The 57,671-nt window shown below is 42.9% G+C and carries 53 protein-coding genes, 1 pseudogene and 1 riboswitch (1 of these 55 running past the window's edge); of the genes and pseudogenes, 47 read left to right on the forward strand and 7 right to left on the reverse strand.

Annotation, left to right across the window (positions count from 1 at the left end):
- The 15 genes from G573_RS0104725 to G573_RS0104795 all read left to right on the forward strand — a co-directional run.
- The coding region (locus G573_RS0104725) for a TOBE domain-containing protein (protein ID WP_027975631.1) at positions 1 to 524 on the forward strand (524 nt) is incomplete at its 5' end.
- Positions 525 to 996: 472 nt separating this feature from the next.
- The gene (locus G573_RS0104735; RefSeq protein ID WP_027975632.1) at positions 997 to 2,562 is read left to right on the forward strand and encodes a 2-isopropylmalate synthase; all 1,566 of its coding nucleotides are present in this window, start codon (positions 997 to 999) and stop codon (positions 2,560 to 2,562) included.
- Positions 2,563 to 2,571: 9 nt separating this feature from the next.
- Positions 2,572 to 3,606, forward strand: coding sequence for a 3-isopropylmalate dehydrogenase (gene leuB, locus G573_RS0104740; protein ID WP_027975633.1), 1,035 nt, complete (start codon positions 2,572 to 2,574; stop codon positions 3,604 to 3,606).
- Positions 3,603 to 3,875, forward strand: a complete 273-nt coding sequence (locus G573_RS10910) for a DUF1294 domain-containing protein (protein ID WP_037586770.1) — start codon at positions 3,603 to 3,605, stop codon at positions 3,873 to 3,875. Before leuB ends, G573_RS10910 begins: the two co-directional genes overlap by 4 nt.
- 1 nt (position 3,876) lies before the next feature.
- Entirely contained in the window at positions 3,877 to 5,262 is a 1,386-nt protein-coding gene (gene leuC, locus G573_RS0104745; RefSeq protein WP_027975634.1) for a 3-isopropylmalate dehydratase large subunit, read from the forward strand.
- 1 nt (position 5,263) lies between these two features.
- Positions 5,264 to 5,854: a 3-isopropylmalate dehydratase small subunit gene (leuD, locus tag G573_RS0104750; RefSeq protein WP_027975635.1), complete on the forward strand. Its 591-nt coding sequence runs from the start codon at positions 5,264 to 5,266 to the stop codon at positions 5,852 to 5,854.
- Between the two features lie 109 nt (positions 5,855 to 5,963).
- Positions 5,964 to 6,749: an L-threonylcarbamoyladenylate synthase gene (locus G573_RS0104755; RefSeq protein WP_027975636.1), complete on the forward strand. Its 786-nt coding sequence runs from the start codon at positions 5,964 to 5,966 to the stop codon at positions 6,747 to 6,749.
- A 235-nt stretch (positions 6,750 to 6,984) separates the two neighbouring features.
- Positions 6,985 to 7,665 (forward strand): MIP/aquaporin family protein, encoded by a 681-nt coding sequence (locus G573_RS0104760; protein WP_027975637.1) that lies wholly within the window; start codon positions 6,985 to 6,987, stop codon positions 7,663 to 7,665.
- 147 nt (positions 7,666 to 7,812) lie between these two features.
- Positions 7,813 to 8,379: a GrpB family protein gene (locus G573_RS0104765; protein WP_027975638.1), complete on the forward strand. Its 567-nt coding sequence runs from the start codon at positions 7,813 to 7,815 to the stop codon at positions 8,377 to 8,379.
- 176 nt (positions 8,380 to 8,555) lie between these two features.
- On the forward strand, positions 8,556 to 9,002 hold the full coding sequence (locus G573_RS10915; protein WP_245543138.1) for a class I SAM-dependent methyltransferase: 447 nt from the start codon (positions 8,556 to 8,558) through the stop codon (positions 9,000 to 9,002).
- Positions 9,003 to 9,142: 140 nt separating this feature from the next.
- Positions 9,143 to 10,195 (forward strand): bifunctional transcriptional activator/DNA repair enzyme AdaA, encoded by a 1,053-nt coding sequence (locus tag G573_RS0104775; protein ID WP_027975639.1) that lies wholly within the window; start codon positions 9,143 to 9,145, stop codon positions 10,193 to 10,195.
- A gap of 14 nt (positions 10,196 to 10,209) precedes the next feature.
- A complete protein-coding gene (locus G573_RS0104780; protein WP_027975640.1) occupies positions 10,210 to 10,827 on the forward strand; it encodes a Type 1 glutamine amidotransferase-like domain-containing protein in 618 nt (205 codons plus the stop codon).
- A gap of 129 nt (positions 10,828 to 10,956) precedes the next feature.
- Complete coding sequence (locus tag G573_RS0104785; RefSeq protein ID WP_027975641.1) at positions 10,957 to 11,454, forward strand: GAF domain-containing protein; 498 nt, start codon at positions 10,957 to 10,959, stop codon at positions 11,452 to 11,454.
- The gene (gene dnaX / locus G573_RS0104790; protein ID WP_027975642.1) at positions 11,454 to 13,124 is read left to right on the forward strand and encodes a DNA polymerase III subunit gamma/tau; all 1,671 of its coding nucleotides are present in this window, start codon (positions 11,454 to 11,456) and stop codon (positions 13,122 to 13,124) included. The genes G573_RS0104785 and dnaX overlap by 1 nt, the downstream gene beginning before the upstream one ends.
- A gap of 216 nt (positions 13,125 to 13,340) precedes the next feature.
- The gene (locus tag G573_RS0104795) at positions 13,341 to 13,535 is read left to right on the forward strand and encodes a DUF3272 family protein (RefSeq protein ID WP_027975643.1); all 195 of its coding nucleotides are present in this window, start codon (positions 13,341 to 13,343) and stop codon (positions 13,533 to 13,535) included.
- Here the strand turns inward: G573_RS0104795 and birA are convergent.
- Entirely contained in the window at positions 13,516 to 14,451 is a 936-nt protein-coding gene (gene birA, locus G573_RS0104800; protein ID WP_027975644.1) for a bifunctional biotin--[acetyl-CoA-carboxylase] ligase/biotin operon repressor BirA, read from the reverse strand. The genes G573_RS0104795 and birA overlap by 20 nt on opposite strands.
- A gap of 248 nt (positions 14,452 to 14,699) precedes the next feature.
- On the opposite strand from birA, the gene G573_RS0104805 reads away from it, so the two are divergent.
- On the forward strand, positions 14,700 to 15,899 hold the full coding sequence (locus tag G573_RS0104805; protein ID WP_027975645.1) for an NADH-dependent flavin oxidoreductase: 1,200 nt from the start codon (positions 14,700 to 14,702) through the stop codon (positions 15,897 to 15,899).
- Between the two features lie 342 nt (positions 15,900 to 16,241).
- Here G573_RS0104805 and G573_RS11700 read toward each other — a convergent pair whose 3' ends face one another.
- Positions 16,242 to 16,373 carry a hypothetical protein gene (locus G573_RS11700; RefSeq protein ID WP_281168695.1) on the reverse strand — a complete coding sequence of 44 codons (132 nt, stop codon included), beginning with the start codon at positions 16,371 to 16,373 and terminating at the stop codon, positions 16,242 to 16,244.
- A gap of 74 nt (positions 16,374 to 16,447) precedes the next feature.
- Here G573_RS11700 and metK point away from each other — a divergent pair, with 74 nt between their 5' ends.
- The gene (gene metK, locus G573_RS0104810) at positions 16,448 to 17,641 is read left to right on the forward strand and encodes a methionine adenosyltransferase (protein ID WP_027975646.1); all 1,194 of its coding nucleotides are present in this window, start codon (positions 16,448 to 16,450) and stop codon (positions 17,639 to 17,641) included.
- 146 nt (positions 17,642 to 17,787) lie between these two features.
- A complete protein-coding gene (locus tag G573_RS0104815) occupies positions 17,788 to 19,047 on the forward strand; it encodes a UDP-N-acetylglucosamine 1-carboxyvinyltransferase (protein ID WP_027975647.1) in 1,260 nt (419 codons plus the stop codon).
- 198 nt (positions 19,048 to 19,245) lie between these two features.
- Here G573_RS0104815 and G573_RS0104820 read toward each other — a convergent pair whose 3' ends face one another.
- The 4 genes from G573_RS0104820 to G573_RS0104835 all read right to left on the reverse strand — a co-directional run bounded on the left by G573_RS0104820 (position 19,246) and on the right by G573_RS0104835 (position 23,912).
- Positions 19,246 to 20,382 carry an ABC transporter ATP-binding protein gene (locus G573_RS0104820; protein WP_027975648.1) on the reverse strand — a complete coding sequence of 379 codons (1,137 nt, stop codon included), beginning with the start codon at positions 20,380 to 20,382 and terminating at the stop codon, positions 19,246 to 19,248.
- A 21-nt stretch (positions 20,383 to 20,403) separates the two neighbouring features.
- Positions 20,404 to 21,240, reverse strand: a complete 837-nt coding sequence (locus G573_RS0104825; protein ID WP_027975649.1) for a sugar ABC transporter permease — start codon at positions 21,238 to 21,240, stop codon at positions 20,404 to 20,406.
- Positions 21,240 to 22,601: a carbohydrate ABC transporter permease gene (locus G573_RS0104830; RefSeq protein ID WP_027975650.1), complete on the reverse strand. Its 1,362-nt coding sequence runs from the start codon at positions 22,599 to 22,601 to the stop codon at positions 21,240 to 21,242. Before G573_RS0104830 ends, G573_RS0104825 begins: the two co-directional genes overlap by 1 nt.
- Before the next feature lie 63 nt (positions 22,602 to 22,664).
- The gene (locus G573_RS0104835; RefSeq protein ID WP_027975651.1) at positions 22,665 to 23,912 is read right to left on the reverse strand and encodes an extracellular solute-binding protein; all 1,248 of its coding nucleotides are present in this window, start codon (positions 23,910 to 23,912) and stop codon (positions 22,665 to 22,667) included.
- Between the two features lie 286 nt (positions 23,913 to 24,198).
- Here G573_RS0104835 and G573_RS0104845 point away from each other — a divergent pair, with 286 nt between their 5' ends.
- The 13 genes from G573_RS0104845 to G573_RS0104910 all read left to right on the forward strand — a co-directional run bounded on the left by G573_RS0104845 (position 24,199) and on the right by G573_RS0104910 (position 38,461).
- A complete protein-coding gene (locus G573_RS0104845) occupies positions 24,199 to 25,221 on the forward strand; it encodes a LacI family DNA-binding transcriptional regulator (protein ID WP_027975652.1) in 1,023 nt (340 codons plus the stop codon).
- Between the two features lie 262 nt (positions 25,222 to 25,483).
- Positions 25,484 to 27,001: a 4-alpha-glucanotransferase gene (gene malQ / locus G573_RS0104850; RefSeq protein ID WP_027975653.1), complete on the forward strand. Its 1,518-nt coding sequence runs from the start codon at positions 25,484 to 25,486 to the stop codon at positions 26,999 to 27,001.
- Positions 26,985 to 29,264: a glycogen/starch/alpha-glucan family phosphorylase gene (gene glgP, locus G573_RS0104855; RefSeq protein ID WP_027975654.1), complete on the forward strand. Its 2,280-nt coding sequence runs from the start codon at positions 26,985 to 26,987 to the stop codon at positions 29,262 to 29,264. The genes malQ and glgP overlap by 17 nt, the downstream gene beginning before the upstream one ends.
- Before the next feature lie 210 nt (positions 29,265 to 29,474).
- Positions 29,475 to 29,936 (forward strand): flavodoxin, encoded by a 462-nt coding sequence (locus G573_RS0104860; protein ID WP_027975655.1) that lies wholly within the window; start codon positions 29,475 to 29,477, stop codon positions 29,934 to 29,936.
- Between the two features lie 21 nt (positions 29,937 to 29,957).
- Positions 29,958 to 30,944, forward strand: coding sequence for an aldo/keto reductase (locus tag G573_RS0104865; protein WP_027975656.1), 987 nt, complete (start codon positions 29,958 to 29,960; stop codon positions 30,942 to 30,944).
- Positions 30,945 to 31,133: 189 nt separating this feature from the next.
- A complete protein-coding gene (locus G573_RS0104870) occupies positions 31,134 to 31,688 on the forward strand; it encodes a GNAT family N-acetyltransferase (RefSeq protein ID WP_027975657.1) in 555 nt (184 codons plus the stop codon).
- The gene (gene spxR, locus G573_RS0104875) at positions 31,681 to 32,964 is read left to right on the forward strand and encodes a CBS-HotDog domain-containing transcription factor SpxR (protein WP_027975658.1); all 1,284 of its coding nucleotides are present in this window, start codon (positions 31,681 to 31,683) and stop codon (positions 32,962 to 32,964) included. Before G573_RS0104870 ends, spxR begins: the two co-directional genes overlap by 8 nt.
- Before the next feature lie 21 nt (positions 32,965 to 32,985).
- Positions 32,986 to 33,846: a methionyl aminopeptidase gene (locus tag G573_RS0104880; protein ID WP_027975659.1), complete on the forward strand. Its 861-nt coding sequence runs from the start codon at positions 32,986 to 32,988 to the stop codon at positions 33,844 to 33,846.
- A gap of 11 nt (positions 33,847 to 33,857) precedes the next feature.
- Positions 33,858 to 34,790 (forward strand): YihY/virulence factor BrkB family protein, encoded by a 933-nt coding sequence (locus G573_RS0104885; protein ID WP_027975660.1) that lies wholly within the window; start codon positions 33,858 to 33,860, stop codon positions 34,788 to 34,790.
- 346 nt (positions 34,791 to 35,136) lie between these two features.
- Complete coding sequence (locus tag G573_RS0104895; protein WP_027975661.1) at positions 35,137 to 36,036, forward strand: ABC transporter ATP-binding protein; 900 nt, start codon at positions 35,137 to 35,139, stop codon at positions 36,034 to 36,036.
- Positions 36,023 to 36,769 carry an ABC transporter permease gene (locus tag G573_RS0104900; protein WP_027975662.1) on the forward strand — a complete coding sequence of 249 codons (747 nt, stop codon included), beginning with the start codon at positions 36,023 to 36,025 and terminating at the stop codon, positions 36,767 to 36,769. The genes G573_RS0104895 and G573_RS0104900 overlap by 14 nt, the downstream gene beginning before the upstream one ends.
- Complete coding sequence (locus G573_RS0104905; protein ID WP_027975663.1) at positions 36,769 to 37,860, forward strand: sensor histidine kinase; 1,092 nt, start codon at positions 36,769 to 36,771, stop codon at positions 37,858 to 37,860. The genes G573_RS0104900 and G573_RS0104905 overlap by 1 nt, the downstream gene beginning before the upstream one ends.
- A gap of 1 nt (position 37,861) precedes the next feature.
- Positions 37,862 to 38,461, forward strand: a complete 600-nt coding sequence (locus tag G573_RS0104910; protein ID WP_027975664.1) for a response regulator transcription factor — start codon at positions 37,862 to 37,864, stop codon at positions 38,459 to 38,461.
- A gap of 107 nt (positions 38,462 to 38,568) precedes the next feature.
- Here G573_RS0104910 and G573_RS0104915 read toward each other — a convergent pair whose 3' ends face one another.
- On the reverse strand, positions 38,569 to 39,024 hold the full coding sequence (locus G573_RS0104915) for a GtrA family protein (RefSeq protein WP_027975665.1): 456 nt from the start codon (positions 39,022 to 39,024) through the stop codon (positions 38,569 to 38,571).
- Between the two features lie 28 nt (positions 39,025 to 39,052).
- Positions 39,053 to 39,149, forward strand: a riboswitch (PreQ1 riboswitch).
- On the opposite strand from G573_RS0104915, the gene G573_RS0104920 reads away from it, so the two are divergent.
- From G573_RS0104920 to G573_RS0105000, 16 genes and pseudogenes are all read left to right on the forward strand, one after another.
- Entirely contained in the window at positions 39,147 to 39,659 is a 513-nt protein-coding gene (locus G573_RS0104920; protein WP_027975666.1) for a QueT transporter family protein, read from the forward strand. Its footprint overlaps the riboswitch before it by 3 nt.
- A gap of 224 nt (positions 39,660 to 39,883) precedes the next feature.
- Entirely contained in the window at positions 39,884 to 41,842 is a 1,959-nt protein-coding gene (gene ligA, locus G573_RS0104925; protein ID WP_027975667.1) for an NAD-dependent DNA ligase LigA, read from the forward strand.
- Positions 41,843 to 41,855: 13 nt separating this feature from the next.
- A complete protein-coding gene (locus tag G573_RS0104930) occupies positions 41,856 to 42,899 on the forward strand; it encodes a diacylglycerol kinase family lipid kinase (protein ID WP_027975668.1) in 1,044 nt (347 codons plus the stop codon).
- Positions 42,900 to 42,913: 14 nt separating this feature from the next.
- Positions 42,914 to 45,225: pseudogene (gene pulA, locus G573_RS0104935) on the forward strand (type I pullulanase); the annotation flags it as partial.
- An 86-nt stretch (positions 45,226 to 45,311) separates the two neighbouring features.
- Positions 45,312 to 47,198: a 1,4-alpha-glucan branching protein GlgB gene (glgB, locus tag G573_RS0104945; RefSeq protein WP_027975671.1), complete on the forward strand. Its 1,887-nt coding sequence runs from the start codon at positions 45,312 to 45,314 to the stop codon at positions 47,196 to 47,198.
- A 24-nt stretch (positions 47,199 to 47,222) separates the two neighbouring features.
- Positions 47,223 to 48,362: a glucose-1-phosphate adenylyltransferase gene (locus tag G573_RS0104950; RefSeq protein WP_027975672.1), complete on the forward strand. Its 1,140-nt coding sequence runs from the start codon at positions 47,223 to 47,225 to the stop codon at positions 48,360 to 48,362.
- Complete coding sequence (gene glgD / locus G573_RS0104955; protein WP_027975673.1) at positions 48,352 to 49,482, forward strand: glucose-1-phosphate adenylyltransferase subunit GlgD; 1,131 nt, start codon at positions 48,352 to 48,354, stop codon at positions 49,480 to 49,482. Before G573_RS0104950 ends, glgD begins: the two co-directional genes overlap by 11 nt.
- Positions 49,482 to 50,915 (forward strand): glycogen synthase GlgA, encoded by a 1,434-nt coding sequence (gene glgA / locus G573_RS0104960; RefSeq protein WP_027975674.1) that lies wholly within the window; start codon positions 49,482 to 49,484, stop codon positions 50,913 to 50,915. Before glgD ends, glgA begins: the two co-directional genes overlap by 1 nt.
- 168 nt (positions 50,916 to 51,083) lie before the next feature.
- On the forward strand, positions 51,084 to 53,480 hold the full coding sequence (locus tag G573_RS0104965) for a glycogen/starch/alpha-glucan phosphorylase (protein WP_027975675.1): 2,397 nt from the start codon (positions 51,084 to 51,086) through the stop codon (positions 53,478 to 53,480).
- Entirely contained in the window at positions 53,462 to 53,749 is a 288-nt protein-coding gene (locus G573_RS0104970; protein ID WP_027975676.1) for a hypothetical protein, read from the forward strand. Before G573_RS0104965 ends, G573_RS0104970 begins: the two co-directional genes overlap by 19 nt.
- Positions 53,750 to 53,773: 24 nt before the next feature.
- The gene (locus G573_RS0104975) at positions 53,774 to 53,974 is read left to right on the forward strand and encodes a F0F1 ATP synthase subunit C (RefSeq protein ID WP_027975677.1); all 201 of its coding nucleotides are present in this window, start codon (positions 53,774 to 53,776) and stop codon (positions 53,972 to 53,974) included.
- Between the two features lie 41 nt (positions 53,975 to 54,015).
- The gene (atpB, locus tag G573_RS0104980; protein ID WP_027975678.1) at positions 54,016 to 54,720 is read left to right on the forward strand and encodes a F0F1 ATP synthase subunit A; all 705 of its coding nucleotides are present in this window, start codon (positions 54,016 to 54,018) and stop codon (positions 54,718 to 54,720) included.
- 13 nt (positions 54,721 to 54,733) lie between these two features.
- Positions 54,734 to 55,228, forward strand: coding sequence for a F0F1 ATP synthase subunit B (gene atpF / locus G573_RS0104985; protein ID WP_027975679.1), 495 nt, complete (start codon positions 54,734 to 54,736; stop codon positions 55,226 to 55,228).
- On the forward strand, positions 55,228 to 55,764 hold the full coding sequence (locus G573_RS0104990) for a F0F1 ATP synthase subunit delta (RefSeq protein WP_027975680.1): 537 nt from the start codon (positions 55,228 to 55,230) through the stop codon (positions 55,762 to 55,764). Before atpF ends, G573_RS0104990 begins: the two co-directional genes overlap by 1 nt.
- Positions 55,765 to 55,779: 15 nt before the next feature.
- A complete protein-coding gene (atpA, locus tag G573_RS0104995; RefSeq protein ID WP_027975681.1) occupies positions 55,780 to 57,285 on the forward strand; it encodes a F0F1 ATP synthase subunit alpha in 1,506 nt (501 codons plus the stop codon).
- A 17-nt stretch (positions 57,286 to 57,302) separates the two neighbouring features.
- On the forward strand, positions 57,303 to 57,671 hold the start of the coding sequence (locus G573_RS0105000; protein ID WP_027975682.1) for a F0F1 ATP synthase subunit gamma. The gene runs 510 nt beyond the window's last position; only the first 369 of its 879 coding nucleotides appear in the window; its start codon is at positions 57,303 to 57,305; its stop codon lies off the right edge, out of view.

The raw sequence follows: 57,671 nt of genomic DNA on the forward strand, positions 1-57,671 counted from the left end.
ACCGTATTGTCATCATGAGTTCAACCAAGAATCCTGATGGTTCAGGCACCATTGGCCGTGTGGAGCAGATCGGAACACCGCAGGAGCTTTACAACCAGCCGGCCAATCAGTTTGTGGCAGGTTTTATCGGCAGTCCGGCGATGAATTTTTTCAAGGTGACGGTCGAAGAGGAACGCTTAGTTGGTGAGGGCGGTTTGGAGCTCGCCCTGCCTCAGGGTCAGCGAAAACAGTTAGAAAGCAAGGGCTATTTGGGTAAGGAAGTTATCTTTGGGATTCGTCCAGAGGATATTTCCAGCCGGCTGCTGGCTCAGGAGACCTATCCGGCTGCGACAGTGACAGCAGAAGTACTGGTTTCAGAGCTGTTAGGATCAGAAACCATGCTTTATGTCAAGCAGGGGGAAAATGAGTTTACGGCACGAGTGGATGCCCGCGATGCTCATCAGCCGGGAGAAAGTGTTCAGCTGACCTTTAATGTGGCTAAGGGGCATTTCTTTGATACGAAGACCAAGCAAGCCATCAGATGAGTCAAACAAAGGAAAAGACGGAGAATTTTCCGTTTTTTCTGCTTATACCGCAGAATGCTGCAGCCATGGCTTTATTTATTTTTGAAAAAGCAGTTGGCATTCATTATTTGATTTTTCAGAAAATTGCTCCAATTTTCTTGACAGGTCTGTGAAAATAGGGTATTATAATAGCAATAAACATCGAAAGGAAAAGTCAAATGTTTACACGAAATGACGCTTTGTTGTTGAGGTGTGAGGGCTAGTGCAAAAGCATTAGTCCTGTTTGGCTTACCAAGCGGGAAAAGAAAACATCTCGCTTGGGCTTCCAAGTGAGATGTTTTTTTACTTATGTAATGGCTTAAAGGAGTTTAATGGCAGCGAGTTGCTGTTTTGAATGCCGGATTCAGGTTTATAGACTGGTTTGGAATGCATTTGAAGACATCTTAAAGCCATTTAAGTCCATTATGATTTTTCAATTAGAAGGTGGTATTTTATGCACAAGGTTGAATTTCTTGACACGACACTTCGTGATGGTGAGCAAACGCCCGGCGTCAATTTTTCGGTAAAAGAAAAAGTTGCCATCGCTAAGCAGCTGGAAAAATGGGGCATTTCCTCTATTGAAGCAGGTTTTCCGGCCGCCAGCCCCGACTCATTTGAAGCAGTAAAACAGATTGCCCAAGCAATGACAACGACAGCAGTTTCCGGTTTGGCTCGTTCGGTTAAATCTGATATTGATGCCTGTTATGAGGCCATTAAAGATGCAAAATTTCCTCAATGCCACGTCTTTATTGCGACCAGCCCCATTCACCGTGAATTTAAGCTCAAAAAATCCAAGGAAGAAATTTTAGAAGCGATTAAAGAGCATGTAGCCTATGCCCGCTCAAAATTTGATGTGGTTGAATTTTCACCGGAAGACGCAACGCGGACAGAGCTTGATTTCTTGCTGGAAGTTGTTCAGACGGCTGTCGATGCCGGAGCAACTTACATCAACATTCCAGATACGGTTGGCTTCACGACACCGGCAGAATTTGGGCATATTTTTGAATATTTAATTGAAAATGTAAAATCTGACCGTAAAATCATCTTCAGTCCTCACTGCCACGATGATCTTGGCATGGCAACAGCCAATACCTTGGCAGCCATTAAGGCCGGTGCAGGCCGTGTTGAAGGAACAGTCAATGGTATTGGTGAGCGTGCCGGGAATGTTGCTCTTGAAGAAGTCGCCGTAGCGCTCAATATCCGTGAAGATTATTTCCAAGCAAGTTCTGACATTGTGCTTAACGAAACGGTTAATACTTCTGAATTGGTGTCGCGTTTTTCAGGCATTGCTGTTCCTAAAAATAAAGCAGTTGTCGGCGGAAATGCTTTCTCACACGAGTCCGGTATTCATCAGGATGGTGTTCTTAAGAACCCTCTTACTTATGAAATTATCACGCCTGAATTGGTGGGTGTTAAAAAGAACTCACTGCCGCTTGGCAAATTATCAGGCCGCCATGCCTTTGTTGAAAAACTCAAAGAATTGGCTCTGGACTTTGAAGAGTCTGAAATTGCAGCTCTCTTTGCCAAATTTAAATCTCTGGCTGACAAAAAGCATGATATCACCGATGCTGATATCAGAGCCTTGGTGGCAGGAAGCAGCGTTGAAAATCCGGAAGGCTTCCATTTCAAAGATCTGCGGCTGACATCAAATGAGGATGGTACGATCACAGCGCAGGTTATCATGGGCAATGAAGATGGTGAGGAAGTCGACATTATTGCCAATGGCAAGGGTTCTGTAGAGGCCATCTTTAATGCTATTGATAAATTCTTTAATCAAACCGTTAAGCTGGACAGCTACAATATTGAGGCTGTTACAGACGGTATCGATGCTCAGGCGCGGGTGCTGGTATCGGTTGAAAATGTTGATACTGACACGATTTTCAATGCTTCCGGTCTTGACTTTGATGTCTTGAAGGCCAGTGCCATTGCTTACGTTAATGCCAATACCTTTGTTCAAAAAGAAAACGCCGGCGAAATCGGGCACAAAGTTTCAGAACGCGATTACCCAAGCAACGACTAGGAGAGAAGAATGAAAAAAATTGTAACTCTGGCGGGAGACGGAATCGGTCCGGAAATTATGGCTGCCGGTCTGGAAGTCTTAGAAGCAGTTGCTGCTAAGACAGGCTTTGCTTATGAAACTCAGGCCAAGGCCTTTGGCGGTGCAGGAATTGATGCGGCCGGCCACCCGCTGCCTGAGGATACACTGGCTGCGGCAAAGTCGGCGGATGCTATCCTTTTGGCCGCAATCGGCAGTCCGCAATACGATCAGGCAGCTGTCCGTCCTGAGCAGGGACTTTTAGCGATTCGTAAGGAACTTAATCTTTTTGCCAACATTCGTCCGGTTAAAATTTTCGATGCTCTGAGGCATCTGTCTCCTTTAAAGCCAGAACGTATTGCAGGAGTGGATTTTGTAGTGGTTCGTGAGCTGACAGGCGGCATTTATTTTGGTGAGCATACGTTAAACGCTGATTCAGCGCGTGATGTCAATGATTATTCAGCAGCTGAAATCCGCCGAATTATCCAGCAAGCTTTTGAAATAGCGCGAGGGCGCAGTAAAAAAGTAACCAGTATTGACAAGCAAAATGTTCTGGCAACATCTAAACTCTGGCGTCAGGTAGCAGATGAAGTGGCAAACGAATATCCGGATGTAAGCTTAGAGCATCAATTAGTGGACAGCGCAGCCATGCTTATGATTACAGATCCTGCTCGTTTTGATGTGGTCGTCACAGAAAATCTTTTTGGCGATATTTTATCAGACGAATCCAGTGTTTTACCGGGAACGCTGGGAGTGATGCCGTCAGCCAGCCATTCAGAAAACGGACCGAGCCTTTATGAACCCATTCACGGCTCAGCTCCTGATATTGCCGGGCAGGGCATTGCCAATCCGATTAGTATGATTTTGTCGGTTGCCATGATGCTGCGAGATTCCTTTAAGGAGACAGAGGCTGCTGCTTTAATTGAAGCCGCAGTGGATAAGACCCTGTCTCAGGGAATACTAACCCGTGATCTGGGCGGATCAGCTGACACAGCACAGATGACCGCAGCTGTCATTGCTAATTTATGAGTATCAAAACGATAGCCTTCCTGGGCTTAGCAGTTTGGAATTTAGCAGTCTTTATCACTTATGGCATAGACAAAAGTAGGGCAAGACGCGGAGTTTGGCGAATTTCGGAAAAAACATTATTGCTGGAAAGTCTTTGTTTAGGTGGAATCGGCTCCTTATTTGCCGGTCAGTTCTTTCGCCATAAGATAAGAAAACCTTACTTTTGGCTAGCTTGGTTAGTGGGATTGTTGACAGATATAATCGTCATTTACATTTTTTGGAGAATCTAGTATGAGTGGAAAATCAATTTTTGATAAGCTATGGGATCGCCATGTGATAACAGGAAAAGAAGGCGAGCCCCAGCTGATGTATGTGGATCAGCACTATATCCACGAGGTCACCAGTCCTCAGGCTTTTCAGGGGCTTAGGGATGCAGGAAGAAAAGTGCGCCGTCCCGATCTGACCTTTGGCACCTTTGACCATAATGTGCCGACAGTCAATATCTATGACATTCGTGATGTCATCTCTAAAGCACAGATGGATGCTCTTGCTGCCAATGTTGCTGAATTTGAGATTCCTCATGCTGATCATGGTTCTGAAAATCAGGGAATTGTGCATATGGTTGGTCCTGAAACGGGCCGCACCCAGCCGGGGAAATTTATTGTCTGCGGCGACAGTCATACAGCTACTCACGGCGCTTTTGGCGCAATCGGATTTGGCATCGGCACAACGGAAGTAGAGCACGTCTTTGCCACTCAGACCATCTGGCAGGTAAAACCTAAAAAATTATTAGTCAAATTTACAGGTAATCCGCAAAAGGGTGTTTATTCCAAAGACTACATTTTGGCCTTAATTGCCCAGTACGGTGTTGCTGTCGGGGTGGGCCATGTTGTCGAATATGTGGGCGAAGCGGTTGACGCCCTCAGCATGGAAGAACGCATGACCATTTGCAATATGTCTATTGAATTTGGCTCTAAAATGGGAATTATGAATCCTGATCAAAAGACTTTCGACTATCTTAAAGGCAGGGAGTGTGCTCCTCGGGATTTTGAGACGGCAGTTGCTGATTGGAAAACGCTGGTCTCAGATGATGATGCCCAGTATGACAAGGTCATTGAAATAGATGTCTCAGAGCTGGCTCCTATGGTTACCTGGGGAACTAATCCATCAATGGGCGTTGAATTTGGTCAGGCCTTTCCGGAAATCAAGGATATGAATGATGAGCGAGCTTACCATTATATGGATATGCAGCCGGGACAGACAGCGGAGGATATTGAGCTGGGTTATGTCTTTTTGGGTTCTTGTACCAATGCCAGACTCAGTGATCTCAAAGAAGCAGCTAAGTTTGTGGCCGGCAAGCATATTTCGCCTAATCTGACCGCCATTGTGGTGCCGGGCAGCCGGCCTGTCAAAAGAGCTGCTGAAAAGATTGGCTTAGATAAAATCTTTATGGAAGCCGGTTTTGAATGGCGGGATCCGGGCTGCTCCATGTGTTTGGGCATGAATCCGGACAAGGTTCCTGAAGGCATGCATTGTGCCTCGACCAGCAACCGCAATTTTGAAGACAGACAGGGAGTCGGTGCCAAAACTCACCTTTGCAGTCCGGCTATGGCAGCCGCAGCCGCAATCGCCGGCCGCTTTGTAGATGTTCGTCAGTTACCGGAGGCACAGGTTTAATATGGAAAAATTTACAATTTATACAGGAACGACAGTTCCGCTCATGAACGACAATATTGATACGGATCAGATTTTGCCTAAGCAATTTTTAAAATTAATTGATAAAAAAGGTTTCGGCAAGTATCTCATGTATGAGTGGCGGTATTTGGACAAGCATTATACTGAAAATCCAGACTTTATTTTTAACAAGCCGGAATACCGCAAGGCCAGTATCTTAATTACAGGTGATAATTTTGGAGCAGGATCTTCGCGGGAGCATGCTGCCTGGGCTTTAGCGGACTATGGTTTTAAGGTTATTGTGGCCGGCTCTTTTGGCGATATTCACTACAATAATGATTTAAACAATGGCATTCTGCCCATTGTTCAGCCGCGGGAAGTCCGCGATAAATTGGCTGAGCTGGCACCGACAGATGAGGTAACAGTTGATCTCTATGAACAAAAAATCTTCTCCCCAGTGGGAGAATTCAGCTTTGACATTGACGGTGACTGGAAGCATAAGCTGTTAAACGGTTTGGATGATATCGGCATCACGCTTCAATACGAAGACCTGATTAGCGAATATGAAAAAAACCGCCCCAGCTATTGGCAGTAGGCTGTTTTATAAAGTTTAGAAAGTTCTGAAAAATCAATAAATAACATTGCTTTTAGGGATTAAGCATGATAAAATAAAAAAGTATTATTAATTTAGATGGAGAAAAATCATGACAAAACATATCCATTGGGATGGAAATCTTTCACAAGAAGGTCTTGAAATTATTAAGGGCAAAGGCGGCGTTATCGTTTGTCCGACCAAGGTTGGCTACATCATCATGACTGCTGACAAGGAAGGACTTGAACGCAAATTTGATGCCAAAGAGCGTAAGCGCAACAAACCGGGTGTAGTGCTGTGCGGCAGCATGGATGAATTGCGGGCGCTTGCTCAGCTGACTCCTGAAATTGAAGCTTTTTACCAAAAACATTGGGATGAAGATATTCTTTTGGGCTGCATTTTACCATGGCGCAAAGATGCTTATGCCGATTTGAAGGCCATTGGTGACGGCCGTGAAGAGCTGATGACTGATGCTCGCGGAACATCATGCTTTGTGATCAAGTTTGGTGTTGCCGGAGAACAGCTGGCCAAGGAAATGTGGGAAAAAGAAGGCCGTATGGTTTATGCCTCATCAGCAAATCCATCAGGCAAGGGCAACCGCGGCAAGGTTGAAGGCATTGGTGAACGCATCGAATCAAAGGTTGACCTTGTTATTGAAGCCGATGATTATGTTGCCTCTATCCAGCCGGATAAAACAGTTGAAACCCGCTATGAACAAGGGGTTATGGTCTCAATGGTGGATGCAGACGGAAAGCTCATTCCTGAACAAGGCAAAGACAGCCGCTCAATTGAGCCATGTCCGGTCGTTATCCGCAAGGGTCTTGACATCGATAAAATCATGATGCACTTGTCAGATACCTTTAATTCATGGAATTACCGCCAAGGGGAATACTATTAAGCAGGAAAAGTCACTCGCAAGAGTGATTTTTTAGTGCAGGAGCAACTGCATTCAGTGCTGATGGATTGAATGGCCTGCGCAGATAATTAGGGAAAAGATTTGTGTCAACTATGGTAAATCAACTACTGATTTATTGAAAAACATTTTATTTTCAAGTCATATCCATTGAATTTTCAAAGAAGAGAGTCTATAATAGGTTTGTGTTAAAACATATCATTTAGGAAAGGACATGAAAATGAAAAAATTTTTTGCCGAATTAATTGGAACTTTTATCCTTGTTTTCGTCGGTACCGGAACAGTTGTTTTTGGTAATGGCGTAGGAGCTGGAGGGGTTGGTCATCTAGGCATTGCCCTTGCTTTTGGGCTGTCTATCGTAGCAGCAGCCTACTCAATCGGAGCCGTTTCAGGTGCTCATCTCAACCCGGCAGTTTCCATCGCGATGTTTGTCAACAAGCGTATGGATGCTAAGGAACTTGTCAACTATATCGCAGCACAAGTCGTCGGAGCTATTCTTGCCTCAGCAACTGTCTTCTTTTTGATGACAAATTCAGGTATGTCTCTGGATAAAATCGGACTTGGACAAAACGCCTTGGCAAACGGTGTCACACCTCTGGGAGGTTTTCTCTTTGAAACAATCGCAACATTCATCTTTGTTTTAGTGATTGTAACGGTGACATCTGAAAGCAAAGGAAACGGAAAAATTGCAGGTATTGTCATTGGTTTGACTTTGGCTCTGATGATTCTTGTTGGTCTTAACATTACCGGGCTTTCAGTTAACCCTGCCCGCAGCTTAGCACCTGCTCTCTTTGTTGGCGGTCAAGCACTCAGCCAGCTTTGGATTTTCATCTGTGCACCAATTGTTGGCGGTGTTCTTGCGGCCATCGTCGGAGACAAGCTTATTGGTACAGAAGAATAAGACTTTGTTCCACAGTTAAAAAGCTTAAGGGTAACATCACCACAGCTCTTTGAGCTGCACAAAAATGTTTACCTTTAAAAATTCGCCCTTGAGGGCGTTTTTTTGTTATAATGAAAGTGCAAATTAAAAAAATGCAGGCAGAAAAATATGGCAAAACCCTTATCACAAATGACTTTGGAAGAACTCTGGCAATTGTTTCCTATTTTTCTTGTGCCACACAAAAAAGAGTGGGATGATTGGTATCAGGAGGAAGAAAAGCAGCTCTTGCAACTATTTCCAAGTAAAAGCATCAAAAGGATTTCTCATATAGGCAGCACAGCCATTCCTAATATCTGGGCTAAAAATATTGTGGATATTTTATTAGAAGTTCCTAGAGATTCAAATTTACAGTATTTTAAGCAGCAACTGTTAAATGCTGGCTATCTCTTCATGTCTGAAAGTGAGAAACGTTTATCCTTTAACAAGGGCTATACAGAAAAAGGCTTTGCTGAGAAAGTGTTTCATCTTCATTTACGTTATCAAGGTGATCATGATGAACTTTATTTTAGGGATTATTTAAAAGAGCATCCAGCCATCGCTAAAGAATATGAAAGCTTAAAGTTATCCTTATGGAAGGCCTATGAGCATAATCGTGATGCCTATACTGATGCTAAGACTGACTTCATTAGAAAATACACGCAGCAAGCTAAGAAAGACCACAAGGGGAGATACTGATGGTAAAAATGATTCTTTTTTTGTTTTAGCAGTATTAATTTATATTCTGCTCAAGTATCTCATTAACCAGTCCAAACAGCCATCAGGTTTTGTTGGCAGGAGCATGATGAGGATTTGGAATAAGGCATACTTACCTATGGCGCAGTGGGCTTTGTCTGTGCTTTCTAAAAAATCTTATGAGTATATCTTGGATATTAGGGGTTGGCAATGGAGCATCGACTGCCTATCTTGGCCAACTTTTTCCAAATAGCCAAGTCAAGGGGATGGACATTTCTACGGAAGCTATTTCTCAAGCCCAGCAGCTTTATCAGCTAGAAGGAGTGAGTTTTGATATCATGGATATCAGTCAGCTGTCTTATCCTGATGGCCGTTTTGATCTTGTCTGCGCCTTTCAGACGCATTTTCATTGGCCGGATTTACAGCAGGCTCTGTCTGAAATCAAGCGCGTGCTGGCAGATGATGGGCTCTTCATCATTGCTTGCGAGCAAAGTAAAGCGACTTATTATTTACCTGATTTGAAAGACAATAAAGAGTTTGCTGACTATTTGGATAAAATGGGCTTGTGTTTGCTAGATTGCCAAAAACAGGCAGCTTGGCTTTGTTATCTGATTGCAAAACAGTAGGTGCTAACTTAAACATTTTCTGTTAGAAGATGAAGATCTGTTCTTTGTTTTTAACCTTTTAAATTACTTGTTCATTTTTCGGAAGTCATTCACTTTGGTTTAGGGTATAATAATAAAAATTGATGAATGAGGAGACTGTAATGATAGAAAATGAACAGCTAAAAGAGCGTTATTACCAAGCTTTGCTGGAACGAGATGCGCAGTTTGACGGGATTTTCTTTGCGGCCATTAAGTCGACGGGGATTTTTTGTCACGCGACCTGCCGGGCCAGAAAGCCTAAGTTTGAAAACTGTGATTTTTACGAAAAGGCAGAAGAAGCGCTTTTGGCTGGTTATCGGCCATGCAAAATCTGTCAGCCCTTGTCATATCCGCATCAGCTTCCTGAAGAAGTCAGAATGCTCATAACAGCTGTAGAAGCTAATCCTGAGAAGCGGTGGGGGGAAGAAGATTTCAAGAGGTTAGGTCTTCATTCGGCAACTGCTAGGCGACAATTCAAAGAAGTCTACGATATGACCTTTGTTCAGTACGCGCGTGCCCGTCGGATGGGTCTGGCTTTTAAGAATATCAAGGACGGACAGACAGTCATTGATCAGCAGCTGGCTATGGGTTATCAATCCTCTAGCGGTTTCAATGACGCCTTCAGCCGTATTATGGGAAATCCAGTCAAAAAAACGACTATTAAAGTGCTGACGGCTGCTTTTATCGCGACACCAATTGGACGAATGCTGGCTCTGGCGGATGAGGAGTATCTCTATCTTTTGGAATTTGAAAATCGACGAGGACTGGAAAGAGAAATAGAGCGGCTGCGCAGCAGACTGAATGCAAGAATTATCCATGGAACCAATACTCTTTTACAGCAATTGGAGAAAGAGCTAGCTGCCTATTTCTCTGGAACCTTTGCAGGTTTTACCATTACTCTGTATTTGAGTGGATCAGCCTTTCAGCAAGCAGTTTGGAAACTGCTTCAGAAAATTCCACTTGGAAAAACGGTCACCTATAAAGATTTGGCTCTAAAGCTAGGTGATAGCAACAAGGTCAGAGCTGTCGGCAATGCTAACGGAGCTAATCAGATTGCTATTTTGATACCTTGCCACCGTGTTATTGCCAGTGACGGCAGTTTGGGCGGTTATGGCGGCGGAAAAGAGCGCAAAAAATATCTGTTGGAGCTAGAGAAAAAAATTAAAAAAACATGACTGGGAGACAATTCATGAAAACATTATTTTTATGTTCTTATTTTGCAGAAGTGCGGCCTTTATTTGAGAAATTCGCAGAACAATATGAGTTGGAAAAGAAAGTCCTTTTCATTCCCACAGCTGGAGATGTCGAAGAGTACAGGGACTATATTGATGAAGGCAGGGCTATTTTTGCAGATTTGCAATTTGATGTTGTTCCTCTGGATATAGCAGCAGCGACAGAGACGGTGGTGCGGGAAAAACTAGCACAAGCGTCTTGTCTCTACATTTCAGGCGGCAATACTTTTTATCTTTTACAGGAATTAAAGCGAAAAAATTTACTGCCTTTGATCCGCGAACGCATCAATCAAGGAATGGTTTATGTCGGTGAATCAGCTGGTGCCATCATTGCTTCCAATGATATTTCTTACAGCCAAATCATGGATGATAAGAGTCTAACATCAGATCTGACAGATTATGCTGCCTTAGGTCTAGTTGATTTTTCTGTTTTGCCGCATTGGGGTGAATCTCCTTTTGAAGAAATAACCGAGCAGACAGCAGCCGTCTATGAAGGACAGCTCCAGCTGCTTAAATTAACTAACCAACAGGCTGTTTTGGTGAACGATAATAAGTATACAGTAGAAAACAATTAATAGCGGACTGGGGTATTTTTACCGCGCTTTTTAACAGAAGCAGATTTGTTTAGTAAACTTTCCTTGCTTGAAAAGCAGGGATTTTCTTTTATCGTACATTTTGAGAGCTTTTTTGTTATAATGGAAACTATGAACGAGCAAGAAAAAATCGCAAATTACAAACTTATGCTGGCTCAAGTAAAAGCGCTTTTTACTGATGAGCGTAATGCAATGGCTAATCTAGCCAATGCCAGTGCTCTTTTGAAGATGGCTCTGCCTCGCTCTGTTTTTACAGGTTTTTATCTGTTTGATGGCCGTGAATTGATCTTGGGTCCTTTTCAGGGGGCGGTGTCTTGTGTGCATATTGCTCTTGGCAAAGGGGTCTGCGGTGAATCCGCTCAGAAGCATCAAACGCTAATTGTGGAGGATGTGACCAAGCATGCCAACTACATTTCCTGCGATTCTGCGGCTAAATCAGAAATCGTGGTGCCTATGGTTGTAGACGGCCAGCTAGTGGGAGTTCTGGATTTGGACTCTTCGGAGCTTGCAGATTACGATGCCATTGATCAAACTTATTTGGAACGATTTGTAGCACTTTTGCTTGAAAAAACGGATTGGAATTTTGACATGTTTGGAGTAAAAAACTGATGTATCAAGCCCTTTATCGAAAATACAGAAGCCAGACTTTTGATGAAATGGTTGGGCAGGAAGTTGTGGCAACGACCTTAAAGCAGGCGGTTGCTTTAGGCAAAATCAGCCATGCTTATTTGTTTTCAGGTCCGCGCGGAACAGGAAAGACCAGTGCTGCCAAGATTTTTGCCAAAGCCATGAACTGTCCTCATCAAAAAGACGGCGAACCCTGCAACCAGTGTGATATCTGCCATGATATTACCAACGGCAGTCTTGAAGACGTCATCGAAATTGATGCGGCGTCAAACAATGGGGTTGATGAAATCCGGGAAATTCGTGACAAATCAACCTATGCACCTAGCCGAGCCACTTACAAGGTTTACATCATTGATGAAGTTCATATGCTGTCTGCCGGTGCCTTTAATGCTCTGTTAAAAACGCTTGAAGAGCCGACAGAGAACGTCGTCTTTATCCTAGCGACAACCGAACTGCACAAGATTCCTGCGACTATCTTGTCACGGGTGCAGCGTTTTGAATTTAAGACCATTAAAACCAAGGCTATTCAGGAGCATCTGGCAGAAATCCTTCAAAAAGAAGGGGTTGCCTTTGACGAAGAAGCTCTCAGCTTGATTGCCAAACGAGCCGAGGGCGGCATGCGGGATGCCCTTTCTATCTTGGATCAGGCTCTCAGCTTGACTGCCGATAAGCATGTTTCGCTGGAAATAGCCGAAGAAATTACCGGCAGTATCAGCCTGAGTGCTCTGGATAATTATGTGTCAGATCTTTTAAACCATGATGCCAGTCAGGCGTTGAGCGATCTGGAAATTATTTTTGACAGCGGCAAAAGCATGAGCCGTTTTGCGACAGACTTGCTCAACTATTTTAGAGATATTTTGATAGTTCAGGCAGGCGGTGACAATACACATCAAGGGCAGGCCTTTCAGGACAATTTATCCCTGTCTCAGGATGCTGTTTTCAGAATGATTGATGTCGTGACTAAGAGTCTGCCGGAAATAAAAAACGGAACACATCCTAAAATCTATGCGGAAATGATGACCATACGGCTGAGTGAAGAAGACAAAAAAGCTCAGACGCAGGAACTTCCGGCCAATATTGCTCAGGAAATTGACGGATTAAAAGCAGAAGTCAAAGAATTAAAACAGGCACTGCAGTCTGTCAAAAAAACAGAGCCAATCAAAGAACCGCAGAAGCAAAAAACCAAGACTTTCCGCTACAAGGTGGATAAGGACAAGGTCATGACTATCATGCAGGAAACAGTGGCAGACAGCCAAAAGTCCCGCCAGTATCTGGATGCTCTCAAAAGTTCCTGGAATGAGATTTTAGACAATATTTCAATGCAGGACCGGGCTTTGCTGATGGGGTCTGAACCCGTCCTTGCCAACAGTGAAAATGCGATTTTAGCTTTTGATGCCGCTTTTAATGCCGAGCAGGTCATGAAACGATCGAACCTCAATGACATTTTTGGCAATATCATGAGTCAGGCGTCCGGCTTTTCACCTAAGATCATGGCTGTGCCGCGGGCAGACTTCAACGCTATCCGCAGCGAATTTGCCCAGAGTATCAAAGCAACTAAGACTGACCAAGATGAAAAACCTGACAAAGAAGCCGATTTTATTCCGGAAGGCTTTGACTTTTTGGCAGATAAGATCAGTCTGGAAGAAGAATGAGGCGCCTTGCGCAGCTGTTTTTGAAAACGTATTGATGTGTCAGAAGTGCTGAAGTTACATAGAAAAAAGCCGGTGAATTCACCGGCTTTTTAAGTATATTGATTTTTGATTTTATGAAAAAGATAGAGGCAGATGTGCTTTCTGTATGTAAAAACGAAATAAGGCTATACGTACAAATCTTTTTGTATCAGCCTTTTTTTCTGGTACAATAAGGGTATGTTAAAACAAGACTTTGCTGTCATGGTGCTGATAACCGTGACTGAAACGATTTTTTTCAATGATGCTGTTTTAGACGGTCAGTATTTTTGGGCCGGCTTTTGGGGGCTTTTGCTGTTTCGCAGTCTGCGCAAGGCCTATCTCATCACTAAGTTTACCAAGGCAGTACTGGCGGCTACCAGGAAGAAAGACTGATTTCCCCGCTGTTAAGCACCTTTTCTTCCCCGTTTTCCAGCTGAACAATGAGCTGTCCTGCATCAGTGATATCTACGGCTGTTCCTCTGTAAGTAACATCATTTTCCACAAAGGTCACTTGTCTGTCTAGGACGAGTGATTTTTCTTTGTAGACCTTGATGAGATCGGCTTTAGGGATGTTAAAAAAGATGTTCCAGATTTCAGCAATGAGTTCATTGCGCGTGACAGTGGGCTTTTCTGAAAAAAGACTGGCTGCCTTGTCCTTTAAATCCTCAGGAAAATCGGTCACATGAAAATTAATCCCCATACCGATAATGACATCGGTAATGAGCCCAGTTTCAATGGAGGAGACAGCTTCGGTTAAAATGCCGGCAATCTTTTTGCCGTCTAGGTAAATGTCATTGACCCACTTAATTTCAGGTTCAATTCCAGTCAGCCTTGAAATAGCCTTAATCAGACTGGAGGCAACCATCAAGGTATAAGCAGGGAGTTCTTTAAAGGGAAGTTCAGGGTGCAGATGCAAGGACATATAAATCCCGCCGGACTCCGGAGCAAAAAACTGCCGGCTAAAGCGCCCCTTGGCAGCTTTTTGGCTGGGAGCCAGATAAAGAGCCGGCACAGGGTCTTTTTTGTCAATTCCGGCCTTAGCATCCAGCTGGGTAGACGTGCTTTTTTCATTGAAAAAGACTTTGATTCCAGTCGCTTTTTCAATTTCTTCAGGCAGAAAAAGGTCTCCTGCAATCAGGCGATAGCCCCGGTTTTTAACGGACTCAATCACAAGTCCTTTGGTTTCCAAGGTCTGAATGGCTTTCCAGACAGCTGTCCGAGAAATATCAAGTTCTTTTCCCAAAACCTCTCCGGTTACAAAATCATCTGCCTGAGCCAATACCTGATAAATTTTTTCATATGTTTTCATGCTTTTACCCCTATCAGCAACCTATTTTATTATATTGTAGCATAAATAGACAGTTGTGGGGAAAGGGCATTATTTTTTACTCTAATAAGATATAAAAAAGCAGTTATTTTCACTGTATTACCTCCTTAGACCAGCATCTTTAACAGGCCGAAATAATTTGGCTGTGCGCTTGTTTTTCCCCGTCTTTTTCCTTCTTTAGTGCTATAATGAAAGTGATAAAACGTTTTCACAATAAGGAGATGGAAAAAATGGTTCATCAACTGACAGATGAGGTTGTTTTTCGTCATGGTGCAAAAGTGCACAATCGCATCGTCCTGCCGCCTATGCTGACCTTCTCAGGCAAGGAAGGCGGTTTTGCGTCTGAGGATACACTGGACTATTATGGCGCCCGTTCGCAGGCCGGAGGACTCTTGATTGCTGAGTATCACTATGTCAGTGAAACCGGCGGACCATGTACGCCGGCCGGCTTTCCCGAGCAGCTGGGGATCTATGATGATGCGCACTTTGAGTCTATCAAATCCATTGCGCAGGCCTTGAAGAAAGATGGCAATAAGGCTATTTTGCAGATTCATCACGGCGGCCGTGAAGCTATGGGACGCGCTGCTAAGGGCAAAGAAGTTCTGGCGCCGTCAGCCATAGACTTTTCATTCTTGTCCTATCCTGTTCGTGAAATGACAGGGGACGAAATTGAAGAAATTATCAAAGATTTTGGCCGTGCTGCCAAGCGGGCTATTGACGCTGGTTTTGACGGTGTCGAAATCCACGGGGCTAACCACTATGGTATCCAGCAGTTCTTCTCAGCCTTTTCCAATCACCGAACGGATAAGTGGGGCGGTTCTTTGGAAAAACGGATGGCTTTTCCGCTGGCGGTTGTTCACGAAGTTAAGCGCGTGGTGGCCCAGTATGCACCCGATGATTTCATCGTCGGCTATCGCATCAGTCCGGAAGAGATTCACGGGGACACCATCGGCTATACCTACAAGGATGCGCTGGCCTTAATCAAGGAAGTCATCAAAAACGACCTTGACTACATTCATCTTTCCCTGTGGAATGGCTACGCTTCTAAGCCGCAAGGCGCTGAACGTTCTTTTGCGGAATACTTCAAGGAAATCCTGGATGATCAGACCAAGCTGATTGTTGTCGGCGGTGTTTTCTCAGAAGAAGCTGCTAAGGATGCTGTTGAGAATTACACAGATTTGATTGCGGTTGGGCGCGGTACGATTGTAGATCCTCTCTTTGGCAAAAAGATTGATGATGGTCAAGGTGACACCATTGCTCACGAGATATCTCCTGAGCAGCTGGAAAAAGCACATTGGACACCCGGTTTATTGCAGGCCTTTACCACAGAAGGATCCTTTGGTTTGCCGCCTATTCCGGGCAGTGATTCTATCAAGCACCTTAACAAAGGAATGCCGGAAGGTTTCAAAGGCTTCTCAAATGCGAATTAGGCGTTTGAAAGAAGCAAAAACAACAGCAGACAATTATGTCTGATTAGAAAGCAGATGTGCTGAGCTTTTTGGTTCAGGCTCTGCTTTTTTTATTTCTACAGTAAGGAGAAAAGTGACTGATACCATTAGCAAAACTTATATCTTGGCATTTTTAAAAAATATAGTTCGTATTTGCTAAAAACATGGTACAATAGAAACGTTATGAGTCCCGATAAGACATCCCTTGCGGCTGACTTTTCTCTGCCGGCTTGTTTTGAGAGGTTTAAAACCGTAAAATAGCCAATCCGGATAAAAGAAATCAGCTGACAAATTAAAATTGCAGCGTCTTGCTAGGGCTTTGGTTTAGCCTGACAGTTTCTGACAGGCTTTGTCAAGCTCATCGGCTGTGATTTGGTTGTGCAGGATGGTACTTTGTAACTCACTGGAAATGTCTGCTGCTGAAATGATGATGATTTTCTGTAATGGATGTTTCAAGGAAATTTATTTCCGACATATTTTGGCGCACAGAGTGCTGAAATGAAAATTTAATGATATGGGGGGACATTTTTATGTCAGAACGTAAATTGTTTACGTCTGAATCTGTATCTGAGGGACATCCCGATAAGATTGCAGATCAGATTTCAGATGCTATTTTAGATGCTGTTTTAGCACAGGATCCCGATGCCCATGTGGCCGCTGAAACGGTCGTTTATACAGGGTCGGTCCATGTTTTTGGTGAGATATCGACGACGGCTTATGTGGATATTAACCGTATAGTACGTGATACCATTGCTGAAATTGGTTATACAAAAACTGAATACGGCTTTTCAGCCGAAACAGTCGGGGTGCACCCATCCTTAGTTGAACAGTCGCCGGACATTGCCCAAGGGGTCAACGAAGCCCTTGAAGTACGCGGTCAGGATGAGCAAGATTCGCTAGATTTGATTGGGGCCGGAGATCAGGGGCTCATGTTCGGTTTTGCGGTTGATGAAACGCCAGAGCTCATGCCCTTGCCGATTTCTCTGGCGCACCGCTTGGTTAGAAAATTAGCAGAGCTGAGAAAGTCAGGCGAGATTGCTTACCTGCGGCCGGATGCTAAAAGTCAGGTGACAGTTGAATACGATGAGAATGACAAGCCGGCTCGCGTAGATACGGTTGTTATCTCGACGCAGCATGATCCGGAAGCAGCCAACGAAGAGATTCACAAAGATGTCATTGAAAAGGTCATCAAAGCCGTTATTCCGGCTGAGTATCTTGATGACAAAACTAAGTATCTCATCAATCCGACAGGCCGTTTTGTCATCGGCGGACCTCAGGGGGACTCCGGTTTGACCGGCCGTAAGATTATCGTGGATACTTATGGCGGCTATGCCCGCCACGGGGGCGGTGCTTTTTCCGGCAAGGATGCCACAAAGGTTGACCGTTCGGCGTCCTATGCGGCGCGTTATATCGCTAAAAATATTGTTGCAGCCGGTTTGGCTAAGAAGGCAGAAGTTCAGCTGGCCTATGCGATTGGAGTAGCCCAGCCTGTTTCTGTTCGTGTGGATACTTTCGGTACCGGGACAGTTGCGGAAAGTCAATTGGAAGCAGCTGTGCGGCAGATTTTTGATTTACGTCCGGCTGGCATTATCAAAATGCTGGACTTAAAGCATCCTATTTACCGTCAGACTGCGGCTTACGGGCATGTTGGCCGTACTGATATTGATCTGCCTTGGGAAAAATTGGACAAGGTTGAAGCGCTTAAAAAAGCTCTTGAGAATTAAGTGAAAAGGCAGGGAAACCTGCTTTTTTGCTGCATGAAAAAGTTTTCATTATTTTTTAATTATTCAGTTAGTTTGAAATGTGACTTAAGATGTGATAAAATAGGTTAGTTGAATTCTAGTTAAAGAGTAAAGAAAGTTTTGATTGTATGCAGAAAATTGTTATTAACGGCGGTCGCCCTTTAAAAGGCGAAGTGGCTGTTTCGGGAGCAAAAAACAGTGTTGTTGCCCTGATTCCAGCCATTATTTTAGCGGATGATATTGTGACTTTGGACGGCGTTCCGGCGATCAGTGATGTGGATAGTTTGATTGACATCATGACCTTGATGGGAGCCAGCATTGAGCGCGAGGGAGACAGTCTTAGGATTGATCCGCGCGGCGTAAAGGATATTCCTATGCCTTATGGGAAGATTAACAGTCTCAGGGCGTCCTATTATTTTTATGGCGGCCTGCTGGGGCGTTTCGGTCAAGCTGTCGTTGGTCTGCCGGGGGGCTGTGATTTGGGACCGCGTCCTATTGATTTGCATTTAAAGGCTTTTGAAGCTATGGGAGCTGTTGTTTCCTATGAAGGCGAAGCTATGCGTCTTTCTACCGAAGGCCGAGAGCTCAAGGGCGCTCATATTTACATGGATACAGTCAGCGTCGGTGCAACCATCAATACCATGATTGCAGCCAGTAAGGCAAAAGGACGCACAGTCATTGAAAATGCTGCGCGGGAACCGGAAATCATCGATATTGCAACCTTATTAAACAATATGGGCGCTCATATCCGCGGTGCAGGAACTGACATTATCACCATTGAAGGTGTTGACAGGCTCCATGGTACCCGCCATCAGGTGATCCCTGATCGGATTGAGGCCGGAACTTACATCGCCATGGCCGCTGCTATTGGCGAAGGGGTTAGAATTACCAATGTTTTGTACGAGCATTTGGAGAGCTTTATTTCAAAGCTGGAAGAAATGGGCGTACGTATGACCATCGAAGAAGACAGTATTTTTGTGGAAAAGCAAGGGAATTTAAAGGCTGTTTCGCTTAAAACGTCTCCTTATCCTGGTTTTGCAACCGATCTGCAGCAGCCCATTACGCCTCTCTTATTAAAGGCTCACGGCCGCGGCAAAATTCGTGATACCATCTATGAAAAACGGATCAATCATGTGGCGGAACTGGCGCGAATGGGAGCTCATATTTCTGTTCTGGGCGGCCAGATTGTTTATGAGGGACCAAATGAACTGACCGGTGCTCCGGTTAAAGCAACGGACCTGCGTGCCGGTGCTGCTCTTGTGACAGCCGGCCTCATTGCCAAGGGCCAAACGGTCATCTCCAATATCGAATTTATTTTGAGAGGCTATTCTGATATTATTGAAAAATTAACCCACTTGGGAGCCGATATCAAAATTGTAGAAGAGTAAAGGCAGTACTGGTTAATACAAACAGGACCCGCAGTGCTGATAGGACAGGTCTTGAGAAGGGGCTTTACCCCCTCTTTTAACAGGATGAGAAGTCAGCCTGTGTATTAAAAATATGATAGGCAAAAAGCAGGATAAAGTTTGGAATTATCTCCCAAGTTTTATCCTGCTTTTATAACTGTTAAGCTATTTTTGAATTGTTTAAGTATGGATTCGTTCTGAAGTTTCCGTATCAAAGAAGTGGCCTTTAGCGACATTAAAGGTCAATGTCACCTTGTCACCTGGATTGTAGCTGTCTCTGGCATCAACACGGGAAGTGAATTCAGTATTGCCGAATTTCACATAAAGCATGGTTTCACTGCCCAAAAGTTCTGATACCAGAACATCAGCTGTAACATTAGCATTTGGAAAGGTGTCATGAACAATCTGCTGACTGGAAATATCTTCCGGGCGAATGCCAAAGATAACTGTTTTACCAAGATAGCCTTGACTTTCAAGGATTTTTTTCTGCCCCTGAGGAAGGGCAAGGCTGAGGTCGTCTTGACCGATCAGTCGGTCTTTTTCAACTTTTACTTCGAAGAAATTCATGGCCGGGCTGCCGATGAAGCCGGCTACGAATTTGTTGGCCGGTTCATTGTAGAGCTCCTGTGGTGTTCCGATTTGTTCAATTCTGCCGATAGAACCGCTTTTATCGGGGTTAGGAGTGGCACTCATGATAACGATACGGTCGGCCAGAGTCATGGCTTCGGTTTGGTCATGGGTAACGTAAATCGTTGTGGCACCGATTCGACGGTGAATTTTAGCGATTTCTGCTCTCATGGAGACCCGCAGTTTAGCGTCAAGGTTGCTGAGCGGTTCATCCATCAAAAAGACCTTGGCATCGCGGACAATAGCACGTCCCATAGCCACCCGCTGGCGCTGTCCTCCTGAGAGGTCAGCAGGTTTTCGGTTGAGAAATTCTGTCAGACCAAGGATTTGAGCAGCATCGCGCACACGTTTGTCAATGTCATCTTTTTTATATTTGCGCAGCTTAAGCCCAAAGGCCATATTTTCATAAACACTCATATGGGGATAGAGAGCATAATTTTGGAAAACCATGGCAATGTCACGATCTTTAGGAGCCTCATCATTCATAAGCTTGTCATCAATATAGAGGTTTCCTTCTGTAATGTCTTCAAGACCTGCAATCATTCGAAGTGTGGTTGATTTGCCGCAGCCGGAAGGACCGACAAAGACGATGAATTCCTTGTCTTTGATGTCAAGGCTAAAATCCTCGACTGAATAATGATTGCTGTTTGGATATTTTTTATAAATCTTATCAAGTTTCAACGTTGTCATAACAATATTTCCTTATTAATTCTATTTGACGGATCCGCCAGTGATACCTTCAACATAATATTTTTGCATGAAGATAAAGAGCAGAGTAATTGGAATAGCAATCAAGACAGAACCGGCTGCAAAGGTCATAAACCAGTTGTTGATGGTGTCAGGCTGCAGCATAGAGAAGAGTCCGATAGCTACGGTGTACTTGCTTGTCGCATCTCCCAGAATGACCTGTGCAAAGATAAAGTCAATCCAAGGTCCAATGAAAGCTAGAAGTGCTGTATAGACAATGATTGGTTTAGAGAGTGGCAGGGTAATTTTAAAGAAAATATCCATGCGTGTTGCTCCGTCAATCATGGCAGATTCATCAAGTGAATAGGGAATGGTGTCAAAGAAACCTTTAGCAATATAAAAGGTCAAGGCAGCCCCCGCCGAATAAACAAGTACGAGAGATGTCAGGGTCTGTGTCAAATTGAGCGCTTTTAAGATATAATAAACAGCAATCATGCTCATAAAACCCGGAAACATATTAAGCACCAAGGCTAATTTTAATAAGCCGTTGCGATGTTTGAATTTGATACGGCTGAGTGAATAGGCCATGGCAACCGTAATGAAAGTTGATAAAATACAAGAAGCAGTTGCTACGACAAATGTGTTTAAAAACCAACGTCCATAAGGGAAGGAAGAATTGGTAAAGAGTTTAACATAATTATCAATTGTCCATGTTTTAGGGATAAAATAGGTTACATAAGCTGTTCCTTCACCGCGAAAACTGGTCAGAACTACCCAAGCAATGGGAAGAAGCCAGATGAAAGATAGTAGGATTAATAAAGCATAGGTGAGCCCCAGCTGAAATCGTTTTTTCCTTTTCATTATTTGATTGCTCCTTCCTTATAAGATGCTGAACGTGTATAGGCTAAAAGGCTGAAAATAGCAGAAATAACAAAGATAATGATACCGATAACAGAAGCTAGATTATAATCCGCCGCCGTTACTGTCAGCTTATAGAGCCAGGTAACCAGCAAATCGGTACTGCCAGCCTGATAGAATTGAGAATTTGTCGGTCCGCCGCCAGTGAGTAGGTAGATAACATTAAAGTTGTTAATATTACCGATAAACTGCTGAATCAAAGATGGCATCATGATGAGCAGAATCTGCGGAAAAGTAATAGATTTGAAAATCTGGAATTTGCTTGCTCCGTCAATTTCAGCAGCTTCAATCTGCTCTCTGGGAAGGTTCATGATAATACCGGTTGCAACTAGCATGGTAAATGGGATACCGACCCACATATTGACAAAGATGATGGAGACTTTTGCCCAGAGAGGGTCTGATAAAAAGGGAAGCGGGTGAGAAATCAGACCGATTTTTTCTAAAAGAGCATTGAAAGGTCCCTGATCATTAAGAAAATTCCGCATTAAAAGCAGTGAAATAAACTGTGGTACTGCAATAGTAATAACAAAAACAGTCCGCCACAGTTTCTTTAATTTAAGTCCTCTGGCATTGATAACCAGCGCTAAAATAACACCGAAAATAAAGTTTGTAACGGTTGCAAAAACAGCCCAGATAAGTGTCCACGACAAAACAGGAAAGAAGGTTCCTGCCATTCGGCCGTTTAAGACATTGCCAAAATTAACCAGGCCTACCCAGTCAAAAAGAGATTTTGGCGGCAGGTGATTGTGATCATAATTAGTAAAGGCTAAACAGATCATATAAACCAAAGGCAAAATAGTAAAGAGCAGAACTCCGATTAAAGGAACAGCCATCAGTGTCATATGGAAACGTCCGTTTGCTAAAGTCAAAAAGTCTTCTTTGAACGACGGAATTTTAGCACCTGTTTTTTTAATGACATAAAGGTTTCGGGCACTTTTTAAGCTGCACCAGTAAATGTAAGCAAAGACCATGCAAAAAATTAGTGATGCCAAGCCGAAAATCAGCATAAGCATAGAATTGTCCCCTTCAACAGCGACTTGCAGTTTAACTCCGTCAACAACCTTTTCCTGCATGCCCTGTGTTTGACTGCCGAGTGTTATTAAGCCCTGAAATGCTGGAATTACTTGAGTCACAAAAGCAATTAAAAAGGCAATTTCGCTCATGAGAAAGAGAAAACCCTTGATAAACTGCTTGTTGACTAGGTTGGCAAAGCCCATAATAAGAAATGACAGTTTGATATCTGCCCCGCCTTGTTTGAAGGCTTCAGATACAGATACCTGATCATATAAAGATGAATTAGCCATGTAAATCTCCTTTTTTAATTAACAAATAAGTGAGAAGATTGATCCCCTCACTTATGATGTTTCCTATTTAGCAGCTGCCAAATCTTTATCAAATTGTTTTAATTTAGCAAGGTAATCACTTTCTTTTATCTTACCATTGTAAGTATCGCTAAGAATAGCAGCACTTTCGGTCCAGAAGGTTGTCATTTGGCTCAGTTTAGGCATGACTACGGTATAGTCAGAAGATGAGCCCATTTTAATGACAGCCTGTGCTAATTCATTATTTTGAACAGCTTCAGAATTTTGGACTGTCTTATTAGCTGGGATAATATTACGTCCTTTGTCCTTGAATTGATTTTCCTGACTTTCGGCGCTTGTGAGGTAGGAGGCTAATTTATAGCTGGCAGCGATACGTTTTGTATTGCCTTTAGACGGTGCTTGATTGACAGCATAGAGCTTAACACCTAAGAAAGCTTTTTGCTGAACTTCTTTGCCGCCGATATTGATCATTGGATAAACCGCAACAGCGAGATTTTCTTTGCCGACAGCTTTTTGTGCAGCTTCATAGTCCCAAGGTCCTGATTCAAAGGCAGCTACAGCGCCGTCGCCGAATTTCGACATAACATTGTTGTCATCAAGGTTGACAAAGCCTTTATTTGTTTTTTGAGCAGCAATCCATTTAAGAACAGAGACACCGGCTTCATTACCCCAATTTGTACCAGAAACGTCTTCACCGTTTTCTCCGAAAATTTTGTCACCAACTGATAAAAACAGGGGTGCAGTAGCATAGGCATTGACTTGTTTTAATTTTGCCCCGAAAGCTGCCTTGCTGGTAATTGTTTCATAGGATGTGACATCCTCAGCTGACAATTTGGTTTTATTATAGTAAAGTACTTGTGATTCAATACCAAATGGAAAGGCGTAGGTTTTACCCTTGTATTTAGCACCGGCTACAGCCTGCTCGGTATCATTTTGAGCGACTTCTTTAGAGTATTTTTCTGGAATTTCTTGGATAACACCTGATTCCACTAGCTGTCCCAGCTGATCATGGGGCAGAGAGAAGACATCCGCAGCAGTGCTAGGGTCTTTCTTGATCTTTTCTTGGGCTTTTGGATCTTCAGATTCGATGACTTTTACTTTATAGCTGGAGTCTTTTTCAAATTTTTGAACAATGTCTTCATAAGATTTTTTAGCCCCTGTTGGTACCCATAGTTTTATGGTTTTGGAATCAGCTGAGCTTGATTTGGATTCCTTTGATCCGCAGGCAACAAGGATACTGCTTGCAAGAGCAAGGCTTGCGCCGCCGATGACTAATTTTTGCCATGTTTTCATAGCATATTCCTCCTGAAATGTTTTAATAAAAATTACATCTTTTATTATGCAACCGTTTGCAAGAAAAGTCAAGGCCTTTTTTAAAATATTTAAGAAAATGAGGTTTTACTTAGCGTTGATAAAAGGATAAAACCTATGCAATCGCTTGTTTTAACAGGCTTTCAAATAGAAAGAAAAACTTAAAAAATTAATTTGTTTTTCATCTAAAAAGTTAATCCTCTCATAATCTTGTAAGTCTAAACAAACTGTTGTAAAATAGAGTTCAGCAAAAGCAAAGGAAAATGATATGGTTACCATTAAGGATGTTGCAAAAAGGGCAGGTGTTAATCCCTCCACTGTCAGCCGGGCTCTGAAAAACAGCTCATCAATTTCGCAAAAAACCAAGGATCGTGTTAAAAGGGCCATGGATGATTTGGGCTATGTGCCTAATCTGGCAGCACAGATGCTGGCTAGCGGTCTGACTTACTGTGTAGGTGTGGTTTTACCGCCTTTATCAGGCCCGGACCGGCTGAGCGAGCCTTTTTTCATGGAAATTCTGACAGCTATTAACGATGAAGCAACAAACAATAATTTTACTGTTTCAATCGCGACCAGCAATACCCTGTCAGATCTGAAAAGTCAGGTTCAGCTGATGTACCGTCAAAAGCGGGTAGATGGCTTTATCGTTCTCTATTCGGAAGAAGATGATCCTGTCCGCCGATATCTTATGAAATACAAGATTCCTTTTGTCATTATCGGTGCACCGGTAGACTACGAAAATGAAACCACATATGTTGATAATGATAACCAGCTGATGGCCAAAACAGCAGTTAACTATCTCAACCAAAGAGGGCATCAAAAGATTTTGTTTGTCACCAATGATCAAAAGAGTGAAATCTATCTTGAACGCTACATTGGTTACCAAAAAGGAATGATGAAATTAGGATTAAAGTCTTATAACAGTGCTTTGTTTGATTCCAAACGGCCGGAGCTGCTAGAAGCTTTTATTGAGACAATTCAAAGGGAAAAAATAAGTGCTTTGATGATTATTGGGGATGTTTTGTCAATTAAAATCATACAGTTTTTGTCTTATTATGGTTTTACTGTGCCGGATGATATATCAATTGTTTCTTTTAACAATTCCAGTTATGCAACTATTTTGCATCCTTATTTGACTACCTTTGATATTAATGTCAGCAGTCTAGGAAGACTGAGTCTGCATAGACTGATAGAAAAAATTAAAGACAGTCAAACTCAAAATGAAAAAGTGATTGTTCCTTTTACCTTAAAGGAACGCGAGAGTGTTCGCAATCTCAAAAAGGGAAACTAAATTTTTTACTGAAAAAGATCGGAAGAAGTGTGCTTTGATATGATTTCATGGCATTCTTGCTGTTCTTTTTTATTTTTTTCTAAAAATTCTTGACTTACGCAAACGCTTGCGTTATAATTCTCTTAGCTTAGCAAATAATAGAACATGGGCTAAAATCCTAGTAAAAAAGATAAACTTCCTTGTGTTTTGGAGACACAGCGGCAGTTTCCTATTTTATACGGATTTCTTCACGCCCTTTGTATCTTAAATAAAGGAGAAAAGTATGGAAACACGTGCAAGTGGTGTTTTGCTGCATATCAGCTCTCTTCCTGGAAAGTTTGGTATTGGCACCTTTGGTCAGGAAGCCTACCGTTTTGTTGATTTTCTTAAAGAAACCAATCAAACCTACTGGCAGCTATTGCCTTTGACATCAACAAGTTATGGAGACTCTCCTTATCAATCTTTTTCTGCAGTTGCCGGCAATGTTAATTTTATTGACTTTGATTTACTGCGGGAAAAAGGGCTGCTTCCTGAAGCAGATTATGCGACGGTCTCCTTTGGAGATGATGAAGAAGCTGTTGATTATGCCCTTTTGTTTAAAGTTCGCAGGCCAATTTTAGAAAAGGCTGTTGCTAACTTTTTGACAGCTGAAAAAAATCGTGAAAAATTAAAGATTTTTGAAGAGCAAAATGAGACTTGGCTTGATGATTATGCTGAGTTTATGGCAATAAAAGAACATTTTGGGCACAAGGCCCTGCAGGAATGGGGAGATAAAAAGGCTATCCAGCGTGATGAAGAGCGACTGGTTCATTACCGGCGTCTTTTGGCTGATGAGATTAATTATTACAAGGTTACTCAGTATTTCTTTTTTGAACAATGGCTGGCGCTTAAAGCATATGCCAATAAGAAGCATATCAAAATTATTGGCGATATGCCTATCTATGTTGCCAAGGACAGCGTTGAAGTCTGGACCATGCCTGAGCTCTTTAAAATGGATGAAAATTTGGAGCCTTTATCGGTTGCTGGCTGTCCACCAGATGAATTCAGTGACGAAGGACAGCTCTGGGGAAATCCTATCTATGACTGGAAAAAGCATAGGGAAACAGGTTTTGCCTGGTGGATTTACCGTATTCAAGAAAGCTTCAAAATTTATGATATTCTGCGGATCGATCATTTTAAAGGTTTTTCAGACTACTGGGAAATTGAAGGAGACTCAAAAACAGCTAGGAAAGGCTGCTGGCAGCCGGGCCCTGGCATAGCACTTTTTAGAGCTGTTCAAAATGTTTTGGGGGATCTACCGATTGTTGCTGAGGATCTGGGTTATGTTGATGACAGAGCAAGGCAGCTTTTAAAAGATACTGGCTTTCCTGGCATGAAAATTTTAGAATTTGGTTTTTATGATTTAACTGGACACAGTATTGATATTCCGCATCATTACACCCCCAATAGTGTTGCTTATATCGGAACTCATGATAATGAAGTTGTCAACGGTTGGTATGACAGCCTTAGTGTAGAACAAGAAGAATTTGTTGATGCCTATACCCACCGAAAACCGATTGAACCGGTTAATCAGGCCATGCTGCGGCTGCTTTTCTCAACCGTCAGCAATACAGTGATTTTGACCATGCAGGATCTGCTCAATAAACCTGCCAGCTCACGCATGAACACACCATCTACCATTGGTGGTAACTGGCAGTGGCGCATGCGGGCCAAGGATCTGACTCAAGACAAAAAAGACTTTTTAATTGCATTAACTAAACTATATCAAAGAGGAAATGAAGAAAATGACATCAAAGACTAAACAGTTTGCTAACTATGCTGAGAACAAAACAGGGCAAGCCCTCTCACAATTGAGCAATCGGGACATCTACATTCAGCTCTTGCATTTTGTCAAGGAAGCTGCTGAAGGTATGCCTAAAAACAGCTCTAAACGCAAGGTCTACTACATTTCAGCTGAATTTTTAATTGGTAAATTACTGTCCAACAACCTGATCAACCTAGGCCTTTATGAAGCTGTCAAAGACGATTTGGCTGCGGCCGGTAAATCTATCAGCCAGGTAGAAGATATCGAGCTGGAACCATCGCTCGGCAATGGCGGTTTGGGACGCCTAGCTTCTTGTTTTGTTGATTCCATGTCAACACTTGGTATTAACGGTGAAGGTGTCGGTCTCAATTATCACTGCGGTCTCTTTAAGCAGGTCTTTCGTGATAATCAGCAAGAAGCTGAACCAAACTATTGGATTGAAGATGATTCTTGGCTGGTGCCGACTGATATTTCCTATGATATTCCTTTCCGTGATTTCACTTTGAAATCAAGACTGGATCGTATCGATATTTTGGGTTATCACAAGGATAAGAAGAATTATCTCAATTTATTCGATATTGACGGGCTTGACTACGGTTTAATCAAGGATGGTATTACCTTTGATAAGACAGAAATCAAAAAGAATCTGACCCTTTTCCTCTATCCGGATGATTCCGATAAAAACGGGGAACTGTTGCGCATTTACCAACAGTATTTCATGGTATCCAATGCGGCTCAGCTCTTGATTGATGAAGCTTTGGAACGCGGCTCTAACCTGCATGACTTGGCGGATTACGCCTATGTACAGATCAACGATACCCATCCGTCCATGGTTATTCCCGAGCTGATTCGTCTGCTGACGGAAAAACATGGTCTGGATTTTGCAGAAGCGGTTGATATTGTCAGACATATGGTCGGATATACTAACCATACCATTTTAGCGGAAGCTTTGGAAAAATGGCCGCTGGATTATTTAGAAGAAGTAGTGCCGCATTTGGTTCGCATTATTAAAAAATTAGATGAGCTGATTCGTGCTGAGTATGATGATGAAGCCGTGCAGATTATTGATACCTCCAACCGTGTCCACATGGCTCATATGGATATCCATTTTTCAACCAGTGTCAACGGCGTGGCTGCCCTGCATACGGAAATCCTTAAAAACAGTGAGCTCAAGCCTTTCTACGATATTTATCCTGAAAAATTTAATAATAAAACCAACGGGATTACCTTCCGCCGCTGGCTGGAATTTGCCAACCAAGATTTAGCGGCTTACATCAAAGAATTAATCGGAAACGACTATCTGAAAGATGCCAGCCAGCTGGAAAAACTGCTTGCTTTTGCTGATGACAGAGCGGTTCATGACCGTTTGAGCAAAATTAAATTTGATAACAAGGTCGCACTCAAACGTTATTTGAAAGAAAATAAGGGAATTGACTTGGATGCCAATTCCATCATTGATACCCAGGTCAAACGTTTTCATGAGTATAAGCGCCAGCAGATGAACGCCCTGTATGTGATTCATAAGTATCTGGAAATTAAGAAGTATCATCGTCTGCCAAAGCGCAAGATTACGGTTATTTTCGGCGGTAAGGCGGCACCGGCTTATACCATTGCACAGGACATCATCCACTTGATTCTTTGTCTGTCAGAGTTGATCAATAACGATCCGGCTGTCAGTCCTTATCTCAATGTTTTCCTTGTCGAAAACTATAATGTCACGGTCGCTGAAAAACTGATTCCGGCAACAGATATTTCTGAGCAGATTTCTCTGGCTTCTAAGGAAGCATCAGGCACCGGCAATATGAAGTTCATGCTCAACGGTGCCTTGACTTTGGGAACCATGGATGGGGCTAATGTTGAAATTGCTGAGCTGGCCGGTGAAGATAATATTTACACCTTTGGTAAGGATTCTGACACCATTATTGATCTCTATGCGAAAAACGCTTATGCTGCAAAAGACTACTATGATCATGATGCTGCCATCAAAGAGGCTGTTGATTTTATTGTCAGTCCTGATATTCTGGCACTGGGTAAAAAGGAACGCCTGGAGCGCCTCTATCATGAATTAATCAACAAAGATTGGTTCATGACCCTCATTGATTTGAAAGACTATATTGCTAAGAAAGAACAAATGCTGGCAGATTACGAAAATCAAGCGCTTTGGAACAAAAAAGTGCTTCACAACATCGCCAAAGCAGGCTTCTTCTCTTCAGACAGAACAATTGAACAATATGATAAGGATATTTGGCACAGTCTGTAAGATAAAGCGAAGCAAAAGGTCCGGGATTAAAAACAATCCCGGACTTTTTTGCTTCTTTTTTGGGCAAAGTCTGTCTCAGAATTTGAACAGTCGGTATTTTCCCAGCTTGTAAAGTTATTATTTTTAAAATGAAACTGCCTGTTTTTACTTGACTTAAAGTCAACTTCAAGGTTTATAATGAAAGTAGCTTAAGTAAAGGAGGGAAAAGCTATGGCAAAAACGCTTATTCTCTATTTTTCCAATACAGGGAATACCAAAAGAGCCGCAGAAACAATGGCTCAGGAATTAGGAGCAGATCTTTATCGGATTCTGCCTGAAAAAGATTACACAGCAGCAGATTTGACCTGGACAAATGCAGGCTGCAGGGCTAACCAGGAACAAAATGATGAAGCCAGCCGCCCCGCTTATCGCGGCGCCTTGCTGGATCTGACTCCTTATGATCAAGTGATTATCGGTCATCCGATTTGGTGGGGCATTCCGCCGAAAATTATTCGCACTGTTCTTGAGAATCTTGATCTGACCAATAAAAAGGTGGCCAGTTTTGCAACATCAGGCGGCTCTGATTATCACGATGCGCAAAAAGCGATGGAACTGTGGACAGGTCTCAATCTGCCGCAAGGCCGGATTTTATCAAGTCCATCCACTATTAAAAACTGGCTGAAAACCATTTAGTCTAAGAAAGGAAATAATATTATGGAATATACAAAATTAGGTAGAACAGGACTTGAGGTATCTAAGATTTGCTTGGGCTGTATGAGCTTTGGTGATGCTAGTAAAGGATTTCACTCAGGTTGGCTTTTGGATGAGGAAAAAAGCAGAGTTATTATTAAAAAAGCATTGGACTTGGGAGTCAATTTCTTTGATACGGCTAATGTTTATGGTGCTGGCAGCAGTGAAGAGTACCTGGGCCGTGCCATTCGGGATTTTGCAGACCGTGAGGAAATGATTATTGCTACGAAACTTTTCTTTGGTGATGGTCAGCATGAAGGGCGCAATACAACGGGACTTTCACGCAAGGCGATTTTTAATCAGGTCAATGCCAGTCTCAAGCGTCTAGGAACGGATTATATTGATGTGCTTTACATTCATCGTTGGGACTATAATACGCCGATTGAAGAAACCATGTCAGCTCTTAATGATTTGGTCCGTTCTGGTAAAGTACATTATTTAGGAGCATCAGCCATGTATGCTTGGCAATTCCAGAAAGCCCAGTATACAGCTGAAAAGAATGGCTGGACCAAATTTTCTGTTATGCAAAATCATTACAATATGCTCTATCGTGAAGATGAACGCGAAATGATTCCATTTTGTAAAGATTCAGGTGTTGGCTTAGCACCTTACAGTCCCTTCGCAGCAGGCCGTGTTATCCGTGATTGGACAGCTGATACGGCTAGAAGCAGGACTGATGAAACAGCAAAATCCAAATATGACAGCACAGAAGAACAAGATATGGCTATCGTCAAGCGTGTCGCTGAACTGGCTGAAAAATATAATCATTCTCGTGCTCAGATTGCCCTTGCTTGGCTGTGGCAAAAGGGGATTGATGCTCCAATTGTTGGTGTCACCAAGGAAAAATATCTAGACGATTTCATGGGTGCATTCGATCTAAAACTGACAGATGAAGATATGGCTTATTTGGATGAGAAATATCTGCCTCATAAGGTTGTAGGGGCTCTTTAATAACAATACGAGACAAGCAGGGATTGCCGGCTAAGAACCTGTGTAGTCTCGTTTTTTTATTTTAGAAAGTCTGCTGAATATATCTGTTTTTTATAAAAATAACTGTTACAGTTATTTTCAGATGTCCTAAATTCTTAAAAATACGGTCTTTTCTTTGACTCTTAGCCTAAAAAACTGTATTATAACAATATGGATATATGGACACAGTTAGGACGTTTTTCAGAATTTGAAACGCAGCGTCTTTTGATGCGCCCTTTTGCCTTTAAGGATCATAAGGATTTTTATGAAATAGCGAGTGATGCGCAGAATTTGGAATTTATTTTTCCTCATCAGGCCAGCCTTGCTGAGAGTGATTTTTTGCTGGTTCATTATTTTATGAAAAACCCCTTGGGTGTCTGGGCTCTTGAGCACAAGGAAAATCATAAAATGATTGGTGCGATTCGCTTTGACAAACTAGATTTAACAGCTCAAACAGCTGAGATTGGCTATTTTTTGCATAAGGATTACTGGGGACAGGGTTTGACAACTGAGGCTCTTCAAAACCTGGTTTTTCTGGCTTTTGAGGAATTTGATTTGAAACTGTTACAGATAATTGTTCATAAAGAGAACACTGCCAGCGCCAGAGTAGCAGAAAAAGCCGGTTTTCGTTTGGTCAAACAGTTTAAGGGGAGCGACCGCTACACACATAAAATGCGTGATTATTTAAGATATGAATTAAGGATAGGTGAGAAGAGATATGAGTAAGCATCAGGATATTTTAGAATATTTGGAAAATCTGACCATCGGCAAACGCGTCAGTGTCAGAAGCATTTCCAATCATTTGAAAGTCAGTGACGGAACAGCCTACCGGGCGATTAAAGAGGCAGAAAACCGCGGCATAGTTGAAACAAGACCGCGCAGCGGGACCATTCGTGTTGAAAAGAAGGTGCGTGTGCGCCTGAATAAACTGACCTATAAGGAAATTGCCAATATCAGCGAGTCAGAAGTTGTTTCAGGCGAGTCCGGCCTCAGTCATGAATTCAGTAAGTTTTCTATCGGTGCCATGACCATTGACAATATTCACCGCTACCTGACCAAGGATGGTCTGCTGATTGTCGGAGACCGTGAGAATATTCAGCTTTTGGCCCTGCAGAATAAAAATGCTATCTTAGTAACCGGGGGCTTTCCTGTATCTGAAAGGGTGCGTGAAACCTCCAATCAATTGGGAATTCCGGTTATGGTGACCAATTATGATACCTTCACTGTGGCGACACTGATCAATCAAGCTCTTTCCAATGTTCGCATCAAGACTGATATTAAGACCGTTGAGGAAGTTTATCAGGAAAAGATTTACCACGGTTTTTTGCATGACACAGATACGGTCAGAGACTATAACAGCCTGATCAAAAAGACCAACCATGTGCGCTATCCGGTCATCAACAGCCACAATATGGTTGTCGGTGTTATCAGTATGCGCGATGTCGCCGGCAAGGACCCTAATATGGTGCTCAATCAGCTGATGACTAAAAATCCTGTCGTTGCCAAACCAAGCCTTAGTCTGGCTAATATCAGCCAAAAGATGATTTTTGAAGATTATGATATGCTGCCGGTGGTTAAGGAAGATTACAGCCTTTTAGGTGTTATTACGCGCCGGCAGGTGATGGAAAATCTGCAAAATTTTCAAAGAACCAGCACCTATACTTACAGTGAGCAGATTACGGCCAATCTGCAGGAGGAAAAAAACGGCTTTCAATTTGTGGTGGAACCGGCTATGATTGATCCGGCAGGAAATTTGGCACATGGTGTTTTAACCGAATTTTTAAAGGATATTACCATGCGGGTTTTGACGCAAAAGCACAAAAAGAATATCATTATTGAACAAATGATGTTATACTTTTTACAGGCCGTTCAAATTGATGATCTGCTGAAAATTCAGCCCAAGGTCATTACTGAAAACAGACGGAGTGCTACGCTTGACTTTGAAATTTATCACGGCAGTCAAGTTGTTACCAAAGCCGTCGTTACGACAAAATTGAATTAGAACTAAGGAGTTAAATGAAACATGATTACATTGAAATCAGCGCGTGAAATTGAAGCCATGGATGAAGCAGGCGATTTTTTAGCCAGCATTCATATCGGTTTGCGTGATTTGATTAAGCCGGGACTGGATATGTGGGAAATTGAAGAATACGTCCGCAGGCGCTGTAAGGAAGAAAATTTCCTGCCCTTGCAAATTGGTGCAGACGGTCATTTTATGGACTATCCCTATGCAACCTGCTGCGGTTTAAATGATGAGGTAGCTCATGCCTTTCCGCGCCATTATACCTTACAAGACGGCGATCTTCTTAAGGTCGATATGGTTATCGGCGGTCCTATTGCTAAAGAAGATTTGGATGTATCACAATTAAATTTCGATAATGTTGCTGAAGTCAAAAAGTACACAGACAGCTTCCGCGGCGGCATTGCCGACTCTTGCTGGGCCTATGCTGTCGGAAATGTTTCCAAAGAAGTAAAAACCCTCATGGATGTTACCAAGGAATGCCTTTACAGAGGGATTGAAAAAGCGGTTGTCGGCAACCGTATCGGCGATATCGGTGCGGCCATTCAAGAATATGCTGAAAGCTTTGGCTACGGTGTCGTCCGCGACTTAGTCGGTCACGGTGTCGGGCCAACCATGCATGAAGAGCCTAATGTTCCCCACTATGGACGCGCCGGCCGCGGTCTGCGCTTGAAAGAAGGAATGGTGCTGACGATTGAACCCATGATTAATACGGGAACCTGGGAAATTGATACTGATATGCAGACAGGCTGGGCTCACAAGACGCTTGACGGCGGTCTTTCCTGCCAATATGAACATCAGTTTGTTATTACCAAAGACGGTCCGCGTATTCTTACCAGTCAAGGAGAAGAAGGCACCTATTAATAGGAGTTGCAGTGAAAAAGTTTATTGAAAAATTACAGGCAAGCCAGTATGTTCAAAATTTTTTAACCTACTATAAAAGCTCTGAGATGGACCTCTCCAGTATAGCAGTAGCTTACTATCTGATTTTGACCATCTTTCCCTTTTTGATCTTGCTTGCCAACTTGTTTCCTTATCTGAATATTGATACTTCGGAACTCTTATCGTTTATGAAGAATAACCTGCCTGAACAGCTCTATGACAGCACCTCAGGTATTGTTGTCGGGATTTTCAACAAACCCTCCACCAGTCTCTTGTGGCTGGCTGTTGTTACGGGTCTGTGGACCATGTCAAAGAGTCTGACTTTTTTGCAGAAGTCCATGAATAAATCCTACGGCATTCAAGATCACCGTGATTTGATTTTAGGGCATATTGTCGGAATTTTTTCCAGTTTGCTGGTGATCTTCTTTTTGGCACTGGCCATCATACTGTCAACGTTTGGTAAGACGGTGCTGACTTTTTTATATCACAATTCTTATCTCAATCAGGATTTGTATGATATGTTGATGAATTTAACTCAGCCGGTAACCGCTGCGATTTTCTTCGTTGCTTTAGCGGTTCTCTATTATATCCTGCCTAATGTCCGAATCAGAAAAATCCGCTATATTCTGCCGGGTACGATCTTTACAAGTATTCTCTTCTTTACAATGACGAGCGTGTTTGGGACTTATCTGAGATATGCTACTGTCAGCATGGAAAATCTCCGGGTTTTTGGATCGGTGACCTTGTTTGCTTTAATGCTGTGGTTTATAGTCTTTGCCCGAATTCTGATTTTAGGGGCTGTTTTAAATGCCAGTTATCAAAAAAAATACGTTAAGGAATTTAAACCAAGACGAGGCAACATTATCACTATTATCCAGTCCAGACGGGATTATATGGCTAAAAAAGATGAAGAAAACAAGAAATGATGGCTTGAGCCAGGTTAGCTGCCTGTTCATTCTGGGTGATCAGCTGAGAAAGGTCAGCCTTGATATAATAAGACATGACAAAAGTCATGTCATGATATGACATTCTGTGCTAAACGGAATGTTTTTTATTTTTTATAATAAAAGCAGAAAGTGAAGAAAAAAGAAAGAATAATAGCTGCTGTATGCTTTTTAGTGCTTATAACAGGAAGTGCCAAAATTACCAGGCATACAGGCTTTTATCCCACTTTCGAAAAGGGCAGAGCTCCCAGAGCTTTGTGACTTGCTGCTTTTTCTATTGTCACTATACGTTCAGTAGGCTTTGGCAGCTCTTGAAAGGAGAACCCGTATGACTAAAACAGTCATTAAAGTTTCACAGCTGACAAAAAATTTTAAGGATAAAAAAGTACTGAAAAACCTCTCTTTTGAGGTTAATGAGGGCGATTGTATGGCCTTGATCGGTCCCAATGGGGCAGGCAAGACGGTACTTATGTCCTGTCTTTTGGGAGACTATCATCCAACAGCCGGTCAGATTGAAGTGCTGGGGAAATCGGCCCATGATTCACAGCTTAAGGGCAAGGTCAGCATCCTTTTTCAGGAAAATTTAACCGAACAAAAGTTAAAAGTCTCAGAACTTCTTCAGTTTCAGCAAAGCATTTATGATCATCCTTTGTCTGACACAGCGATTGACAGGCTGCTTGGTTTTACAGCTGAGCAAAAAAATCAATTTGCTGAAAAGCTTTCCGGCGGTCAGCGCCGCTTGCTGGCTTTTGTTCAAGTCATTATCGGTCAGCCGGATATTATCTTTCTTGATGAGCCGACAGCCGGGATGGATACCAGCACGCGCAAGCGCTTTTGGGAAATTGTTAATGAGCTCAAGGCAGCGGGGAAAACGATTATCTATTCGTCGCACTATATTGAGGAAGTAGAGCATACAGCGGATCGCATTTTGGTGCTGCATGATGGAAAATTGCTGCGCGATACTACGCCTTATCTTATGCGGGCTGAAGAAAAAGAGAAGGTCTTCACGCTGCCGCTTGCTTATCTAGAGAATATAGAAGATCAGTCTATTTACAATTTAAGTGTTAAATCAGACAGAATAACCTTCACAACCAAGGAAGTTCAAGCAATCTGGCAGATTTTAGAAGATGCCGGATGTCCTATTGAAGATATTGAAATGGCCAACCGAACCCTGCTTGACAGTATTTTTGAAAATGAAAGAGAGGAAAAAGCTCATGAAAACCTTTAAAGCAATGTTAAGGCAAGAATACCTTGTCAATAAACGTTCTCTATCTAATTTAATTATGGCTGTTGGCATGCCGATTGGCTTTTTCCTGCTCTTTACCACTATTTGGGCTAATGATGAATCCATGCCAAAAGAAATGGCTAAAGTTTGGATCAGACAGTATATGCTGCAAATGACCGCTTTTTCCAGCCTCAGTTTTGCTTTTTACTCGCTGCCTTTTGCATTTCACGAGGATAAGACCGGCAATCGTTTAAAGGCTGTTCAGCACAGCCCTGTCCCCTTGTGGCAGTATTATGTCAGCAAAATTATAACCATTTTGGTACATTTTGTTTTGGCGATCATAGCTGTGTTTCTGGTCGGTCATTTTCTTAAAGGTGTATCCATGCCTTGGAAAGACTGGCTGACAGCAGGAGGATTATTATTTGCCGGGGCTTTCTGTTTCCTGCCTTTTGGTACCCTTTTTGCTCATATCAAGTCTGCACAAACTCTTTCTCTGGCTGCTAATATATTTTACATGGGATTGTCTGTCTTGGGCGGACTGTGGATGCCGGTATCAACCTTTCCTAAAGTGATGCAGAAACTAGCCAAATGGACACCGACGTATCACTTTAATAACATGGTAATCTCTTATTTTGATAAAGATTTTTCCATCCAGTCACTCTCAATTCTCTTTGGATATGCTATCATAGTCTTAGCGATTGCTCTTGCAGTCGGAAAAAAGCTTGAGGTGAAATGATGTTTCGACCCTTTCAAAAAACGGATCCACTCTACTATGTAGGGTTGGTCTTTATGATTTTTCCACTGGGCGGTGTCAGCTGGTTTGGCTATCCCTTGTGGACGCTTTTACCGTCCGTGCTTTTTGCGCTGGCCTTTATCGCCATTATTCATATCAAGGATGACTATCCTAAAATAATTGCCTGCCTCTGGTTTTACCTGTTGGGCTACATCGTCTGGATATCCTGCTTTATCGAAGGCTCCATGATGTGGTTTTTCTTCTTTCTCGTTAATCTTCTCGTCTGGCGATTCGGAGATAAGATAAAGAGTTATCGCTTTATTTCCTTTTTACTTGGGATCGTAATCGTGGTCTTAGTTGGTTTTATTCGTGCGACTTCAGCATTCAATAAAGTTTACTTCTTTCTTGTCGCAACTTTCGTCTTAACTATGCTTTATACTCAACATCAGACTCAAATTGAAGAACAAATGAAACGGGAGCTATACAAGCAGAATGAAGCTATTAATCTGCTGGCCGCTGAAAATGAGCGCAACCGTATCGGCCGCGATTTGCATGATACCTTGGGACACACCTTTGCCATGATGACCTTAAAAACGGAACTGGCGCTGAAACAGCTGAACAAGCAAAATACAGAAGCTGTCCGCAAGGAACTGCTGGATCTCAATCAAATCAGCAAAGAATCTATGAAAAATGTCCGTGAACTTATCAATAATCTCAAATACCGGACAGTTACAGAAGAATTGGCGGCGATTACAGAGATGTTTGCCCTGTCTGATATTGGTCTAACAGTAGAAAATACGGTCAATACGGACCAATTATCACCGGTTATCCAATCCAGCATGACTATGATTTTGCGAGAACTGACCAACAATGTTATCAAACACAGCAAGGCTTCGGCCTGTCAGATTCATATTTTTGAAAAAGACGGCTTTATTATCAAAATAGAGGATAACGGCTGCGGTTTTGATGAACTGACCGGAAGGGAGCTCAGCTCCATTCGTGAGCGCTTGTACTTAGTCAACGGGCAGGTTGATATTTTATCAAGCAAACAGCCGACTGTTATTCAGATCAGACTTAAAGATAAGGAGAATTAGTATGAGATTATTAGTAGCTGAAGATCAGTCTATGCTGAGGGATGCTCTCTGTCAGCTTTTGCTCATGGAAGACGGCGTTGAGGCTATATTTCAAGCTTCCAATGGTGCCGAGGCAATAGCCTTGCTGCAAAAAGAATCTGTTGACGTGGCTATTTTGGACGTTGAAATGCCCAAGAAAACAGGGCTGGATGTGCTGGAGTGGATTCGTGCTCACCATCAAGCTGCTAAGGTTATTATTGTAACAACCTTTAAGCGCTCAGGCTATTTTAAGCGTGCCTTAGCAGCCCATGTTGATGCTTATGTCTTGAAGGATCGCTCAACTGCTGAGCTGATGCAGACGATCCACACCGTTTTGTCCGGACAAAGAGAGTATTCTCCTGAGCTGATTGAGGAAGTCACTTTTACGTCAAATCCGCTGAGCCAGCGAGAGCAGGAAGTCTTGCTTTTAGCGGCCAGAGGTCTGTCTAATCAGGAGATCTCTGAAAAACTCTTCTTGTCCAACGGCACAGTCCGAAATTACATGACTGGTATTTTTAACAAGCTGTCTGCCAGCAATCGTACAGAGGCTGTCAGAATTGCGCGTGAAGAGAATTGGATTTAAGATCGATAAAAATAATTTGCAACTAAAAAAGGAGAAACAGCGGCTCACGATGTCATATCATGAACGTGCTGTTTTCTCCTTTTTCTATTTGCAGCAAGGCTGCTTTTTTATTTTTTATTTTTGAAAATAAAGAATTTACTGATGACATAGTTGGTTACCATGATTAATACCTGACCGATCAAGGCAGCGATGGCATTAACCCAGGACAAATTATTGCCGACAAACTGGCCGATAATTCCCGGGAATTGGTCAACTAAAAGATAGGCTAAACCAGTATCCAAGAACAATGTTGACAGGCGTGCCAGGAAAAACTTCACAAAACGGCTTTGCCAGCCCTGCCTTGCCTGATTGAAAACATAGGTATCATTAATCACAAAAGCAAAGACAATAGCCAATACGTTGGCGATAGTCGCTGTTAGGGTGGCGTTTTTCAAAATAGGGTAGATGATTACAATGCGAAGAACAGCATAAAAGATAGTTGTTAGAACCCCTGCAACCAAATACTTAAAAACTTCGTGCCGGGTTACTCTTTTTAGAAAATCAGTCGTTAATAATTTTTTCATAAACTTACTATATCAAAAAAAGTGGAAATATGCTATACTGAATAAGTTGCTCAGCAACCCTTGGTGCTTACTTCCCTTTCACCAAGCATATTATAAACGGGACAACCGTCAAAGGAGAAATAATGAAACAATTAACTGTTCGTGATTTAAGCCATATTGCTATTGTGGCAGCTGTATACGTGGTGCTGACTGCCACACCGCCTCTCAATGCCCTTTCATACGGCGGCATACAGTTTCGTTTAGCTGAGATGCTTTATTTTTTGGCTTTTTTCAATCCTAAATACATTATTGCTGTAACGCTGGGCTGTATGATTGCCAATGCCATGGGCACAATTGGTCTGGTAGATGTTTTTGTCGGCGGCGGCTCAACCCTTATTTTTGTCAGCTTAGGCGTTATTCTTTTTGCCAAATACAAAGATGCTTATCTTTTTAATGGGTTCATCAACAAAGCCTTCTTTTATTTTGCCATCTTTTTTTCCTTGTCTATGTTTACCATTGCAGCAGAATTAAAGGTGATCTTTAATACGCCTTTTTGGATAACCTGGCTGACAACAGCTCTGGGAGAATTTGCGTCCCTGCTTATCGGTGCACTGGTGATTGACCGAGCTGGCAAACACATTGATTTCACTAAATAATGTTAGGAGCCAAAGCTGTTTTTAAGAGTGACAGAACAAATAGCCTGTTTAAACTTATCTATCGCGGTAGATAGGTTTTTTTATTTGCTGCTCAAATATCATCCTAACTGGCTGTATCACTTTTTATCAGCAGCCTTGATCTTTTTGCTTTTTTAGGAACTCTGTTTTTATTTTCTGATTTAAAAATTAGGGAAAGCCGCTGAAAATATGGTAAAATAAAAGGTATGAAAGAACGTATGAATGAGCTGGTTCAGCTGCTGAACCAATACGCTAAGGAATACTATACCAAAGACAACCCCAGTGTTTCGGATGCCGAGTATGATAAACTCTATCGGGAATTGGCCGAGCTGGAAAAAAAATACCCTGAGGACATACTGCCTGACAGCCCCACTCACCGTGTGGGAGGACCTGTTTTAGAAGGGTTTGAAAAGTATCGGCATGAGTACCCTCTTTTTTCTTTGCAGGATGCCTTTTCCCGTGAGGAACTGGATGCTTTCGATCAGCGGGTAAAAACAGAATTTCCCCAAGCTGAATATTTAGCAGAATTGAAAATTGACGGTCTCTCTATTTCTTTGACCTATGTTGAAGGAGCCCTTCAGGTCGGTGCTACCAGAGGGGACGGGACTGTCGGTGAAAATATCACAGAAAATTTAAAGCGCGTGCAGGATATTCCCTTGCATCTGCCCCAGCCGATCAATCTGACTGTAAGAGGCGAGTGCTATCTGCCCAAGGCTTCCTTTGAAAGCATCAATGCTGAGCGCCGGGAAAACGGGGAAGCCGAATTTGCCAATCCCCGCAATGCTGCAGCAGGAACTCTGCGGCAGCTGGATACACGGGTCGTGGCGAAGCGCAGGCTGGCCAGCTTCATTTATCAAGAAGCGGGACCGACTGCTGCTCAAAGTCAGGAAGAAGTGCTGGAAAGCTTTGCTCAGCTGGGCTTTACTGTCAATCCGCGGCATATCGTCTCCTCATCAATGGATGACATCTGGCAGTTTATCGAGACTGTTGCCAAGGAACGCTCGCAGCTGGACTACGATATTGACGGTATTGTCATTAAGGTCAACGGTTTAGCCATGCAGGAGGAATTAGGCTTTACCGTTAAGGCGCCGCGTTGGGCAATTGCCTATAAATTTCCGGCGGAGGAAAAAGAAGCCGAAATTTTATCGGTCGATTGGACGGTCGGACGAACAGGTGTTGTGACGCCTACAGCCAACCTGACGCCCGTACAGCTGGCAGGAACAACGGTCAGCCGGGCAACCCTGCACAATGTTGACTATATCGCTGATAAAGACATTCGCATTGGTGATACAGTCGTTGTTTATAAGGCAGGCGATATTATTCCGGCGGTTTTGCATGTTGTCACATCTAAGCGCGATAAGCAGGAAGTCATGCCGATTCCTAATCTGTGTCCGTCCTGCCAAAGCGGGCTGATTCATTTTGAGGATGAAGTGGCACTGAGATGTGTCAATCCTCGCTGCCCTGCCCAGCTCAAGGAAAAACTGATTCATTTTGCCAGCCGCAATGCCATGAATATTGCAGGACTTGGTCCGGCAATTGTTGAGAAGCTCTTTACAGCAGATCTGATCCATGACGTCGCTGATATTTACCAGCTGACTGTTGAAGATTTGATGACGCTTGAAGGGGTTAAAGAAAAATCAGCCAATAAGCTCTATGACGCTATTCAGGCTTCCAAAGGCAATTCGGCTGAGAAGCTGCTGTTTGGTCTTGGAATCCGTCATGTCGGCAGTAAGGCCAGCCGGCTCTTGCTGGAAAAATTTGAAACTATTCCGCAGCTGGCTGCGGCAGATTTTGAGGATATTGCCGGTATTGACGGTCTCGGAACGGTCATTGCCCAGTCGCTGAAAACATATTTTGCGACCAGCGGCGCGCAGAAACTGTTGGCTGAATTAAAAGCATCAGGACTGAATTTGTCCTATCTCGGTCAGCGGGTGTCAAATGACGCAGCACTATCAGGCTTGACGGTGGTTTTGACAGGAAAGCTGGAAAAACTGACCCGCAATCAAGCCAAGGAAAAATTGCAGAATCTTGGCGCTAACGTTGCCGGCAGTGTTTCTAAAAAAACCAGTTTGGTGGTGGCAGGAAGCGACGCCGGTTCAAAATTAGACAAGGCCAGAAGTTTAGGCATTGAGATCAAAGATGAGGCTTGGTTAGAAAGTCTGTGAGGGGAGAAGAAATATGGTAAGAAAACGCAAACGTGCACGTTTGATTTATAATCCGACCTCTGGTCAGGAAATCATGAAAAAAAATGTAGCAGATGTTTTGGACCTTTTGGAAGGTTTCGGCTATGAAACCAGCGCCTTTCAAACAACTCCTGAGCCGGATTCTGCCAAAAATGAGGCTAGGCGCGCTGCTGTGGCAGGCTTTGACCTTGTCATTGCAGCAGGCGGAGACGGGACAATCAATGAAGTCGTCAGTGGTATTGCTCCCTTGAAACGACGTCCTAAGATGGCCATTATTCCCACCGGTACGACCAATGATTTTGCACGGGCGCTTAAAATTCCCCGCGGCAATCCCGTGGAGGCTGCCAAGCTCATCGGCAAGAATCAGACGGTTCACATGGATATCGGTCAGGCCTACAAAGATAAATACTTTATCAATATTGCTGCAGCGGGCAGCCTGACCGAATTAACCTACAGCGTGCCCAGCCAGTTAAAAACCATGTTTGGCTACTTGGCTTATCTGGTTAAGGGAGCCGAGCTGCTGCCGCGCGTCCGCAATGTTCCGGTTAAGGTCATTCATGATCACGGTGTTTTTGAAGGCGAAGCGTCAATGATTTTTGTGGCTTTGACCAATTCGGTCGGCGGCTTTGAAACCATTGCTCCGGATGCTAAATTGGACGATGGCAATTTCACCTTGATTTTGGTTAAGACGGCCAATCTTTTCGAATTGACAGATTTGATTCGGCTGGTCTTGACCGGCGGCCGGCATATCAATCATAAAAAGATTGAATACATCAAAACGAGCTATCTGAAAATCATTCCTCAGGGCAATCCTCCTAAGAGAATGATGATTAACCTTGATGGTGAGTACGGCGGCGACGCACCGATTGAACTGCGCAATCTGAATAATCATATTGAATTTTTCGCCAACACAGACGAGATTTCCGACGATGCGATTACGCTTGATACAGAAGAGCTGGTATTAGAAGCAATTGCTCAGAAATTTGCTAAAGAAGCAGAAAGTTTAGATGGGCTGGACAAGTCAGAGGAGACAAATTAGTTAGGCAGGGATACATGAAAAATGTTGTAGTTGTACACTACCACAGCAATAAAGGACACTATTTTGATTTCAGCATGTGGCAATGGTTAGAAGGCCGGACGGGAAAGGATGCTTCCTTCGCCCGTTTTGACAGTTTTGGAATCGTCGGCAGTCTTACCTACGAATCAGAGTCTTTTCAAAATCAAGTCTATTTGATTGTCAAAAACGCAGATTGGTCCGTCAAGACACCCGATTTTAAGATTGACTGCCAGCCGGGCCTGCTTAAAACAGAGGTTTGGATTGTTGAAGGAGATGGCACCCTTTACTATTCCAGACAGGCTGCTGTTACCAGCCATGCTTACCGTCGGCGTCAGCCGCATGCCTTTGATATGGCTGTTAACAGCAAGCGTTTCGACCAAGAGTGGGGCTTTCAGGGCTGGCTGGGTTTTTCTTACCAAAAAGAAGCTACTGAATTTCGCCTGTGGGCGCCGACTGCCCTGAAGGTTGAGCTGATTCTTTACAGTGCAACCACAGAAAACGCCAGTGTCAGCCAGGTCATCAGCATGAATCGTGGGGACAGCAGAACCCCTGCTGACCATAGGGCAAATACGCAAGGGGTCTGGTTCCTAAAAGTAGAAGGAGACCTGAACTTTCAGGCCTACTGTTATCGTGTTTATTACCGAAAACGGACATTCAGAGATACCAGAGACCCTTATTCGATTGCAGCGACAGCAGATGGCAGACGTTCCGTTGTTGTTTCAGACAGCGATTTGCAGCCTGAAGGATTTACCGTTAAGCAGGGCAAGGATGCCGTCTGGCGGCTCAGCAATCCCAACAAGGCAGTCATCTCAGAAATGCATATCAGAGATTTTTCCAAGTCTGAAACATCGGGCGTTCAGCCGGAAAATCGCGGAAAATTTTTAGGTGCCTTTGAAACAGGGACTAAAAATCAGTACGGCGATGCAACTGCCTTTGATTATCTGAAAGGTTTAGGGATTAATTATGTTCAGCTGCAGCCGGTCTTTGACCACCACCAAACGCTTGAGACAGACGGATCTTATGCTTATAACTGGGGGTATGATCCCGAAAATTATAATGTTCCTGAGGCCAGTTTTGCCAGCAATCCCCAAGCACCTACCACAAGAATTCTTGAGCTGAAGCAGCTGATTCAGGCTTATCATGATGCAGGAATCGGTGTGATCATGGATGTTGTGTACAATCATACTTATTCCAATTCAGATTCGGCCTTTCAGCTGGCAGTGCCGGATTATTACTATCGCATGAACCGTGACGGCTCCTTTCAAAATGGTTCCGGCTGCGGCAATGAGACAGCCAGTGAAAAGGAAATGTTCCGAAAATACATGATTGATTCTGTCCTTTATTGGATAGAAGCTTATAATATTGACGGCTTTCGCTTTGATCTGATGGGGCTCCATGATGTTGAGACGATGAATGCTATCAGGCAGGCTGTTGATGAGATTGACCCCAATATCCTGCTTTATGGCGAAGGATGGGACATGGGAGAAGGTCTCAGGCCTGAAGATAAGGCCAAAAAAGGCAATGCCTACCAGATGCCCTGCATCGGATTCTTTAATGATGATGTCAGAAATGCCATTAAAGGGGCTGAGGTTTACGGAGACTTTAAACGCGGCTTTGTTTCCGGAGAAGCAACCGAATACGAACTTGCCAAAGGTATGCTGGGAAGCGATGAGCTGGCGCCTTACCTGACACCTGATCAGGTACTTAACTATGTTGAAGCACATGATAACTATAATCTTAATGACCTTCTGTCAGAGCTGCACCCCGAAGATGATAAAGACAGTCATATTGGGCGGGTAGAACTTGCTACCAGTATGGGCATTCTCATGCAGGGCATGGCCTTTATGCAGCTGGGGCAGGAATTTCTGCGAACCAAGCTGTTTGCAACAGGTTCAGACGGAGAGCTGACTGAAGCAGACAAGGAGCGGGCGATGAACAGCTATAATGCACCTGATGCGGTCAATCAGATTAACTGGGATCATGTTACTTTGTATAAATCAACTGTTGATTTTGTAAGAAAACTGATTTATATGAAAACGCAGGAAACTGCCTTTTCATATCGGAGCTTTGAAGACATTCGCAAGCATGTTTATGTAGCGTCAGCAGAATATGGCTCAGGATTGCTCACTGTCAATGTCAGCGGCGCCGGTAAGGTGTTCCAATTAGACTTTAATGCAAATGAGAAAAAGACTGAAATTAATATGACATAGAATGAAAAGTGTGCTATAATATGAGTAAAGATATAGATAGCGCTTTCATATTAAATCATTCATTTGAAAATTTGATAGCCGTGGTCCTTGAATTAAAAATAATCCAAGTTTTTGCTTGGGTTATTTTTGTTTTATTAGGGCAGGTTTATCTTACTTTTACGAACAAACTAGAGGAGGTGGTTGAATGGACGAAAAAGAGGCATTGAGAACATTCGGAACGGGTGAAAATTTCCATGCGCAGCATTATTTTGGTTTTCATGAAACCGAAAGAGATGGTGTTAAGGGATATGTCTTTAGAGTCTGGGCGCCCAATGCTGAAGATCTTCATTTGATCGGTGATTTTACAGGGTGGTTTGACAATCCTCTGCAGATGCAAAAAAATGAAGCCGGTGTTTGGGAGGTCTTTACTGATTTGCCTAAGGAGGGGCACATTTATAAATATCTTGTGACGCGTCAGGGCGGACAGATTGTCGAAAAGATTGATCCTTTTGCTATTTATCTGGAAGAGCGTCCGGGGACAGGCTCCGTGATCAGAACCATTCCTGAAAAGAAATGGAAAGACGGATTGTGGCTGGGCCGCCGCAAACGCTTAGGATTCTTTAAGCGTCCGGTTAATATTTATGAAGTTCATGCGGGCTCTTGGAAGCACAATGAGGATGGCAGTCCTTACACCTTTGACCAATTAAAAGATGAGCTGGTTCCTTATCTGGTTAAGATGAACTATACGCATGTTGAATTCATGCCGCTTATGGCTCACCCTCTGGGAATGAGCTGGGGTTATCAGCTCATGGGCTTCTTTGCTTTTGAACACACTTATGGAACACCGGAGCAATTTCAAGACTTTGTTGAAGCCTGCCACTTAAACAACATTGGTGTTATTGTTGACTGGGTACCGGGTCATTTTACGATCAATGATGATGCTTTAGCCTATTTCGACGGAACTCCGACTTTTGAATATCAGGATCACGACAGGGCGCACAATTACCGCTGGGGAGCATTGAATTTTGACCTTGGGAAGAATCAAGTGCAGTCTTTCCTTATTTCCAGTGCTAAATTCTGGATAGACTTTTACCATATTGATGGTATTCGGGTTGATGCTGTCAGCAATATGCTTTACTTGGATTACGATGAAGGACCTTGGCAGCCTAACAAGGAAGGCGGAAACCGCAATTTGGAAGGCTATTACTTCCTGCAGCGTTTAAATACCGTGCTTAAGCTGGCTCATCCGGATGTCATGATGATTGCTGAAGAGTCGACAGCCATGACTAAGATTACAGGGCGCCGCGAAGAAGGCGGTTTAGGATTTGACTACAAATGGAATATGGGCTGGATGAATGACATCCTTAAATTCTACGAAGAAGATCCAATTTACCGCAAATATGATTTTAATCTGGTCACCTTTAGTTTCATGTATCTCTTTTCGGAAAATTTCGTCCTCCCATTCTCGCATGACGAGGTTGTTCACGGGAAAAAGAGCCTGATGCATAAGATGTGGGGAGACCGTTACAATCAATTTGCAGGGCTGCGCAGTCTCTATACCTATCAAATGTGCCACCCCGGTAAAAAACTGCTGTTTATGGGCAGTGAATACGGCCAATTTTTGGAATGGAAATACGACCAAGAATTGGAGTGGAGCAATCTAGAAGAAGAAGACCAGTTAAACGTGAAGCTGCAGGCTTTTACAAGCAAGCTCAATCAATTCTATAAGGATCATAAAGCTCTTTGGCAGGTTGATACCAGCTATGACGGCTTGGAAATTATTGATGCGGATAATGTTGACCAAAGTGTTCTGTCTTTCATCCGCAAAAATGAGAAAGGAGATATGTTAGTTTGCGTCTTTAATATGGCTCCTGTGGAACGCAAAGATTTCACCATAGGGGTACCGGTTGCCGGTATTTATGAGGAAATCTGGAATACAGAACTTGAGGAATTCGGCGGTGTCTGGAAAGAGCATAATGAAACCGTTAAAACCCAAAAAGGCTTGTGGAAAGACTATGAAAATACGCTCAGTTTCACTCTGCCGGCTCTGGGAGCAAGTATCTGGAAAATTAAACGTCGTTTGAAAAAATAAAAACTATTTGGGAAGGAAATTCACATGAAGAATGAAATGTTAGCTTTGATCCTCGCAGGAGGACAAGGGACACGTCTGGGCAAATTGACACAAAGTATTGCAAAGCCTGCTGTTCAATTTGGGGGACGTTACCGTATTATTGATTTTGCACTGTCAAACTGTGCTAACTCAGGAATTAATAATGTTGGTGTGATTACCCAGTACCAGCCACTGGCTCTTAATAATCATATTGGAAATGGATCAAGCTGGGGTCTTGACGGCATTGACTCTGGAACAACAGTTCTTCAGCCATATTCTGCAACAGAAGGAAACCGTTGGTTCCAAGGAACCAGTCACGCCATCTATCAAAATATTGATTATATTGACGGTATTAATCCTGAATACGTGCTGATTCTGTCGGGAGACCATATCTACAAGATGGATTATGATGACATGCTCCAGACGCACAAAGATAACATGGCCAGTTTGACGGTAGCTGTTATCGATGTTCCTCTCAAAGAAGCCAGCCGCTTTGGTATCATGAATACAGACTCAAATGACCGTATCGTTGAGTTTGAAGAAAAACCAAAAGAACCAAAATCAACTAAGGCTTCGATGGGAGTTTACATCTTTAATTGGGATCGCCTGCGGACTATGCTTGTCGATGCTGAAAAAAATAATATTGACATGTCCGACTTTGGTCAAAATGTTATTCCTGCCTATCTTGAATCAGGTGAACGCGTTTATACCTACAATTTCAAAGGCTATTGGAAAGACGTTGGGACAATCGAATCTCTTTGGGAAGCCAATATGGAATATATCGGAGAAGATAATGAGCTTCACAGCCGCGATCGCTCTTGGAAAATTTATTCCAGAAACTTAATCGCACCGCCTAACTTTATTACTGATGAAGCAGATGTCAAAGATTCACTTGTTGTGGACGGCTGCTTTGTATCCGGTAAGGTTGAACATTCGATTTTATCAACCAATGTTCAGGTAAGAGAAGGCGCTGAAATCAAGGATTCCTTCATTATGAGCGGTGCTGTTATTGGTGAAGGTGCTAAAATTACGCGTGCCATTATCGGTGAAGGTGCTAAAATCGGTGAAGGCGTTGAAGTTGACGGAACAGATGACGTTCAAGTTATTGGTTACAATGAAGTAGTGGGGGTTCCAAATGAAGATTGATAAATATTCTGCAATTTTAGGCAGCGCTATCGGCTTTCCCGAAATGGAAGGGCTGACAGATACCCGTCCTTTGGCAAACTTGCCTTTTGATGGTAAATACCGTTTGATTGACTTTCAATTATCAAATTTAGCTAATGCAGGGATTCGCAGTATTTATGGTATTTTCCGCGGACAAAATATCCGTTCCATTTTTGACCACATCAGAAGCGGCCGCGAATGGGGCTTAAATACTCTTTTGAGCCACTATTTCTTAGGATTTTACAATACCAGAGAAGACAGCATCTATGCAGATAAGGACTATTACGATCAAATTTTGACCTATCTGAAGCGTTCAGGTTCAGACCAAACCATCTATATGTCCTGTGACATTCTATGTAATATTGATCTTCAGCAAGTTATTCACCTGCACAATGCTAATAAGCGCAATATCACTGTTGTTTATAAGAAATTGCCTGTTAATATCATTTCTAAGGCCAACGATATTTTAGAAATCGATGAAACAGACACTGTCACCGGCCGTCACGACAGCCATGTCGGCAAGGAATTTGAAAAAATGTCTGCCGGTATTTACATTGTTAATACCCCTTGGCTGATCGAGCAGATGGAAAAAGAAAATGAAAAGGAAAATCCTCTCAATCTTCGCTTTTTGCTTCGTGATTTGACGGTTTCCGAAAGAGCCTTGGCCTTTGAATATACCGGCTATCTGGCCAACATTTCATCAGTCAAGTCTTACTATGATGCCAACATGGATATGCTGGATTCTCAAAAATTCTATTCTCTCCTTTATTCCAACCAAAAGGTTTACACCAAGGTTAAAAATGAAGAAGCAACCTATTTTGCAGCCAACTCGACCGTGAAAAATGCTCAGTTTGCTTCGGGCAGCATTGTCAAAGGCACGGTAGAGCATTCCATTATTTCGCGGAATTGCTACATTTCGGATAATTCCAGAGTTGCCAACAGCATTGTCTTTCCTAAGGTGACTATCGGTGAAGGGGCTGTTGTTGAAAATGCGATTTTGGATAAGAACGTCAAGATTGCACCGGGAGTAACGATTCGCGGAACAGCAGATAAACCGGTTGTTATAGCAAAAGCAAGCGAAATTGTTGAGGATATGGTTTGATGAAAATTTTATTTGTAGCAGCAGAAGGTGCTCCTTTTGCGAAAACTGGCGGATTAGGCGATGTCATCGGGGCATTGCCTAAATCCCTTGTTAAAAACGGAAACGAAGTCAGTGTCATTCTTCCTTACTATGATGCTGTTGATGCTAAGTTCGGCGAAGAGATAAAGGATCTGTTTTACTTCTTTACCAATGTGGGCTGGCGCCGCGAATATGTAGGCATCAAGCACATTTTTAAGGATGGTGTTAATTTTTATTTTATTGACAATAAGCATTATTTCTACCGCGGTCAGGTTTACGGAGAATTTGACGATGGTGAACGTTTTGCCTACTTCCAGTTAGCTGCTTTAGAAGCAATGGAAAAGATTGATTTTATTCCCGATGTTCTTCATGTGCATGACTATCATACCGCTATGATTCCTTATCTGCTCAAGGAAAAATACCATTGGATTAACGCTTATAAGGGCATCAAGACGGTTTTCACCATTCATAATATTGAATTTCAAGGTCAGTTTAATCCTTCTATGCTGGGGGAACTCTTCAGTGTCGGTGATGAGCGCTATCGTGACGGGACGCTGCGCTGGAATGACTGCCTGAATTGGATGAAAGCAGGCGTTCTTTATGCTGACCGCGTCACAACAGTATCACCAAGTTACGCCAAAGAAATTATGACACCGGAATTTGGCAAGGGACTTGATCAGATTATGCGGATGGAATCGGGCAAGCTGAGCGGTGTTGTCAATGGTATTGATACTGACTTGCTTGATCCGGAAACAGACCCGCATTTGGTGGCTCATTTTTCAAAAGACGACCTATCAGGCAAGGCTGAAAACAAGGCGGCACTGCAGGAACGTGTCGGGCTGCCGGTACGTGATGATGTGCCTTTGATTGGTATTGTTTCTCGTTTGACAGATCAAAAAGGTTTCAATCTGGTTGTTGATGAACTAAACACCATCATGCAGCTGGACTTGCAGATTGTACTGTTGGGAACAGGCTATGCTGATTTTGAAAATGCTTTTTCATGGTTCAGCTATGCTTATCCGGAAAAAATCTCTGCTAATATCACATTTGATTTAGAACTGGCCCAGCAGATTTATGCTGCCAGTGACCTTTTCTTGATGCCTAGTGCTTTTGAACCATGCGGTCTCTCACAGATGATGGCCATGCGCTATGGTACGCTGCCTTTGGTGCATGAGGTGGGCGGACTTCGAGATACTGTTATTCCTTATAATGAATTTGAAAAAACGGGTACAGGTTTTGGTTTCCAAGACTTTTCTGGCTATTGGCTGACCAAAACACTTGAGACTGCGCTGGATGTTTATTATAATAAGAAGGACGACTGGAAAATTTTGCAGCAAAATGCGATGAGCATGGATTTCTCTTGGGATACGGCCAGTCAGGCTTATGAAGATATCTACAAAGAAATAGCAAAATAAAAAATAAGGCAATTGTCTGCAGCAGCAGGCTTTTGCCTCTTAGGATTTAGTGTTATTTTTGTCCGCTTAGATTGACAGCTGTTTTTATGAACTTTTCAATCAGCAGTCGGTCTATTGGCCGAAAGCACAATTCCGGCAGTTCTTGCAGTCTCTTATGAAAGGAAAAAAATGCAACTTACAAAAGAAAAATTCATCCGTGATTTCAAAGACACTCTCCATGAAGAGCAGCTGATTAAAGTACCTGATGCTACTCCGACAGAACTTTTTAGTTCTTTAGCAAAGGTTATCCGTAAATATTACACACCGCTTTGGCTGGAGCGAAACCGTAAAATTTCAGAAAATCATCAAAAAGTAGCTTATTATTTTTCGATTGAATTTCTTCCCGGCCGGATGCTTGAAACCAATCTGCTGAATCTGGGCATTCTTGATACCGTTAAAGAAGGCTTTGCAGATTTAGGGATCAATTTCAAAGATGTTAAAAATGCTGAATACGATATGGCTCTGGGGAACGGAGGCTTGGGACGCTTAGCAGCAGCCTTCATGGATTCGCTGGCAACAACCGGCTATCCGGGCTTTGGCAATGGGCTTCGCTACCAGTATGGTCTGTTCAAACAGCGTATTGTCAATGGCTATCAAACAGAGCTGCCTGACGCTTGGTTTGGCTCTGTCGGCAATGTCTGGGAAACCCGAAAAGATCATGATGCTGTTGAAGTTAAGCTCTATGGCAATGTGCATCTGCAGGCTAATGAAGAAGGGCGTATTGTTCCCGCTTACGATGGTGCGCAGATTCTTCGCGCGGTGCCTTATGATGTTCCGCAGATTGGTTTTGGCAATGATAACGTCAACAACCTCCGCCTTTGGGATGTTGAAATTCCTGAAGAATATGAACTCAATTACCCGACCTTGGCAGACCGCCGGCGGGTGAAAAATATCACAGCCATTCTTTATCCGGATGATTCTAATTATGAAGGAAAAGAGCTGCGCCTCATTCAAGAATACTTCATGACAAGTGCCGGGCTGCAGACCATTATTAAATCTTATCTGAAACAAGGACGGCTCTTGGAGCGGATTCATGAAAAAATTTCTGTCCATATCAATGATACCCATCCGGCGGTTGCGCCGGCTGAGTTTATGCGTCTGTTGGTTGATGATTACGGTTTAGAGTGGGATCAGGCTTGGGAAACGACTGTACAAACCATGAGTTACACCAATCACACCATTCTTTCAGAAGCTTTGGAAAAATGGGATGCTGGACTTTTCAAAAATGTTCTGCCGCGTGTTTATCAGATTATTCTCGAAATTGACAACCGATTTGTTGCCGGTCTGGCACAAAAAGGCATTGATACGCACATTATTGAAAATACTCGGATTGTCAAAGACAATCAGATTCACATGGCTAATCTGGCTATCATTGGCGGGCATTCCGTAAATGGTGTAGCAAAACTTCATACAGAACTGCTTAAAGAAGACACTCTGCATGATTTCTACACACTTTACCCGGGTAAATTTAACAATAAGACCAACGGGATTGTTCAACGCCGCTGGACACAGATTGCAGCACCTGAATTATCAGCAGCTATTGATCAGACCATCGGCAATGGCTGGCGGACAGATATTCACGAACTCAGAAAGCTCAATGACTTCGCTGATGATAAAGAGGTTCTCAATGCTTTCTACCGTGTTAAGCAGGATTCAAAAGTAAAACTGGCTGCCTATATCAAAGAAACAACAGGTATTGACGTATCAACCGATGCCATCTTTGATGTTCAGGTTAAACGGCTTCATGCCTACAAGCGCCAGCTGCTGAATGTCCTGCACATTGTCAAACTTTACTGGGATTTAAAGGATAATCCGGATCTTGACCTGGTTCCTCGTGTCTTTATTTTCGGTGCTAAGGCAGCCCCGGGCTATCATTTTGCTAAGTCTGTTATTAAAATTATTAATGAACTGGCTAACCTTATTAATAATGATGCTTCGCTTCAAGGAAAACTCAAGGTTATCTTTCTGGAAAACTATAATGTCAGTTTAGCAGAGCTGATTATCCCAGCTGCAAATGTTTCTGAGCAAATTTCATTGGCTTCCAAAGAAGCTTCCGGAACATCCAATATGAAATTCATGATGACTGGTGCTATTACGCTGGCAACACTTGATGGAGCGAATATTGAAATTAAGGACGAAGTCGGTGATGATAACATTGTCATATTCGGAATGGACAAGGATGATGTTTACAGCCATTACCGAAATCATGATTACTATTCGCGCGGTGTTTATGAATCTAATCCGGTCATTAAGCGCGTGGTAGATACCTTTATAAATGGCACGATTCCAAACAGTCAAAGTGAAGGAGCGGAAATTTATGAAGCTCTCATCACGCATAATGATGAGTACTTCCTGCTTGAGGATTTCACTTCTTATGTGGAAGCGCAGGAAAAAATTGATGCTCTCTACCGTGACCGTGAAGGTTGGGCTCGCATGAGTCTGCGCAACATTGCTAATTCTGATAAATTTACCTCTGATGATACCATCACAGAGTATGCTAAAGATATTTGGCAATTAGAAAAATAAGCCTTCCCAAAGAGGGCGGGACAGTAAATTCTAAGTTTTTGACGGAATTTGCTCCCGTTCTCTTTTTTTGCTGCCAATTTAATCCGGCAAAATCGGCTGCTGTGCCCATTTTCAGCTTAAAAATGCCAGGTTGTAAAGCCCTGTTTGGCTTCTTTTTTATGACTGAAAAAGGATGCTCGGAAAAGCTTAAATTTAAAGATCAGGAAAGCGCAAACAATTTGTGGTTTTCGTTGACAAACACTGAAAATAGGAATAAACTAAACAAGTAAAAAAATTTAAAAGGAGAATTCAAAATGAATTTAGGTATTATGGCTCTTGGCTTAGCCTGTTTTGGTGCTAGTTTGGCAGAAGGTTACTTGGTCGCTAACTTGTTTAAAGCAGCCGCTCGTCAGCCTGAAATTATCGGTCAGTTAAGAACGCTTATGATTCTGGGTGTTGCCTTTATTGAAGGTACTTTCTTCGTTACCCTTGGTATGACACTTATTCTTAGATAAAGGGTTTGTGTCCTGCCTATTTAGAAAAGGGGGGGAGTTAGTTGGAATCAAACACACCAACAATTAGCATTGGACCGGTAACATTTGATTTGACCTTACTTGCCATGTCTCTTTTGACAGTTGCTGCTGTCTTTGGATTTGTCTTTTGGGCTAGCCGTCATATGACACTAAAGCCTAAGGGCAAACAAAATGTCTTAGAATATCTCTATGATTTTGTAACAGGAATTGCTAAGGAAAATTTAGGTGAAGAAAACGGGAAGCGCTATTCGCTTTTCCTATTTACTTTGTTCACTTTTATCGCTTTTGCTAATAATCTGGGATTAATGAGCAGGGTTGAAACAAATGAGTATAATCTCTGGACATCGCCTACTGCTAATATGATGTATGACTTTGCTCTGGCCATTTTTGTGACCATCATTGTCCATGCTGAAGGTATCAGACGCCGCGGTATAAAAAACTATTTAAAAGCTTTTGTTACCCCTATCGGCCTGACACCGATGAACTTATTAGAAGAAGTCACGAACTTAGCTTCTCTTGCTTTGCGTCTCTATGGGAATATTTATGCGGGAGAAGTTGTCACAGGTCTTATTTTAAGAATGGTTGATGTTAGTGTTTTTGTCTCTCCTGTTGCCCTTGCTCTTAATCTGGTCTGGACGGCTTTTTCTGTCTTTATCTCATGTTTGCAAGGTTATGTTTTCACCCTGCTGACGTCTATATATTTGAGTAAAAAGGTTAATGGAGAGTAAGAAAGGAGAATAAATGTCGGTATCAGTTGGTCAATTTATCGGAAATTTTATTATTGCTACAGGGTCTTTTGTTCTGCTGTTTGTTCTTCTTAAAAAATTTGCCTGGTCTCAAATTACTGCTATTTTTCAGGCTCGGGAAGAAAAGATTTCAAAAGACATCGACGATGCCCAAAACGCGCGTCAGAATGCCCAGACTTTGGAAAACAAGCGTCAGGCTGAGCTCAATCAGGCTAAGGATGAAGCTGTTCAAATTATTGAAAATGCCAAAGAAACGGGCAAAGCTCAGGAAACTAAGATTGTCACAGAAGCTCAGGAAGAAGTGGGCCGCCTCAAAGATAAGGCAAATCAGGATATCGCCAGCAGCAAGGCAGAAGCACTGTCAAGTGTCAAAGCAGATGTCGCTGATATCAGTGTCCTTCTGGCTGAAAAAATCATGGCAAAAAGCCTTGATAAAACGGCTCAGAGCGACCTGATTGACAGTTACTTAGACAAGCTGGGAGATGCCTAATGGATAAGAAAATGCAGGCTTTAACAGAAACCTATGCAAAAAGTCTCGTAGATGTGGCGGTTGAAAAAAGTGCAACAGCGGCTGTCTATGATGATGTTAAAGCTATTTTAACGGTCCTTGATGACAGCGATGTGCAGCATTTTTTGGCCAGCACAGCGGTCAGTTTGTCTGAGAAGGCTGGCTTGGTTAGATTGTTTCAAGAGTCTGGTTCAGATTACATGAACAATTTTCTTGAGATAATTCTGCAAAATGAGCGCCAGAGCTTGCTTAAGCCGATTATGGAAGAGGTTTTAAAAGAGCTCAGCATCAAAACGCAGACTTTTGATATTGAGGTGACAGCGGCCGTTGCTTTGTCAGACAGCCAAAAAGAACGGCTGGCTGCACTGGCTGAAAAGAAATTCGACTTGACCAAGCGAGAATTCATCGAACACATCGATGAAGAGCTCATTGGCGGTTTTGTTCTCAAGGCGAATAACAAGGTAATTGACACTAGTATTCGCAGCCAATTACAAGAATTAAAAATGAATTTGAAATAGAAAGTGGTGTGATTTTTGGCAATTAACGCACAAGAAATTAGCGCTTTAATTAAAAAGCAAATTGAAAACTTCCAGCCAAATTTTGATGTCACAGAGACTGGTGTTGTTACTTATGTCGGTGATGGTATTGCCCGCGCCCGCGGTTTGGACAATGCCATGAGCGGTGAGCTGCTTGAATTTGGCAACGGAACTTTTGGGATGGCGCAAAACCTGGAATCAAATGACGTAGGTATCATTATCCTTGGGGATTTTGACAGTATTCGCGAAGGTGATGCCGTTAAGCGTACCGGTAAAATCATGGAAGTACCGGTTGGTGAATCCCTCATCGGCCGTGTTGTTAATCCGCTTGGTCAGCCTGTTGACGGACTGGGAGAAATAGCGACAGATACCACCCGTCCTGTTGAAACACCGGCTCCCGGTGTTATGCAGCGTCAGTCTGTCTCTGAACCCTTACAAACGGGGATTAAAGCCATTGATGCTCTGGTACCGATCGGCCGAGGTCAGCGTGAGCTGATTATCGGTGATAGGCAGACAGGTAAAACATCAATTGCCATTGATACCATCATCAATCAAAAAGGGCAGGATATGATTTGTATCTATGTTGCCATCGGTCAAAAAGAGTCTACTGTCCGCAGTCAGGTAGAAGTTCTCCGTAAATACGGAGCTCTCGATTACACGATTGTTGTCACAGCCTCTGCTTCACAGCCATCACCTCTGCTTTACATCGCGCCTTATGCCGGTGTTGCCATGGCAGAAGAGTTTATGTATAATGGCAAGCATGCCTTGATTGTTTATGATGACTTGTCAAAACAAGCGGTGGCTTATCGTGAACTCTCGCTTCTTTTGCGCCGTCCGCCGGGACGTGAGGCTTATCCGGGTGATGTTTTCTATCTTCACAGCCGCCTCTTGGAGCGCTCGGCTAAACTGTCAGATGAATTAGGCGGCGGTTCTGTTACGGCTCTGCCATTTATTGAAACACAGGCCGGGGATATCTCTGCCTACATTGCGACAAATGTGATCTCAATTACAGACGGTCAGATTTTCCTTCAGGAAAACCTCTTTAATTCGGGTATCCGTCCGGCTATTGATGCCGGTTCTTCGGTATCGCGTGTCGGCGGCAGTGCCCAGATTAAAGCCATGAAAAAGGTAGCCGGAACGCTGCGTCTCGACCTTGCTTCTTATCGTGAACTTGAAGCCTTTACGCAATTTGGTTCTGATTTGGACTCAGCGACACAGGCCAAACTCAACCGCGGCCGCCGTACGGTAGAAGTGCTTAAACAAGACCTTCATAAGCCTTTGGCAGTTGAAAAGCAAGTGCTCGTCCTTTACGCCCTGACACACGGTTTCTTGGACAGTGTTCCTGTCAATGACATTTTAACCTTCCAAGATAACATGTTTGATTATTTCGATTCACACTACAGTGATATTTTTGAAACGATTCGCACGACAAAGGATCTTCCGGAAGAATCAGTTTTGGACAAGGCTATTCAAAGCTTTAAAAATCAGTCACAATTTAGTTAATACAGGAGGGATCTAATATGGCAGGCTCTCTTAGTGAAATTAAAGTGAGAATTACGTCAACGCAAAAGACCGGGAAAATTACCAGCGCCATGAAGATGGTATCTTCTGCCAAATTGGTTAAGTCAGAACAAGCAGCCAAGAATTTTCAAGTTTATGCTTCTAAAATTCGTCAGCTTACAACAGATTTACTGCATTCTGATTTAACCATGGGTTCGAATAATCCCATGCTGATTTCGCGTCCGATTAAAAAGACAGCTTATATCGTTATCACTTCTGATAAGGGTTTGGTTGGTGCTTATAATTCAACCATTCTCAAGGCTGTTATGGATACCATCAAGGATTATCATCCGGATGACAGTGATTATACCATTATTTCTATCGGCGGA

The organism is Streptococcus devriesei DSM 19639 (genome assembly GCF_000423725.1).
GTDB classification, from domain to species: Bacteria; Bacillota; Bacilli; order Lactobacillales; family Streptococcaceae; genus Streptococcus; species Streptococcus devriesei.

Excerpts from the sequence above, each read along its gene's own strand:
- metK (WP_027975646.1), top strand. The coding sequence starts at position 16,448 with ATGTCAGAACGTAAATTGTTTACGTCTGAATCTGTATCTGAGGGACAT.
- G573_RS0104755 (WP_027975636.1), top strand. The coding sequence starts at position 5,964 with ATGACAAAACATATCCATTGGGATGGAAATCTTTCACAAGAAGGTCTT.
- G573_RS0104805 (WP_027975645.1), top strand. The coding sequence starts at position 14,700 with ATGGTTCATCAACTGACAGATGAGGTTGTTTTTCGTCATGGTGCAAAA.
- G573_RS0104765 (WP_027975638.1), top strand. The coding sequence starts at position 7,813 with ATGGCAAAACCCTTATCACAAATGACTTTGGAAGAACTCTGGCAATTG.
- G573_RS0104865 (WP_027975656.1), top strand. The coding sequence starts at position 29,958 with ATGGAATATACAAAATTAGGTAGAACAGGACTTGAGGTATCTAAGATT.
- G573_RS0104830 (WP_027975650.1), bottom strand. The coding sequence starts at position 22,601 with ATGGCTAATTCATCTTTATATGATCAGGTATCTGTATCTGAAGCCTTC.
- G573_RS0104775 (WP_027975639.1), top strand. The coding sequence starts at position 9,143 with ATGATAGAAAATGAACAGCTAAAAGAGCGTTATTACCAAGCTTTGCTG.
- G573_RS0104820 (WP_027975648.1), bottom strand. The coding sequence starts at position 20,382 with ATGACAACGTTGAAACTTGATAAGATTTATAAAAAATATCCAAACAGC.
- glgD (WP_027975673.1), top strand. The coding sequence starts at position 48,352 with ATGAAGATTGATAAATATTCTGCAATTTTAGGCAGCGCTATCGGCTTT.
- G573_RS0104760 (WP_027975637.1), top strand. The coding sequence starts at position 6,985 with ATGAAAAAATTTTTTGCCGAATTAATTGGAACTTTTATCCTTGTTTTC.
- G573_RS0104795 (WP_027975643.1), top strand. The coding sequence starts at position 13,341 with ATGTTAAAACAAGACTTTGCTGTCATGGTGCTGATAACCGTGACTGAA.
- G573_RS0104915 (WP_027975665.1), bottom strand. The coding sequence starts at position 39,024 with ATGAAAAAATTATTAACGACTGATTTTCTAAAAAGAGTAACCCGGCAC.
- G573_RS0104920 (WP_027975666.1), top strand. The coding sequence starts at position 39,147 with ATGAAACAATTAACTGTTCGTGATTTAAGCCATATTGCTATTGTGGCA.
- leuD (WP_027975635.1), top strand. The coding sequence starts at position 5,264 with ATGGAAAAATTTACAATTTATACAGGAACGACAGTTCCGCTCATGAAC.
- glgB (WP_027975671.1), top strand. The coding sequence starts at position 45,312 with ATGGACGAAAAAGAGGCATTGAGAACATTCGGAACGGGTGAAAATTTC.
- leuC (WP_027975634.1), top strand. The coding sequence starts at position 3,877 with ATGAGTGGAAAATCAATTTTTGATAAGCTATGGGATCGCCATGTGATA.
- G573_RS0104905 (WP_027975663.1), top strand. The coding sequence starts at position 36,769 with ATGTTTCGACCCTTTCAAAAAACGGATCCACTCTACTATGTAGGGTTG.
- G573_RS0104965 (WP_027975675.1), top strand. The coding sequence starts at position 51,084 with ATGCAACTTACAAAAGAAAAATTCATCCGTGATTTCAAAGACACTCTC.
- G573_RS10910 (WP_037586770.1), top strand. The coding sequence starts at position 3,603 with ATGAGTATCAAAACGATAGCCTTCCTGGGCTTAGCAGTTTGGAATTTA.
- G573_RS0104845 (WP_027975652.1), top strand. The coding sequence starts at position 24,199 with ATGGTTACCATTAAGGATGTTGCAAAAAGGGCAGGTGTTAATCCCTCC.
- G573_RS0104785 (WP_027975641.1), top strand. The coding sequence starts at position 10,957 with ATGAACGAGCAAGAAAAAATCGCAAATTACAAACTTATGCTGGCTCAA.
- malQ (WP_027975653.1), top strand. The coding sequence starts at position 25,484 with ATGGAAACACGTGCAAGTGGTGTTTTGCTGCATATCAGCTCTCTTCCT.
- G573_RS10915 (WP_245543138.1), top strand. The coding sequence starts at position 8,556 with ATGAGTATATCTTGGATATTAGGGGTTGGCAATGGAGCATCGACTGCC.
- G573_RS0104950 (WP_027975672.1), top strand. The coding sequence starts at position 47,223 with ATGAAGAATGAAATGTTAGCTTTGATCCTCGCAGGAGGACAAGGGACA.
- G573_RS0104910 (WP_027975664.1), top strand. The coding sequence starts at position 37,862 with ATGAGATTATTAGTAGCTGAAGATCAGTCTATGCTGAGGGATGCTCTC.
- atpF (WP_027975679.1), top strand. The coding sequence starts at position 54,734 with ATGTCGGTATCAGTTGGTCAATTTATCGGAAATTTTATTATTGCTACA.
- leuB (WP_027975633.1), top strand. The coding sequence starts at position 2,572 with ATGAAAAAAATTGTAACTCTGGCGGGAGACGGAATCGGTCCGGAAATT.
- G573_RS0104930 (WP_027975668.1), top strand. The coding sequence starts at position 41,856 with ATGGTAAGAAAACGCAAACGTGCACGTTTGATTTATAATCCGACCTCT.
- birA (WP_027975644.1), bottom strand. The coding sequence starts at position 14,451 with ATGAAAACATATGAAAAAATTTATCAGGTATTGGCTCAGGCAGATGAT.
- G573_RS0104780 (WP_027975640.1), top strand. The coding sequence starts at position 10,210 with ATGAAAACATTATTTTTATGTTCTTATTTTGCAGAAGTGCGGCCTTTA.
- glgP (WP_027975654.1), top strand. The coding sequence starts at position 26,985 with ATGACATCAAAGACTAAACAGTTTGCTAACTATGCTGAGAACAAAACA.
- dnaX (WP_027975642.1), top strand. The coding sequence starts at position 11,454 with ATGTATCAAGCCCTTTATCGAAAATACAGAAGCCAGACTTTTGATGAA.
- G573_RS0104815 (WP_027975647.1), top strand. The coding sequence starts at position 17,788 with ATGCAGAAAATTGTTATTAACGGCGGTCGCCCTTTAAAAGGCGAAGTG.
- G573_RS0104825 (WP_027975649.1), bottom strand. The coding sequence starts at position 21,240 with ATGAAAAGGAAAAAACGATTTCAGCTGGGGCTCACCTATGCTTTATTA.
- ligA (WP_027975667.1), top strand. The coding sequence starts at position 39,884 with ATGAAAGAACGTATGAATGAGCTGGTTCAGCTGCTGAACCAATACGCT.
- G573_RS0104835 (WP_027975651.1), bottom strand. The coding sequence starts at position 23,912 with ATGAAAACATGGCAAAAATTAGTCATCGGCGGCGCAAGCCTTGCTCTT.
- G573_RS0104990 (WP_027975680.1), top strand. The coding sequence starts at position 55,228 with ATGGATAAGAAAATGCAGGCTTTAACAGAAACCTATGCAAAAAGTCTC.
- glgA (WP_027975674.1), top strand. The coding sequence starts at position 49,482 with ATGAAAATTTTATTTGTAGCAGCAGAAGGTGCTCCTTTTGCGAAAACT.
- G573_RS0104975 (WP_027975677.1), top strand. The coding sequence starts at position 53,774 with ATGAATTTAGGTATTATGGCTCTTGGCTTAGCCTGTTTTGGTGCTAGT.
- G573_RS0104735 (WP_027975632.1), top strand. The coding sequence starts at position 997 with ATGCACAAGGTTGAATTTCTTGACACGACACTTCGTGATGGTGAGCAA.
- G573_RS0104860 (WP_027975655.1), top strand. The coding sequence starts at position 29,475 with ATGGCAAAAACGCTTATTCTCTATTTTTCCAATACAGGGAATACCAAA.
- spxR (WP_027975658.1), top strand. The coding sequence starts at position 31,681 with ATGAGTAAGCATCAGGATATTTTAGAATATTTGGAAAATCTGACCATC.
- G573_RS0104900 (WP_027975662.1), top strand. The coding sequence starts at position 36,023 with ATGAAAACCTTTAAAGCAATGTTAAGGCAAGAATACCTTGTCAATAAA.
- G573_RS0104880 (WP_027975659.1), top strand. The coding sequence starts at position 32,986 with ATGATTACATTGAAATCAGCGCGTGAAATTGAAGCCATGGATGAAGCA.
- G573_RS0104870 (WP_027975657.1), top strand. The coding sequence starts at position 31,134 with ATGGATATATGGACACAGTTAGGACGTTTTTCAGAATTTGAAACGCAG.
- G573_RS0104895 (WP_027975661.1), top strand. The coding sequence starts at position 35,137 with ATGACTAAAACAGTCATTAAAGTTTCACAGCTGACAAAAAATTTTAAG.